This is a genomic window from Mesorhizobium sp. B283B1A (assembly GCF_020165735.1).
In the GTDB taxonomy this organism is placed as follows: Bacteria; Pseudomonadota; Alphaproteobacteria; order Rhizobiales; family Rhizobiaceae; genus Mesorhizobium; species Mesorhizobium opportunistum.
The window spans coordinates 115,344-163,581 of sequence record NZ_JAIUIQ010000015.1 but is presented as its reverse complement, the minus strand read 5'-3'; the positions used below and the strand labels follow the sequence as shown (position 1 = coordinate 163,581).

General features: G+C 58.6%; 39 protein-coding genes and 6 pseudogenes (1 of these 45 running past the window's edge). 22 read left to right on the top strand and 23 right to left on the bottom strand.

What is annotated here, in order from left to right; translation table 11 throughout:
- The 4 genes and pseudogenes from LB577_RS15540 to LB577_RS15525 all read right to left on the bottom strand — a co-directional run.
- Positions 1-396: pseudogene (locus LB577_RS15540) on the bottom strand (hypothetical protein); the annotation flags it as partial.
- The gene (locus tag LB577_RS15535; protein WP_013533342.1) at positions 396-722 is read right to left on the bottom strand and encodes a type IV secretion system protein VirB3; all 327 of its coding nucleotides are present in this window, start codon (positions 720-722) and stop codon (positions 396-398) included. The gene LB577_RS15535 and the pseudogene LB577_RS15540, both read right to left, overlap by 1 nt.
- Positions 722-1,027 (bottom strand): pilin major subunit VirB2, encoded by a 306-nt coding sequence (gene virB2 / locus LB577_RS15530; protein ID WP_411908931.1) that lies wholly within the window; start codon positions 1,025-1,027, stop codon positions 722-724. Before virB2 ends, LB577_RS15535 begins: the two co-directional genes overlap by 1 nt.
- A 74-nt stretch (positions 1,028-1,101) precedes the next feature.
- Positions 1,102-1,875 carry a type IV secretion system lytic transglycosylase VirB1 gene (locus LB577_RS15525; protein ID WP_224687356.1) on the bottom strand — a complete coding sequence of 258 codons (774 nt, stop codon included), beginning with the start codon at positions 1,873-1,875 and terminating at the stop codon, positions 1,102-1,104.
- Positions 1,876-3,106: 1,231 nt separating this feature from the next.
- On the opposite strand from LB577_RS15525, the gene LB577_RS15520 reads away from it, so the two are divergent.
- On the top strand, positions 3,107-3,832 hold the full coding sequence (locus LB577_RS15520) for a response regulator (protein WP_013533346.1): 726 nt from the start codon (positions 3,107-3,109) through the stop codon (positions 3,830-3,832).
- A gap of 150 nt (positions 3,833-3,982) precedes the next feature.
- Here LB577_RS15520 and LB577_RS33290 read toward each other — a convergent pair.
- The 13 genes and pseudogenes from LB577_RS33290 to LB577_RS15460 form a co-directional block, all read right to left on the bottom strand.
- Positions 3,983-4,117, bottom strand: a pseudogene (locus tag LB577_RS33290) (hypothetical protein); the annotation flags it as partial.
- Positions 4,118-4,461: 344 nt separating this feature from the next.
- Positions 4,462-4,836 (bottom strand): annotated as a pseudogene (locus LB577_RS15510) (IS66 family transposase); the annotation flags it as partial.
- 1 nt (position 4,837) lies between these two features.
- Positions 4,838-5,029, bottom strand: coding sequence for an IS66 family transposase (locus LB577_RS33500; protein ID WP_411969278.1), 192 nt, complete (start codon positions 5,027-5,029; stop codon positions 4,838-4,840).
- Positions 5,028-5,627: pseudogene (locus LB577_RS15505) on the bottom strand (IS66 family transposase zinc-finger binding domain-containing protein); the annotation flags it as partial. The pseudogene LB577_RS15505 and the gene LB577_RS33500, both read right to left, overlap by 2 nt.
- A 127-nt stretch (positions 5,628-5,754) precedes the next feature.
- The gene (tnpB, locus tag LB577_RS15500; protein WP_411969277.1) at positions 5,755-6,045 is read right to left on the bottom strand and encodes an IS66 family insertion sequence element accessory protein TnpB; all 291 of its coding nucleotides are present in this window, start codon (positions 6,043-6,045) and stop codon (positions 5,755-5,757) included.
- Positions 6,042-6,461 carry a hypothetical protein gene (locus LB577_RS15495; protein WP_224687355.1) on the bottom strand — a complete coding sequence of 140 codons (420 nt, stop codon included), beginning with the start codon at positions 6,459-6,461 and terminating at the stop codon, positions 6,042-6,044. Before LB577_RS15495 ends, tnpB begins: the two co-directional genes overlap by 4 nt.
- A gap of 5 nt (positions 6,462-6,466) precedes the next feature.
- Entirely contained in the window at positions 6,467-9,631 is a 3,165-nt protein-coding gene (locus LB577_RS15490; RefSeq protein ID WP_224687354.1) for a Ulp1 family isopeptidase, read from the bottom strand.
- 117 nt (positions 9,632-9,748) lie between these two features.
- A complete protein-coding gene (gene virD4, locus LB577_RS15485) occupies positions 9,749-11,494 on the bottom strand; it encodes a type IV secretion system ATPase VirD4 (RefSeq protein ID WP_224687353.1) in 1,746 nt (581 codons plus the stop codon).
- Between the two features lie 234 nt (positions 11,495-11,728).
- On the bottom strand, positions 11,729-12,595 hold the full coding sequence (locus tag LB577_RS15480; RefSeq protein ID WP_224687352.1) for a hypothetical protein: 867 nt from the start codon (positions 12,593-12,595) through the stop codon (positions 11,729-11,731).
- 73 nt (positions 12,596-12,668) lie between these two features.
- The gene (locus LB577_RS15475) at positions 12,669-13,118 is read right to left on the bottom strand and encodes a hypothetical protein (RefSeq protein ID WP_224687351.1); all 450 of its coding nucleotides are present in this window, start codon (positions 13,116-13,118) and stop codon (positions 12,669-12,671) included.
- Positions 13,119-15,066: 1,948 nt separating this feature from the next.
- Positions 15,067-15,633, bottom strand: a complete 567-nt coding sequence (locus LB577_RS15470) for a type II toxin-antitoxin system VapC family toxin (RefSeq protein ID WP_224687350.1) — start codon at positions 15,631-15,633, stop codon at positions 15,067-15,069.
- A gap of 1 nt (position 15,634) precedes the next feature.
- The gene (locus LB577_RS15465) at positions 15,635-15,979 is read right to left on the bottom strand and encodes a hypothetical protein (protein WP_013533352.1); all 345 of its coding nucleotides are present in this window, start codon (positions 15,977-15,979) and stop codon (positions 15,635-15,637) included.
- A 191-nt stretch (positions 15,980-16,170) separates the two neighbouring features.
- Positions 16,171-17,136 (bottom strand): LysR family transcriptional regulator, encoded by a 966-nt coding sequence (locus LB577_RS15460; protein ID WP_224687349.1) that lies wholly within the window; start codon positions 17,134-17,136, stop codon positions 16,171-16,173.
- 489 nt (positions 17,137-17,625) lie between these two features.
- Here LB577_RS15460 and LB577_RS15455 point away from each other — a divergent pair, with 489 nt between their 5' ends.
- The 20 genes and pseudogenes from LB577_RS15455 to LB577_RS15360 all read left to right on the top strand — a co-directional run bounded on the left by LB577_RS15455 (position 17,626) and on the right by LB577_RS15360 (position 41,461).
- Complete coding sequence (locus tag LB577_RS15455) at positions 17,626-18,897, top strand: CapA family protein (protein WP_224687348.1); 1,272 nt, start codon at positions 17,626-17,628, stop codon at positions 18,895-18,897.
- 132 nt (positions 18,898-19,029) lie between these two features.
- Positions 19,030-20,475: a M20 family metallopeptidase gene (locus LB577_RS15450; RefSeq protein ID WP_013533356.1), complete on the top strand. Its 1,446-nt coding sequence runs from the start codon at positions 19,030-19,032 to the stop codon at positions 20,473-20,475.
- Between the two features lie 802 nt (positions 20,476-21,277).
- Positions 21,278-22,468 (top strand): alanine racemase, encoded by a 1,191-nt coding sequence (alr, locus tag LB577_RS15445; protein WP_224687347.1) that lies wholly within the window; start codon positions 21,278-21,280, stop codon positions 22,466-22,468.
- Positions 22,469-22,568: 100 nt separating this feature from the next.
- Positions 22,569-23,381, top strand: a complete 813-nt coding sequence (locus LB577_RS15440; RefSeq protein WP_283257902.1) for an ABC transporter ATP-binding protein — start codon at positions 22,569-22,571, stop codon at positions 23,379-23,381.
- Between the two features lie 44 nt (positions 23,382-23,425).
- Positions 23,426-24,208, top strand: a complete 783-nt coding sequence (locus tag LB577_RS15435) for a transporter substrate-binding domain-containing protein (protein ID WP_224687346.1) — start codon at positions 23,426-23,428, stop codon at positions 24,206-24,208.
- Between the two features lie 173 nt (positions 24,209-24,381).
- Complete coding sequence (locus LB577_RS15430; protein ID WP_172832174.1) at positions 24,382-25,095, top strand: ABC transporter permease; 714 nt, start codon at positions 24,382-24,384, stop codon at positions 25,093-25,095.
- On the top strand, positions 25,095-25,901 hold the full coding sequence (locus tag LB577_RS15425; protein ID WP_224687345.1) for an ABC transporter permease: 807 nt from the start codon (positions 25,095-25,097) through the stop codon (positions 25,899-25,901). Before LB577_RS15430 ends, LB577_RS15425 begins: the two co-directional genes overlap by 1 nt.
- A 44-nt stretch (positions 25,902-25,945) precedes the next feature.
- On the top strand, positions 25,946-26,866 hold the full coding sequence (gene rocF, locus LB577_RS15420) for an arginase (RefSeq protein ID WP_224687365.1): 921 nt from the start codon (positions 25,946-25,948) through the stop codon (positions 26,864-26,866).
- A gap of 3 nt (positions 26,867-26,869) precedes the next feature.
- Positions 26,870-27,943, top strand: a complete 1,074-nt coding sequence (locus tag LB577_RS15415) for an ornithine cyclodeaminase (RefSeq protein ID WP_224687344.1) — start codon at positions 26,870-26,872, stop codon at positions 27,941-27,943.
- A complete protein-coding gene (ctlX, locus tag LB577_RS15410; RefSeq protein WP_224687343.1) occupies positions 27,940-28,926 on the top strand; it encodes a citrulline utilization hydrolase CtlX in 987 nt (328 codons plus the stop codon). The genes LB577_RS15415 and ctlX overlap by 4 nt, the downstream gene beginning before the upstream one ends.
- Before the next feature lie 15 nt (positions 28,927-28,941).
- On the top strand, positions 28,942-29,745 hold the full coding sequence (locus LB577_RS15405; RefSeq protein WP_224687364.1) for a dimethylarginine dimethylaminohydrolase family protein: 804 nt from the start codon (positions 28,942-28,944) through the stop codon (positions 29,743-29,745).
- Between the two features lie 529 nt (positions 29,746-30,274).
- Complete coding sequence (locus LB577_RS15400) at positions 30,275-30,727, top strand: 50S ribosomal protein L11 methyltransferase (RefSeq protein ID WP_224687342.1); 453 nt, start codon at positions 30,275-30,277, stop codon at positions 30,725-30,727.
- A 624-nt stretch (positions 30,728-31,351) separates the two neighbouring features.
- The gene (locus LB577_RS15395) at positions 31,352-32,116 is read left to right on the top strand and encodes an AraC family transcriptional regulator (RefSeq protein ID WP_224687341.1); all 765 of its coding nucleotides are present in this window, start codon (positions 31,352-31,354) and stop codon (positions 32,114-32,116) included.
- Between the two features lie 868 nt (positions 32,117-32,984).
- Complete coding sequence (locus LB577_RS15390; RefSeq protein WP_224687340.1) at positions 32,985-34,205, top strand: acetyl-CoA carboxylase biotin carboxylase subunit family protein; 1,221 nt, start codon at positions 32,985-32,987, stop codon at positions 34,203-34,205.
- A gap of 47 nt (positions 34,206-34,252) precedes the next feature.
- Positions 34,253-35,056: an SDR family NAD(P)-dependent oxidoreductase gene (locus LB577_RS15385; RefSeq protein WP_224687339.1), complete on the top strand. Its 804-nt coding sequence runs from the start codon at positions 34,253-34,255 to the stop codon at positions 35,054-35,056.
- Between the two features lie 45 nt (positions 35,057-35,101).
- Positions 35,102-36,121 (top strand): hypothetical protein, encoded by a 1,020-nt coding sequence (locus LB577_RS15380; protein WP_224687338.1) that lies wholly within the window; start codon positions 35,102-35,104, stop codon positions 36,119-36,121.
- Between the two features lie 298 nt (positions 36,122-36,419).
- Positions 36,420-37,436 (top strand): phosphoserine aminotransferase, encoded by a 1,017-nt coding sequence (locus tag LB577_RS15375; protein ID WP_224687337.1) that lies wholly within the window; start codon positions 36,420-36,422, stop codon positions 37,434-37,436.
- Positions 37,433-38,377, top strand: coding sequence for an HAD-IIA family hydrolase (locus LB577_RS15370; RefSeq protein WP_224687336.1), 945 nt, complete (start codon positions 37,433-37,435; stop codon positions 38,375-38,377). The genes LB577_RS15375 and LB577_RS15370 overlap by 4 nt, the downstream gene beginning before the upstream one ends.
- A gap of 653 nt (positions 38,378-39,030) precedes the next feature.
- Positions 39,031-39,807, top strand: coding sequence for a pyrroline-5-carboxylate reductase (locus tag LB577_RS15365; protein ID WP_224687335.1), 777 nt, complete (start codon positions 39,031-39,033; stop codon positions 39,805-39,807).
- A 453-nt stretch (positions 39,808-40,260) separates the two neighbouring features.
- Positions 40,261-41,461, top strand: a pseudogene (locus tag LB577_RS15360) (ATP-grasp domain-containing protein).
- Positions 41,462-41,972: 511 nt separating this feature from the next.
- Here LB577_RS15360 and LB577_RS15355 read toward each other — a convergent pair.
- Positions 41,973-42,164 (bottom strand): annotated as a pseudogene (locus tag LB577_RS15355) (3-keto-5-aminohexanoate cleavage protein); the annotation flags it as partial.
- Positions 42,164-43,273: an aminotransferase class III-fold pyridoxal phosphate-dependent enzyme gene (locus tag LB577_RS15350; protein ID WP_224687363.1), complete on the bottom strand. Its 1,110-nt coding sequence runs from the start codon at positions 43,271-43,273 to the stop codon at positions 42,164-42,166. The gene LB577_RS15350 and the pseudogene LB577_RS15355, both read right to left, overlap by 1 nt.
- A gap of 70 nt (positions 43,274-43,343) precedes the next feature.
- Here LB577_RS15350 and LB577_RS15345 point away from each other — a divergent pair.
- Positions 43,344-44,284 (top strand): IS630 family transposase gene (locus LB577_RS15345; RefSeq protein ID WP_224687334.1). Its coding sequence is split into 2 segments (ribosomal slippage): positions 43,344-44,136 and positions 44,136-44,284, totalling 942 coding nucleotides; the frame shifts between segments, so codons are not numbered across the junction.
- Here the strand turns inward: LB577_RS15345 and LB577_RS15340 are convergent.
- From LB577_RS15340 to LB577_RS15325, 4 genes are all read right to left on the bottom strand, one after another.
- A complete protein-coding gene (locus LB577_RS15340) occupies positions 44,256-44,504 on the bottom strand; it encodes an aminotransferase class III-fold pyridoxal phosphate-dependent enzyme (RefSeq protein WP_224687362.1) in 249 nt (82 codons plus the stop codon). The two genes, LB577_RS15345 and LB577_RS15340, sit on opposite strands and share 29 nt — an antisense overlap.
- Before the next feature lie 311 nt (positions 44,505-44,815).
- Positions 44,816-45,589 carry an HpcH/HpaI aldolase family protein gene (locus LB577_RS15335; RefSeq protein WP_224687333.1) on the bottom strand — a complete coding sequence of 258 codons (774 nt, stop codon included), beginning with the start codon at positions 45,587-45,589 and terminating at the stop codon, positions 44,816-44,818.
- 296 nt (positions 45,590-45,885) lie between these two features.
- Positions 45,886-47,523: an ABC transporter ATP-binding protein gene (locus tag LB577_RS15330; protein ID WP_224687332.1), complete on the bottom strand. Its 1,638-nt coding sequence runs from the start codon at positions 47,521-47,523 to the stop codon at positions 45,886-45,888.
- Positions 47,516-48,238: the 3' portion of an ABC transporter permease gene (locus tag LB577_RS15325; protein ID WP_224687331.1), read on the bottom strand. It continues 102 nt past the right edge of the window; 723 of the gene's 825 nt are visible here — the last part of the coding sequence; its start codon lies beyond the right edge, outside the window — the gene reads right to left on this strand; it ends in the stop codon at positions 47,516-47,518. The genes LB577_RS15330 and LB577_RS15325 overlap by 8 nt, the downstream gene beginning before the upstream one ends.

The following is a 48,238-nucleotide window of genomic DNA, read 5'->3' as shown; positions in this document are numbered from 1 at the left end:
AGACTGAAGGAGCATATTCATGAGATTTGCCAAACTTGTAGTGACGACGCTTGCTGTTTCCTTTCTGCTTAGCACACGGCTCTCATACGCCTCGCTCAGACTGCCAGCGAATGCACTTTGAAACTGGCGCGATGCCAGCTCCGGCACATCGTTGTTTCGCACAAGATGGGCGTACAGCGTGACATTGTCGTCGGCGATGTTGCGCAAGAGAGTGTTGAACGCGCGGCAGCGCGAGTTGCGCATCTCAGCGTCTTCCAAATCAAATGGCAGCCCGTTCAGATGTGCCATGGCCATAATCGATCCGTCTTCCAGAAGGACAACCTGGTCGCTCAGATGACCGACATACGGAAGGTAGATCTCGCCAGATCTCTCGGTCCTGCCACTGGCGCCAAACATCACACCATTCCTCTTCCGCGCTTCGGCACTCTGATCGGATTGGCGCTGACGCTCGCCCCGCCCCAGACCGACCCATCGACGCTTCTGCCGGCGGTCTGCAAATAGAGAAACGCCACGCTTGCGGCGTTATAGTCACGCTCAACAATCAGCCGTGCTCCGAACCAGAGTGGCACGAGCACGACTTCATAGAGCGGGTTCTTAAGGATGATGATGACGAGTCCCGCCAACATCATGAGCGCTCCGGCCAGCGTCAGCGGCACCCCCAAAAACAGTGCGGGGCGTGTCGCCGCCACATAGAGGGTGCTCACTTCCAGCCGGTCGCTCATCAGCCAGCGCCTATGAGCGCCTTGCCCAGGAAGCTGGCGCCAAACATGATGACGATTCCTCCAACGACACCCGCAACCAGGCCAAGTGAAGCACGACCGAACATCCAGGAGATCCCGATGGCCACGAGTCCGAGCACGGCCAGTGATTGTCCGAAGGGACCAAGTATGAAGGTGCAGATATTCTGGACCATCTTGGCGGGATCCGTCCCTCCGGTCACCTGTGCCGCGGCCGGCCCGCTGGAGAAGACCGTCCACGCCACGCCCGCAGCAGCGGCCGGTGCGTATTCAGCCGCCATTCGCAGCATGGAAAAAGGCGAAGGAACACGCGTTTTAAGCGCACGAAGTATTTTGAGTGGCTTGATCATTGTATCTCCATGTTTCAATCGAATACGAGTTTGTTCGGGTTCGAGGGTTCCCGCTCATCGGCAGCCTGGCTGTCTGTCGGACCGGAGGGATCGGCCCCGGAGCGGTTTGTCTGATAGGAGCCCCAGATGGCCCAGGAATTTTGGCGGGGCTGCTTTTGGTTGGCCTTTTGGTTCAGTTGGAGCAGAGGCGGCACTGCTTTCCGACCCGGTGCCTCAAGGTGTGGCGCATCTTGGGCGGTCGGCTCCTGCGTTGTCTCTGACATGTCCTTTGCGGCCAACTCGACCTTGCGTACATAACCGTTGGCAAAGCCACGCGTGACGTCACCCGTGTTATAGGCCGAGATGGCACGGCGAAGCGCCATTTGCTGCGCCGGGGCAGTCGCGCCGCCGGCATACCGGCTTTCAAGCAAGTGGGCGGCGGCCGAAAGCGAGGCGCAGGGCTCGAAAGCCTTTTCCGGCGTGAGATTGAGCGTGGGAAAGTTGTTGCTGTTTATCTGCATCAATCCAACATCGACGGAATGTTGTGCTTCGAGTCGGTCCTTGATGCCCCGCGTGGCTTGCAGGTGGTCTATCCAGCGAAGCTGCTCACCTGTGGTGTTGTCATGAGCCACCAGCGTTTCAAAGCCACTTTCAATCTTGGCAATCGCGGCAAGGGTGGACGGCGCGACCCAGGGAGCGCATTTGCGTGACAGGCGGTGGAACTCACGGGGCGAAAGTGGCGCAGGCTCGGCTGGGAGTGACATGGATGTCAACAGAACGATGGCCAGCGGCCAAACTGCAATAAACATTCCCTATCACCTACCTTTCCAAGCTGCCCGACGGGTTCTGGCCCTGTCCGGAACACGCTTATCGGGGCGGTTTGTTACTGTGTGATGTTCAAGTTCAGCTTTTCGGCTTCAACTGAAACAAAGACCTTGATCGTGGCAGTGTGGGTGAGCATCTTGCGCAAGCACGGGTTGGCGGATCCGATTAGCCAGCAGCGACATGCAAAGGATCTTGGTACGACGAGTCCTGTGCGGGATTGCCCGTCCCGGTCGCCTGTTGCTTTTGGACTGTAAGCCGCGGCTTCGGCGGCAGGATGGTGATGGAATCTTCTGCCAAGGTCGAATCAAGGAGAGCATCTAGGCTAGTCCAGGCTGCGGATGCCGTGGGTCGGTCCAGCGAGAGGGCCGAAGAAGGCGACAGTCCCGACGTTGCGGTATGCTGCCAGTTCTTTAAGAGACAGCCATGCGCGGCCCTGCACGGGCAGGTCCATCGGTTGACATCGCGAGCTCGTCTGCGCTGGCTGGAGGGGGCTGTCCGCGGGGCGCCGAAACGCAGCAGCGCAGCCCATCTTGGTGCGAGCCTGATTCAGCTGTTCGGCGAGCCGCACCCCATTTGGCGGCGTCCGAGGCCGCTGCCGACAAGAATAGTGACCAGCTCAAAGGGAGGTGTCGCGTTCAACTGATAATGCTAGCTCGGAACCGTAACCGCAACCGACCTGCCGGTCGCGCGGACCAGAGTTTGGAACGCCGGCCCTCCCCCCGGAAGAACTCGCTTGGAAGGAGACATACCATGGCCCAAGGCTACAGCAGCGACTCGGCCGCTCCTGCGCCCACCGCCTCTGCGATCAATCAAACGCCGCGCTTAGCCACCGCTTCGGAGCCGGACGCACGAGCGGCAGGATTTCGAGTTGATGCAGCTCCGCCATCGCCAGAACCGCGGCGACTCAAGGACACGGCAGGAAACTGGGCGTCCGTGCCGTCGAAGTCGAGTGCTGTTGCCGGGCCTGCAGGTGAGCTCGAACTAGTGCTGAAGGATCGCACGGCAGGGTCATGCCGGCGACTGGACCTGGTCTCCTGGTCACGGACTGACTTGATGCGGTCATTTGGCTGTGGATGAAAGACCAGGACGAGCAACGGCCTCACATTGGCCGCACGCAACGGCGCGTGGCAGCAGGGGCAGCTGTGGTGGGTTGGTCCAGAAGGTTGCCGGGCAACAGCTTTGGAATCAAGGGGATTCAAGATTGAAGGTGAGCCGTTGAAACATGTTCTTGTCATTGACGATGATGCCGCAATGCGACGCCTCATCGCCGAGTATCTCATGATGCATGCGTTGAAGGTAACTGCAGTCAACGATAGCAAGCAGTTCAACCACGTTCTATCTCATGAGCCGGTCGACCTCGTGGTCGTTGACCTCAACCTGGGCCGTGAGGATGGGCTTGCGATCGTCCGCAAGCTGGCGACAAAATCGGATTTGCCTATCATAGTGATCAGCGGCGACCGGCTCGATGAGGCCGAAAAAGTCGTTGCACTGGAGCTCGGCGCAACCGATTTCATTCCCAAGCCTTTCGGCCTGCGCGAGTTCCTGGCCCGCATTCGCGTAGCGCTACGCCAGCGCATTTCCAGTCCGCGAACGAAAGATCATCGCTCATTCCGCTTTGGAGCTTGGAAGCTCAGCGTCAAACAGCGGCGGCTGATCTGTGCAGAGCGTGGCGAGGTCAAGCTTACCGCATGTGAGTTCAATCTCCTGATCGCGTTCCTGGAGAACCCCCGCAGCGTACTATCCCGAGAACGGCTTTTGCTCGCGAGCCGTGTGCGTGGTGAAGAGGTCTACGATCGAAGTATCGATGTCCTGATCTTGCGCTTGCGCCGGAAGCTCGAGGCTGATGCGGCCAATCCTCGCCTGGTCAAGACGAGTCGTGGTGCGGGGTACTTCTTCAACGCTGACGTGGACGTTAGCTACGGAGGCACCTTGGCCGCGTGACAGGGGCGATTCTGGCGATTGCTGACGAGGAGGCTGATCAAGCCAAAGCGGTGTTCTCAGGCCACGGCCTTTAGCTCGGCGCCGGGGTACAGGCCAAAGGCGTAGGTCGTCGATCTGGCTGTTGGGATGGCTGTTGACGATGCTGGTGAGGACGGCGGCGAGATAGCCGAGTGGCTGGACACCATTGAGCTTGCGGGTCTCAGCGATGCAATCACCGCCCCTTGTTTCGGCACCGCAGTTCGAGCCAGCGAAGAGCGCGTTCTTGTCGTTTGAGCCCGATCGCACGATTGAGCGCTCGACGGTGTTGCTGTCGACCGCGATGCGACCCTCCCAACGAAGCGCGAGAGACCCAATTTGAGAAGTGTGAATCGCCTTGTCGAGCGTAAGCGCCTCGCCGATCGCCTATGGATTTGGGCTTGACGTTTTCCGGAATCGCCAGGGCATGAGTTCCTCGATCTGGCTCTGCGGATGGCCGTTGATGATGGCGTCGAGAGTTTCGGCGAGTAGGCAACGGGATTGACGTCGTTGAGTCTGCAGGTGGCCACGACGGATGAGAGCAGTGCCCAGTTTTCGGCCGCAAATTCATGGCCAGCAAAGAGAGCATTTTTTCTGGTCGCGCATACTGGACGGATGGCGTTTTCGACTGGGTTGATCTCGAGCTCGAGCCGCCCGTCGTCGAGGAAGCGGGTGAGCCCCTCCCAGTGAGCGAGCCCATAGCGGATGTCTTCGGCCAACCTGGAGCCGGAGGAGATCATCGACAGTTGCTTTTCGGACCATGGTTTCAGGGCGGCGATGATCGGCGCGGAATAATCCTGTCGAGCGGCAAGCCGGACTTGAGGCGATGCGCCGCGCACTGTTGCCTCGATAGCGTGGAACGCCGCGATCCGGCGTATCGCCGCTTCGGCGATCGGGGACTTGGTGTTACGCGCCAGCTCGCAAAGCGTCGACGCAGGCGGCTCCAGCAATGGACGAGCAGCCACGGTCCTTGCGGCCGTTCCAGGCATGTCAGCCGGTCATAGCCCTCATAGCGTCAATGAACAGGCGATCCGCGTCAGCCAGACGCCGGCGCATGTGCTCGGCTATCGGCTTGAGATCGAAGCAGGCCCGGCCTGCCCAATTGCCCAGTGTGGCGCGATCCAGTTGGATGCCCCTGGCGGGCGTAGATTTCGGCCTGCCGGTAGAACGGCAAATGATCACCGAACTTGGCGACGATGACCTGGGCGATTAGCGCCTCGGTCGGCAGGCAGCCGGGCACGATATGCTCGGGCGCATGCGCCTGCACGACCGCGCTCGACCAGCGCCGGCAAGCGTATTTCGGGCGGCGCGTGACCAGCACGCGCAACTGCGCCGGGATCGCGTCGAGCCGCTCGCTGACATCCTCGCCGATCCTTAGCCATCTCGCCGCAGCCGCAGGGGCACAGCGTGCTCTGGGCTCGATGATCCGTTCCACTCGCGGCAGATGAGCCGGCAAGTGACCACGGTTGCGCGGGCGTGAACCGGACGCGCCGTCCGAACGACCCTGGATGACCCGCTGCGCCCTTTCCTGCGCGGCGTCGAGCACGCCCTGCGCGATCTCCACGTCTTCGAGCGGCAGGTGGTATTGATCGGGATGCAGCTTCTCGGACCTGGCGCCGAACTTCTCGTGATTGAGTTGACCGACGATGGTCTCCAGGCGACGCCGCGCCTCTTCGGATTCAGCCAAGGCAGCCTGGTGCTCGGCCAGGGTCGCTTGCGTCTGGGCCAGGAGCGCCTTCAAACGCTCGTTCTCTTCCTGGAGAACCGTTGATTCATGCACTAAATCAACCGCGTGATCTCCGAGAACGCCATCGGAGACAACGCAGCTGAGTCACCGTGCCACACTCATCCGGCCAATTGCCGACGCCGTGCCCGCTCGGGCCGAACCAGTCTCCAGTCCAGCCCTTCTAACAATGCCGCGCGAACATCGCCGGCGACATGCGCATCACCCCGTCGCGAACCTGCGGCCAGACGAACTTCGAGCCCTCGAGCCGCTTGAACGAGCACAAGGCCGTTGCGATCCCAGACAAAATCTTGATCCTGTCAGCCCTTTTGGCCCGGAAGACGAAGGCCGCCCCACAGTAGGGGTCGAGGCCTAGCATCTCCTGCACAGCCAATGCCAATCCGTCCATGCCGCGCCGGAAGTCAACCGGCCCGGTCGCCACGTAGATTTTCAGATCGGCGCCCGGTGCAATCATCGCGAGGCCCGAACCGCTCGGATCACCTGCGACAGCTGCTCGAGGTCAACCGTCGTTCGGATCACCATGTCGTCGATCACGATTTCCACCCTCGCGCTTGCGCCGATTTCGGTGGCCTCAGCTGAGGCGCCGACCATTCGTCCACCATCAGCGGCGCGAACATCGGCGCCATGCTTTCTGGCAGTGCCAGTTGTCCCCGACGAAGGCGACGCCGCCAATCGGCGGGTCGCGCCATGCTTGCGGGCGACCGCCGCCACCTGCACCTCCGGCATCAGGCTCTCGGCGGCAATCCGGGCTCTGTCGGCCTCCGAGCGAACCCGCCGTCCCGTCGGACCGTCCAGAACCTCGAGCCGGCCTGCGCAGCCAGCTGTTGGGACGTGGTCGCCAAAAGAGCTGTTCTGCTTCATCGCGGCCATCGAGCTCAACGCCCCGCGTCGGAGCGCTCTCTGCTTCTATAGGAAGTCATGAGGTCCGCTCGGGCTTGATCGGGGTCTTGCCTGATGGACGACGTGTTTGCTGCACTCGCTTGCGGCCCCGTGCTGAGGATTTGCGGATCTTCAGTCCTCTGCCTCTTCGCCGGTGTCAACAGCGCTGTGTAGTGTTCATTGTTTATGATGACGCCCCCGCTGTTCACGCGGTTGCTCCTGTCAAGTGCACTCGTCAGCTCGGCCTGGGCGTGGCGAGTCCTGCTCACGTGCCGTTCAAACGAGGCTGGCGCGACTTGTCGGGCTTGCTGCGCTTGCCACACCGCGTGTCGCACCTGCGACCCGGCTGCTCCAAACGCTTCCGCGGGGCTTGCAAGCTCGTGGGGCAAGCGCCCCTGCCACAGTCGGTTTTGCAGCGCGTGCCGATCGGGGACGAGGGCCTCGAGGTGCAGCGGCCGCTGCGGGTCTGGCAAGTCTTGGTTCGCCAATCTCTCAACCAGCGAGCGCGTGCCGTCCACCACGAACACGCCGCAATCAACACCGTTGTTCTGCAGGGCCATGGCGGGTGTCACCACGGTGGTCACTTCCAGTCTGGCTGCGAGCTCTCGTGCAGGCGCGTCATTGTATGGCAGTCCATCGCCGCGACGGATGGAGTCGTAGTGATAGGCAACCGCTTTATCCGGGTCGCTGCGATCTACGAGCAGCAGCGACCAATGCTCATTGCGTCCATCATTCTCCGCCATAGCCGTGGGATCGCCACTGTTCACAGGCAGGAACACGAAGTCGGCTGCGACGTCGTTTTGATGATAGATGGACAGCACTATAGGGTTCGGGTCCCGGTCGTGACGGCGCAGTTGCTGGGAGACCAAGGAATCCACAAGCCGCGTTCGGGCGGCGAGTGCTGGGTGGTGCATCTGCAGGCTCTGCGCCAGCAACTGGTAATCCCTGCTGATATGGGCGTCACCCAGCAGGTCGGGGCCGAGCACCGCCCCTTCGGGGAGGTTGAACGAGCCTGACGGAAGGGCTGCGATGTGTGCCTCGGAGGAGGTGGTCAGATCGACCAACGGAACACCGCGATAGGTATCTGACTGCGTCGCTGGCAAGGCGGGTTCTGGAGCCCTTGCCGGTACTGCTGCCGCTGCAGCTTCCCTCATCGCACCGCGATGGACGAGCCAAACGGCGTTGCCGCCCTCCGGCATCAGGGCGGTGTAGCCGTGACCTTTGATTTCGAAGTTCCATTCCGGCTTGTCGGCATCCGGCAAGAGGCCATGGTGATTGAGAAAAGGGAGCATCGCCTCTGGGACGCGTTGAGTCCCATGGGAGAAGCCGTTGGGGACGGCGGACGAAAGGTCTATAAGGTCCTCGATCGCCGCGGGGGGCGCCTCAGACCTTGCGGAGGGCGCGGCCCGCTGCATCCTTCTGATGGGCTCGGCCCCTGTGCCTGGAAGGGGTACCCCAGCCAAGGGCAATTCACCGAACTGCTGCATGGGGGGCTGCATTGGCACGCGGCCGCCTGAATTGCCGATTTGGCTCGGCTGCTGCTGAAAGGCGACGACTTGCGGCGTATTCAGGGCCGTCAGCCTCTCCGCTGGCCACAGCGCTGTGGAATGTTCATTGTTGGTGACGACCCCCCGGGGTGGCCGGTGGGCGCCCTGATCAAGCGCATCCGGCAAGGGCTGTATCTGCTGTTGGCTGGCAGCTAGGACTGGCGGAGCGGCGGCCTGAACTCTGGCCCATCCAGAGCTTGCGAAAGCGTCCGACATGCTTGTGTTGAGGTTATCCCGTCCAGCGGGCATGCTTGGATTGTTGAAAAAAGACGAGGCGGCTTGATCATTCTGCCCTTCCTGAAGCGCGTCGTGCAACCCCTGCTCGATTCGCACAAGCGCCTCTGTATTGGTTGGCACCACGTCGGCTCGATCAACGAACAGCGATAGGTTCGCCTTGGCAAGCGCGTATGAGTCCGCTTTGCGAATCCGCTCTAGCGCGTAGCTGAGATAGCGATCGTCTGGGTACAAGCTCTCGGCGCTTTTCGCCCGCTCATCGTGATCCAGCCCAGTGATCGTCTGACCCTGTTTGTCAAGCGCCGCAGAAAATTTGCGAAGACTACGACTATAGATAACACGGGTGCCTGGAGCCAACCCGCTGTCACCGGCCGCTTTTTCCAGGAGGTGCGCGTCTGCCTTTGCGGGCACCGGCCGGTCAGCAACTGAATAGTCCGGCTCATGATACGCACGCAGGACGTTCAACGCCGGCTTCATATCAGGGTAGTCCTGAAAGAAAGTATCGAGGTGGTCGACCAGGGATTGGTGATTTGTTAGATCATTCGCTTGGCCGCGCTCGCCGAAATGATTCGCCAATCGGCGAAGCGAATAAGTGTAAGCTTGAAGCCTACTCTTGCTATAGCCTTGCTGAGAGTCCGCAGCCTGGGCGATCGCCTTATCAATAACGTTCCAGTGTTCGTCGGACACATGGCGATAGCTGGGGTCACGACGTACTCGAGGCGCGACAGGAGCCGGATTGGAGCGGCGCGGCGCGGCCACGTGCTGCTCAATGCCCACTTGCCGGGCCGGACCCGCATCAGGCAAGCGGCCATCGCGGTCCGAGGAAGAGAGCATCGCCTGTGGGACGCGTTGAGTTCCATGGGAGACGCCTTTGGGGAGGGCGAACGAGACGGTTATGGAGCTCCCGATAGCAGCGGAGGGCGCTTCAAATTTTGCGGAGGGCGCGGCCTGCACATGCATCCTTCTGATGTGTTCGGCCCTTGCGCCTTGAACGGGTAGCCCTGCCAATGGCAATTCAGCCAACCGCTGCATGAGGGGCTGCATCGGCGCGCGGCCGCCCGAATGGCCGATTTGGCTCGGCTGCTGGTGAAGGGCGACGGCTTGCCGCGCATTCAGGGCCGCCAGCCTCTCCACTGGCCACAGCGCCGTGAAATGTTCACCATTGACGATGACCAACTGTGGCCGGTGGTTGCCCTGGTCAAGCGCATCCGACAAGGGTCGGATCTGCTGTTGGCTGGCAGCTACGATTGGCTGAGCGGCTTGATCATTCTGCTCTTGGTGAAGCACGTCGCGGAGTCCCTGTTCCACTCGCAGAACGGCCCCTTCATTGTGCGCCTCGTCGGCTCGATCATCGAACATCGGCCGGAACGCCTCGGCCACTTGCTGCTCCACGCTCACTCGCCGGGCCTCGCCCGCTTGCCGCCCTTCCAAGCCGGCGTCCTGCGGCAAAGCTGTTGCACGGGATGGATTTTTTCGCGGGTCCACACTAGCCTCACATCAAACGGTATCGTTAAATTCCTGCGCCAATCCACGCGGCGGCTCATCGAGTCGAAAGTCTGTGGAGAGTTCCTCCTCTGCTTCCGTCAACGGTGCCGGCTCCGGGAGGGCGCCTGTCTGGCCTTCAAAGATGCGTTTCAGAATGCGGTCCGAAAAATATCGCACCTTCCTCAATTGCAATGGTGGCAGACCTTTGATGAGAACGATCTCGTAGTCGTCGTCGAGCAGCCGAACCTGTTCGGGACGCAACAGCGGTGCACCTTGATGCGAATTCTGAATGTTCCAATCGAATCTTCGCGCCTGGCTGTAGGAAATCGATTTGGCTTCAAACGTGTATTCACCGATGGCTTTGGAAATGTAATTTGGGGTCTCGTCATCGGCCGTTGCCATGAACACTTGCAGGCCGGTATTGCTGAGAAAATTCTGCTTGCCAGCCTCTCCATAAGCCCCTGTCAGTGCCGAAAGGCTTTGGATGATGAGCATGAAACGCCCCTTGTAGCCCGCGATAGTCGTAATTGCGGTCTCGATCGCCTCCAGCTTACCCAAGTGCTTGAACTCATCGAGCAGGAAGAGAACCTCGTGCTTTTCCTCCGGGCGGGGCAGCGACCGCTGTAGAATTGAAACGATCTGCTGAAAAAACAAGCGTATCAAAGGCGCGATCACCTCAAGGTCGTTCGGACCAACGCAAAGATAGATGCACGTTCTGCGACGGCGAAGATCATACACCGAAAAGTCCGAGCGACTTGTGGCCGCCTTAACAGCGGGATCCGCCCAGAGATTGAGCCCGCCATCGCCGAGCACTGACGTGTAGGAGGTCAGTATTTTTGTGTCGTTCCCCGCCATGTCGTCGAAGATGCGTTGAGCCTCTTTGTTCCGGGTCTCCATCGCGAGTTGCGCGAAGAGCTTAAACTTCTCCCCCGGCTGGGCGAAGAGATCATAGACGGCGCCGATTGTCGGCGTACCCCGCTCGATGCAGGCAAGGATCCCCGCGACAAAGATATCTCGCGCGCCGCTGATGAAACCTTCCGCGCCTTCCCCCTTGGCCGTAATCAGGTTTGCGGCCAAGCGGCGGGCTTCCGTGAATTGGAGCTGTGGAGGCAGCGCTATAAGGTCCAACAGTGGATTGTAGCAGTTCGTGCGCCGCTCCGAATCCAGCGGCGCGAATTTGAACACGTCATCGCCTGCGGCTTTGCGCGCCCTCGAGGTGAGCTCAAAGAGCTCCCCCTTGACGTCCAGAGCTATCACTGAGCCTTTGAATGTAAGTAGCGTTGGAATGACTACGCCGACGCCCTTGCCGGCGCGGGTCGGTGCAACGATGAGGCTGTGAGGCTGCTCGCCATTGGTCAGGTAGTAGCCAGGCCAGAAAGGGCCACTCGTCTTCCCAAATACCGGTCCTTTCACGCCACGGTATCGTCGCAGATATCCGGTGCGTCGCATTTCATCCACTCGAGCCCAACGAGCCGTCCCGTGGTGTTCGAGCTTGCGGCGCAACACGACCTGCTGAATCAGCAAGACGACCACGGATGTCGAGAGCACGATAGCCGCGCCCCGATAGAAGACGGGGGTTGCGAAACCCAGATAGAAGGGCGTCTCAAACCAAAAGGCACGGACATCAAACGCCATCAAGGCCTCGCCGCCACCGCCGTGGCGGAAGGTTGCGTACAGACTTGCCGCACAGAACCCCACGGCGAGCGAGCAGGCAATGCTAACGGCTATGTTGGGGGTCGTCGTTTTGGTTGAAGGCATTGTTCCATTGCCTGCCGCAGCTCATGGTGCGGCTTCAGACACCGAACCGACGTCGCGATGTCGCCGCTCGACAGATCGATGCCGAGGCAGGTGGCGCAATGATTGCATCGCACCACCCGGCAGACGTGGTTTTTTGAAAGTTACACAAGTTAGTGCGTCAACGGCCAGCGACTTGGAAACAGCCAGGCCGTGAACGGAATTCGGGAGAGAAACGTCTATACCGTTGCCGAGACCTCAACGGCCCCCGCGATCCCTGTTCCTGGTGGACTCCTGCAGGTCCGCTCGGGCCTGACTGTAGCTGCGGTTTATGGCCTGCCCTATTAGACCACCCCGCTGCAGCTGTTCATAGGAGATTTGCGTGCCTGTCGCATGAACCGCAGCCTCAAGCCCTGCTATGTGGGCGTCCAGATCCGCATGCCGTTCCTGTGCATGCTGCGGCGGAGGCATTTGCCGCAAGATGGGTTCCAGGCCGGGAACTGCGTGAGCTTGGGCCTGTTGATTTGGATCCATCTGGTGATACGCCTGAAAAATAGCATTCTGTGCCACCATCCTGATGTTGCCGTTCGGATCAGACATCAATTCAACGGCTTGATCAAGAATGCGAGATTGGTTTTCGTTATTGAACTTGCCGAAATTGGGCGCAACGTTAAGAGCTCCGAGAGCTTGCGAGGCCGGATCCATGTTGCCAATGCGATTGACAACAGCATCTTGCATGTGTGGCGTTAGGTAATTGGCTATATTGCTGACCGCTCTGACTTGCTCCAATGCAACGTTGTCCGGCTGGTACCCCAATTCGGATGTCAGCTTCCAGGTCAGCTCGACGGCTGATCGTCCGAGCTGATTGCCGCGCCTTTCAAATTTTGCGAGTTCAGTTTCTTGCCCGGGTTGAGTGCCCCGAATGGCTGTTCGCGCTTCCTTCCCGAGGCCTTTGAAGCCTGCAAGATTTCGCGCTGTATCGCGCGGGTTAGCGGTTACCAGCCGTTCTGCCACCTGCGTTAATGGCCCCTCTGTAAGGGACAGGATGGTAGAGGGTTCCCTGGCTTGTTCCCTGGCTTGGGATGAACTTGCAGCTGCGCGTGCCCGTTTGTTATCGCGATCCATTGCTCGGTCTCCAAAGTCGTTATTCTACGTTTGAGGTTATCACCCAAGCCTGACCTGCTGAACCGATATGGTGTTACAGTTGTAGTCTGGCAGAAGGTTCCGGTCCCGTCCCAGCCAAGATGACGAGGCTGGCATCAAATGCTGTGAGTGACTTCTGCCAAAGCGCATGAATGGTACGCCCCGGCTCTGTCGCCTCCTCCTTCCGGTCGTTGTAAGAGCCCGGGATGATATCCTCGCGGCAGCTTCTCCTTTGAGCGCAGGGGGGATGATCGAGGGTTGCTACGACGACCTTCGCCCGCTCCGGCTGATCAGCCGCGGCCGAGCTCTCATGCCTGCCTGGCAGGGAAATCAGTCCGACCTGACCGGCAATTTGCGCGGCCGCCAATAGCACCACCGTGCCTTGCCACCATCCAGGGGCTTCCTGCTGCAGACTCATGGTGATCTCGCCACGGGGCCGGTGACAGGCGAGGTGCAAAGGACGGGCGGGAAAGATCGCGCTGGCGGGCAGCACGGCATCGCGCAATGCCGCCCCGTCCTCGGCCCGGCCGCCTGTCGCCTATGAGTGCCCGGTCGTTAGCCCCAGCCGCTGGCGAGCCAACCGTCAGCTGGGCGACAGCGACATGTTCAACGCCTTAGTGCCCGGGGGTTTCTCAACGGGAGGTCGCCTGGCGCAGTCACCCCGGAACGGACGGCCTATTCAGCGCCAGCTCCGCAGCAACATGACCGGCTGCAATGGCCACGCAGCCTTGCGCTCCAACGGCATGATGCAGGCGCACCATCGACATTACTTGCTTTGGCTGCAACATCCCCTCTCCTTCCCCGCCCCACGACGGTGCAGGGCTCAGGAAAACTTCAACTACGCAAAGACGGTCAGTTTCTTCAGCTGCACCTCGATCGGATGCAAGTGGATAAAGGAGGGTTCAAGTGGCGCCGAAGCGCAGACGCGATGGCATGACTCGCGCACGCAGCCATCCTGGCCGACGCCAGGCCTGTTCTTGGGCACAAGCTCGAATTGAGCGCCTTATCAAGGCTCAAGGAGTTTTCAGGTTACCGTCGCGATCGGGGCGCTATTACGCTCTGAGCACGCACACTTAGGGAGAGCAATCGCAGGGACGAACATGAGAGGGATACATTGCGTGGCCCGCGCCTTCGATCCTGCAAAGCTGCATTTCACATCCTGGGCGGGCGACCCGACGCAGAGAGCAACATAGACGGTCAGCGTGTTTTCACGTGGGGAAGTCGCGAACGCGGTTCCAACGTTATTTCGGCCGCAGCCTATGGGAACAGTGAGCGGATCTGCAGCCACAGCCAAGTCGCAGTGACCGAGATCTAATAGATCACTGCAACATCGACGAGATCGTAGGATCATCAGGCACGGTTGAGGGCACCAAATATTATGGCAGCATCGACAGCGGCGACCGGCATGCAAGCTTGCTTGGTGACTAGCGTCAGTTTTGCTACTTTGAATGAGTCGCTCACACTAAGGCATCGTAGAGCTGGCCTAAGTCGCCTCAAGCCGACGCGCGCCGCAAACCATTATTGCTGTGCAGGTGTTTGCAGCCCTGTGCGATTGGGAGACCGCCTCGCCATGAAGTGGACCAGCTTACTTCTGCTGAGCACATTCAGGCTCGGACCTGTGTCCCTCAAGAAGAGGGTGGTTCGATCCGGCACTGACCCTAGGGCGGGGGGGCTTGTTGAGCCGGTGCCGGACCGAACCGTCTAGGGCAACGCCGGCTATGTCGTGGGAAATTGTGGCTTCGGCGCGGCTAAACCGTGGCGGAAATGTGTCGCCGATTCACCGTTTCCAACACGCGCGTTGAAAACGTGACTGGACGTTTCGGAAAGCGCCTAGCGCTGCTGGGCCTGGCGGGAGCTCTGCAGATGGGAGGCTATCCTGGCTGTGAAAATAGTCGCCTGATTAGGCGCCGGGTGCAGGAGGGGAAAACGTTCAATGTCGATTCCGCGTGGCGAGGGGGAGACACCACAGCAAGCCAGCCGGCGCGGCTCGACCGAATCGAATTCGATCATCTCCTTCGGAAGGGCTCACAACACACGTCTATCAGGAAATGCGGATCCGAAGCAGAAGTCATGCGCTCCAATCTTGCAGCCTTATACAACACGCCCGGCGATTTTCATCACCGGACCAAGGCCGCGTTGTGTGACCCGTTCGATGGCACTAGCTCCTGTCAGCGAGAGGATTGGAGTTTCTGACCGAATTGTCTCTCGTCACATTGATTGGGAAGAACAGTTAAGATCGGCTATGGACAATCTGGACGCTTTGACCCATCCAAATCATGGCGCGGCCTGCCTGTCGATAACGAAAGTCTGGCATTGAGCTTTTGGAACGGACCAGGGCTGCCGCAGGTCTTCGAGCCGTCCTGCATGGGCGAATAGGAGTCCCGGGTCAGGCGACTGCGGAAGATGGCCAAGTCATTGCCGCCTTCGCCCAGAAGCGCGGAAGGCGGCTATACTCAGATTGGCCGATACATCAAAACCCGACCCGTCGGAATTAACTGCAGCAAATAGTCGAAATCACTGACGTTGCCCGTTAGAACGGAAAATCCCATTTTCTGCGCATGCAGGAACAGCACGCAGTCCTGAAGCGCCCGAAGCTTGGAATCGTGCTTGTAGCCCTGGAGGCGACACAGCATTCCTGAGAGAAGGGCGGCTCGGCCCAAGACATCGGGATCTGGTGCAAAAACCCGATGGGACGGCATGTCCTTGATCATGCTCCCGATCTGCTTGACAGCTTTACTCGTGCCCGAGTGTTTCGGATCAAGCACGCCTACAGTGTGCATCAGCTCCTGGATCGCTACGGTGCTATGGTTGACCTGCCTGACATCGAGGAGGTCGGCAACTGCGTCAGGCGCCCGGCCTTGCAAACCGTCGATATAGACGCAGGTGTCCAGCAGCAGTTCTTGCCCCGCCCCGACGAGGTTGCCGATGATCGGCAGCTCCGTGTCGGGGCGGCGGCTCAAGGTTTTTTGAGGATCAAATCGCGACCACCTTAAGGCCGCACCAAAGTCGAAATCGGCCAATTCAGAATCCGAGCTTCAGCGTCGGATCCACAGTCCCCCGTGTTTTCCTGAAGGTCTCGGCGAAGTTGTCTTCCAGAGCCACATTGGCCAATGCAAATTCGACGAGCTCGGTATCAGACGTCAATCCGGTTCGAGCCTTGGCCCTCTTGATTAGATCAGCACTCACCCGCCCCGCAATCCTGCCGTCCTTCTCAGCGCGCAGGCCGGATTCTTCCGCCCTCTGCAGGACGGCGTTAATCCTGGCCAATCTACGCATCTGCAATTTCTCAGCCAGTTTGGGATGGGTTCTCGTCCGCTTGCCCACTGGCCCTTGGCCGCGACGCATCCGTACAGCTGTCTTCGTCATCGGGGTTCCCCGCAGATCCGTTTAACAAAAATGGATTCTAGACAACATAGCAGGCAAGGTGAATTTTTCAAATACCCCAAGACAAAGGGCGGTTGTTGACACCCGGACGTTGCGTGCTGAAGCTCTCCAAAAGGAGGGATGTCACGGCTGCAATCGACCGAAACAGCAACTCAGGTACAATTTTTCCGGCATTAGATGCCATGGGGGTGGAAAGCCGCCTTGGGCCCTTCGCGCCCGAACGATTGTTCACGGTGGATCACCTCCACGAAAGTATCCACAATTGGCGACGTTTGCGAAATATTATCGCTGCCGCGGCGCCAAAATACCACATAATTGTATCTCGCTGACGGCTCAAAAGGAACGATTTTCACATCAAACATTTGATATTGCTGTGCAACAAATTCATTATCTATTGCAATGCCTAAACCATATGCGACAAAAGAAGCATCCAATCCTATTGTGTCCGAATGAACCTTCGGCAATAAAGGAAGTTCTCTCCGCCCGTATGTCAATAGACCCAATTTGTTAGAAGTGTATTCTCTCTCTAGAACGATAAGGGGCTCCCCTGAGAGGTCGTCAACAGTTATGATGTCCTTTTCAGCAAGGCGATGGTCGGGTTGCAACACGCAGACACTCTTGCTTTCGGCGACTATCTTCCACTCAAAGAAGCGTTCATCTAACGGCAGTCGGGAAATCCCGATATCGGCCGCTCCCGTCACAACGCTTTGTGCTATCTCGTCGTATCGCTGCGCCCTATAATGAAATTCCAGAGTCGAATCTAGACTATTTAGCGCAAGAATTATTTTGGGGATGAGTCTCAACGAGAATATATGCGGTGCGGCAATCGTCAGGAGGTTTCTCTTGGCGCTGAAAGAGTCGGTGATTTCCCTCTCGATGTGCCCTAGCGTCTCAAAGTATCTGTCTATGCGGCTGTAAATTTCGATGGCTCGCGTGGTTGGAACAAGGCCGCGGGGATCTCGCGCAAAAAGCTTCTCACCAACAGCTTCTTCAAACAGCTTGAGATGCTGGCTTACGGCCGACTGGGTAATCCCGAGTTCTCGGGCGGCCCGCCTCGTAGAACCGGTCCTCATGATCTCCCGAAAAATCTGAGCGGACCTGAACCCAGCCTTGCTGTTTCGGCCGGAAATCTCTTCCATTGCCTTTGTCCGAATTGGTGGCCGCGGAGCCAGAGGCTCCGTTTGGCCGCTATATCAGTAAAATTAATAGGGTGTCACAAAAACTTAATAAATTGACCATTTTCCCGATTCTCCCCATCGTCTGGCGTAACAAAACCGGTGGATCAGACGCATCAGAGAGAACGCTGACATGACGCATGCAGCAACACCCGTCCCTGGCAGAGCGGATAGTTCACAATCGAACACAGGGGACACAGCTCTAAACATTGCGCACTATAACGTTAGAAAAGCACATATGCGGCATTCGTATTTCCGTGCCTCTGGCAGGAACTGTACCGACCCCAGCTCGGACGTTGCGCACCCGCAACCAACTACCCGCGCTTGTCGTAAATCCGCACGGCCGATCCTTACCGGATCAAGGGACTAGCCAACACTTTCTCCGCAGTCGATCGGTTGCCACAAAAAGTGGCCGCTAATGACATTTGCCTATACAGGGGTTGATACTCAATCATGCCTTCGCCGTTCACCCTCGCCCTCACCGGACAGTCCCTCATCTACCACGATATTCGGCATGTATCGGACGACGGCTTCGCCACGATCAAAGAACTGATCCGACAAGCCGATGCCTCATTCACGAATTTAGAAACCACGATACTCGGCCGGCATGGTGGGTGGCCGATGAAAGGCACCTATTTCCAGTGCTCTCCACCTGTCGTGTTAGATAATTTGAAGGATATTGGCTTTAGCGCACTGGCTCTTTCCAATAATCATGCGTTCGATCTTGGGCCCGCAGGAGTGCTTTCGACACTTGAGGAAGTAGACGAGCGTGAGTTTCTGCGTGCAGGAATTGGCGTTGACGCCAGTGACGCGAGCAAAGCCGGCATCAAGCAACTCGGCAAGAGGAAGGTCGCCCTCATCGCGATGGATGCCGGACCAGGGCCAGCCACAATGTACGCTGAAAATGCGGCAGGTACCCGTCCCGCTCGACCGGGGGTGAACAAACTCGATGTCTCGCGGGTATTCGAGGTTGACGATGAGAAATTCGCGAACCTGCGTTCCATTCAGGAAACGTTTTTAAGCAACTCTATGGAGCGCGGAACCTACACGCAGCCGGACGATCCCCGCGAACTGACATCGTCCGATGAAATCGACTTTTACGGAACCATTTTTCGCCGATCCCCCGAGAACTGCCGAAGGATCATCTTCAACGAGCAAAGTTTACGAGGTCAGCTCGCCGCAATCCGGAAGGCCTCGTTGGCCGGTGCCTTTGTCATCGCCTATCTTCATCATCATCATTGGGAACCAGATTGGCGCGAGGTTCCCGAATGGGTTCAATTCTTCGCGCGATCCTGCATTGATGCGGGAGCGAATGCGTTCGCCAGCCACGGCGCACCGGTGCTGCAGCCGATCGAAATCTACCGCGGAGCTCCGATCTTCTACGGATTGGGAAATTTCCTGTTTCATCTACCCGAAGGTGAGGACGAATGGAGCTCACCGGATATCTGGAAAAGTATCGTCGCGACGTGCAGCTTCGATGGCAACAACCACTTGGAGTCGATCTACCTCGCTCCAATCGTGATTGGAGGGGAGCAGCGGCTGAGCAGCAACAGGTATCATGAGCGTCTTGTGCCCGTGCCCGCATCAAAAGAGCTGGCCGGTTCAATGCTCGAAGACCTATCTCGACGCTCGCAAAAGTATGGAACCGAAATAGTGCTGGAAGATGCTCGCGTTCTTCTGCCAAAAGCTAATTCCCGCAGCGTCGAGGTCGCCGCCAGCAGGTAACGTCGTCCATGCACGTCAACCTGGCCCGCATCCTGATGATCGTGTCGTATAGTGCCAATGCACTGATGACGGGGCGCCCCCTTACAGCCGAACGGATCCAAATGCGCACTTGGACAATGAGGAGAACCGAACATGCATAACGATGGGCTGGGCGTCTATGAAATCGCCCGGCGCGTGGACACCAAGAGCGCCGACTACTGTGCGCTCAGCGACCGCATCTGGGCCATGCCGGAACTCGCCTTCGAGGAGCATCGCGCGGTCGCTGAGCAGATCGCCTTGCTGGAGCACGAAGGCTTTCGCATCACCAAAAAGCTCTGCGGCATGGCAACTGCCTTCGTGGCGGAACATGGAAGCGGTAGCCCAACAGTCGGTTTTCTGGGGGAGTTCGATGCGCTGCCGGCTCTCGGGCAAGTTTCGGGCATAACCGAGCGCATGCCTACCGCGGAGGGCGCATCTGGGCATGGTTGCGGGCACAATCTTCTCGGTTCCGGATCTGCGCTCGCAGCCGTGGCCTTGAAGGATGCGCTTGCATCGGGCGCCATCGCGGGCACGGTGCGCTATTACGGCTGCCCGGCGGAGGAGAGCGGATCGGGCAAGACTTTCATGGCACGGGCCGGTCTCTTCGATGATCTCGATGCCGCCTTCTGCTGGCATCCAAACGTCGTCAACGAGGTGCAGTCCACCTCGTTTCTCGCGTGCATTCAGGCTAGCTTCCGCTTCACGGGTCAGGCGTCGCATGCGGCGGTTTCTCCCCATCTTGGCCGCAGCGCGCTCGACGCGGTGGAGCTGATGAATGTGGGCGTAAATTACATGCGCGAGCACATGGCGTCGGATGCGCGCGTCCACTATGCCATTACGAATACGGGTGGCGATGCGCCAAACGTGGTACAGGCTTTTGCGGAATCACTCTACCTGGTGCGTTCGCCGCATTTGCCGGATGCGGAGCACCTCTTCCAGCGCGTCAAGAAGATCGCCGATGGCGCCGCGCTGATGACGGAAACCACCGTTGAGGTGCAGATCATGGATGCAAACTCGAACGTTCTGCCTAACAAAGTGCTGCAGGAGGTTATGTACGAAAACATGAGTCGCCTGGGCGGCCCGGGCTTCGACGATACGGATTATGCCTTCGCCGAACAACTGCGGAAGAACGCGTTTACGAACGAGGAGATTGTGGCGAGCGTTGCGCTCTACGACCGTTCGCTGGCGAGCCAGGTGCTGCATGACGGGCTACTTCCCATGCCTGCGCGCGAAGGGATGATGATGGGCAGCACTGACGTCGGCGACGTGAGCTGGATCGTGCCCACGGTTCAGTGCAGCACTGCCTGCTTCGCTATAGGTACGCCGTTCCACACTTGGCAGCTCGTCACGCAAGGGAATCTGCCTGCAGCCCATAAGGGAATGGTGCTCGCGGCGAAAGCAATGGCGACCACCGCGGCAGATTGCCTGCGCAATCCCGATCTTATCGCCCGGGCGAAAGCGGAATTGAAGGAGCGTACTGGAGGGCGACGCTACACTTGCCCAATTCCGCCCGAGATCACGGTCGACAACCTGCGCGCTAAGGCAGCGGCTTTTGCATAGGTGCAAGAAGACCTTACGCTCGGCGGCCTCGCTTGCAGAGTTTCACTATATTTATGGCGGACAACGCTCGATCACAGTTGCGTTCATCAAGTTCCGCGAATAGCGTCGCAATGACATCGACTGTCTGCCGCGCCCCGGGGGTTAGCAGAGCAGGGAAAACGCAGCGCGTTCAGCGATGAATGTCCCCAGACCCTCCTTCTCTGCGCTCGCGCAAATGGTCTGCATTGAGCCAGCGGTTCGCCTCGGCCACCTCTCATGAATTTCTCACCCCAGCTCTGCGCCAAGCTTCGAGTTTTTGGTCCTCCGCTTGGCGATCACAGCGCTAGGCTAAGTCGTGCACATGCTACCACACCAACCTTGGGGCGCACGTCCTAAACCTGCCCTGACGGCCGGATGGCCGTCGGAGACCGCGAACTCGACATTGGCAAGTCCGCGCTGCTTGAGCCCTGTCGCGAACGCTCGCCAGTAATGGTGCTGCCACTCCCATAGCCAGCTCGACCACCAGCACCTAGCGCAGGCCCCAGTCCATTCTGATCGCCCACAGCACCGCCTGGCTGGATGACCCGGCCAGGCGGGTCCGAAGCGCCGCGTCCATAATGAGGAACCAAGCAAGATGTCGGCAAGCCGTCGCTCAAAGATGCTTGCAGGCTGCTGATCAGGCCTGCCAGGCAGCAGCCCTGCATCGCGGTTCGTCATCCAGCCATTTGCCTGCCTCGTGTGTGTGGCCATATCAGTAAAATTAATAGGGTGTCACAAAAACTTAATAAATTGACGGTTTTGGCGATTCCTCCCATCGTTTCGCATGCAAACAAGCAATAAAAAGCGGTTGGGAAAAACGTCAGAACCTATGTGCGCGTTAACGTCTATTGCGACGGTGCAGAGCAAAAAGGCGGCGTCCCGGGAGGCCTGGTACGAGATCGACCTCGGCGCGATCAGGCACAATTACCGTCAGCTGCGTAGGCATCTTCCCCGGACAGTGAAGATTTTCGCCTGCTTAAAGCGCAATGCATATGGCTGTGGAGCGGGACCTGTCGCCCGCACACTGGCAACAGAGGGGGCTGACGGCTTTGCTGTCGCAACCTTGCCCGATGCTATGGCCATCCGGGAAATGGGCATCGATCTCCCGGTTTTGCTTTATCCCGGTCCCCTACCGACATCGGCGAAAACAATTGAAGCGCTCGGACTCACCGTTACCGTTTCCAGCCTCGATGAGCTGGAGTCCTGGCGCGCCGCCATGAGCGTCACCCGTATTTTCGTCAAGGCGGATCTCGGGTTCTTCAGGGCTGGGGCCACGCCGCAGGAGATAGGCCGGCTTCTCGCAGCCGCGCACGTCTGCAGCGACGTTGAAGTACAGGGGCTCTACGCCCATCTCAGCGAGCTGCCCACATCAGTAACTTCGGATGCTAGCGAGCAATTTTCCCGCCTGCAGCGGATTCTACAGGATGCCGAGGCGTCCGGCACCCGTCCCCCGATCATTATGATGTCGAGTACTGCAGGTGTGCTTCGGCATCCCGCGATGGATCTCGATGCCGTCGATCCCGGGGCCCTGTTTATCGGTCTTCCCGAGACGGATCGACCCATGCGGGCCGTCACTCTGCGGCCGGCGCTCAAGGCCATTTCGACATGCCTCGTTTCCGTCAAGCGGATCGATGCTTCTCTCGGCCCTATACCAGACATACCCGGTTTTCGGTCGGGAATGACCATCGGCGTCCTAGGTATGGGATGGGGGGATGGCCTTCCGCGTCACGTGCCAGCCCAGGCCGAGGCGCTGGTGAGGGGGCAGCGCGCGCGCCTGCTCCCTCCCGCGCATCTCGAGCACCTGCGCATTGATCTGACGGACGTGCCTGATGCGAGATTTGGCGACCAAGTGCTCCTGCTCGGACAGCAAGCGCACCAGACCATCAGTCACGAGGAAGTCGCCGCTCAATGGGGCACAGACCTCATCGGTCTCTATGCCCAGCTCCGCGACCACATCCCGCGCGTCTATGTCTGAGACATTGGCGCAGAAATAGAGGAAACGAAATGAAGGCGCTCAGAACAGTGCTGTTGCTCTCGCCCTTTCATGTTGTGCTCGGCAATACGGGCGCACAGCAATGACGGCCACGATCATGGCAATTCCTCGCCACGCGGTGACGGACACGGCCGCGGAGGCGATCCATGTCCAGGACTTGCACAAGAAATTTGGCGCCCTTCATGTGTTGAAGGGGGTCTCGCTATCTGCACGCGACGGCGATGTGGTGGCGATTATCGGGGGCAGCGGCTCCGGCAAATCCACTTTACTTCGCTGCATCAACTGCCTGGAAAACCCCACCAGCGGCGTTATCAGGGTGAACGGCGAGGAAATACGTCTCAAGCCTGACGGAAATGGCAGCACCCTCCCGGCGGACCGAAAGCAGATTGAACGTGTACGTTCCCGGCTCGGCATGGTCTTTCAGAGCTTCAATCTCTGGACCCACATGACCTTGATCGAAAATGTGATCGAGGTTCCGGTCCATGTGCTTGGCGTCAAGCGTGAAATGGCGATCATCGAAGCCGAGAAACTGCTTGCAAGAGTGGGGCTTCTGGAAAAACGGCACGTATACCCGGCATTTCTATCCGGCGGACAGCAGCAGCGCGGCGCGATCGCACGCGCTCTCGCGGTCCAGCCACGCGTCATGCTCTTTGACGAACCGACTTCATCACTCGATCCCGAACTCATCGGTGAGGTTCTGGGCGTAATCGGCGATTTGGCCCGCGAAGGTCGCACCATGATCCTGGTCACGCATGAAATGAAATTTGCCCGCGAGGTCGCGACCCGCGTGGTTTTTCTCCACGAGGGCCGCGTCGAGGAAGAAGGGCCACCAGACGCAATCTTCGGATCTCCGAAATCGGAGCGGCTTCAACAATTCATCCGCAGAGTGGGCTAGCGCCTGGAAAACAGAGTAAATCATCTGACTTATAGGGGAAAACAATGAGAATACTTTCGAAACTGACGGCCGCAGCGGCAATCTTCTGCGCATCTACTTTGATGGCGCAAGCTGAACAGGTGAAGGTCGGAATCGCGGCCGAGCCCTACCCTCCATTCTCGTCCCTGGACGCCTCTGGAAAATGGGTCGGCTGGGAGATTGAGATCATCGGTGCAATCTGCGCCGAGGCAAAACTCGATTGTGTCATCACTCCGGTCGCCTGGGACGGGATCATTCCTTCCCTGACGTCCAAGAAAATCGATGTCATCATGAGTTCGATGTCAATCACAGAGAAGCGCAAGAAGACGATCGATTTCTCCGACAAGTACTATAGCGATAACGGGTACACGATTGCCGGTCCCAAAGGCGTTACAATTGATCCTACCCCTGAGGGCCTCAAGGGCAGGATTCTCGGTATTCAGGTCTCCACCAATGCCGAGGTCTACGCCAGCAAGCATTTCAAAGACAGCTTGGCCGAGATGAAGACGTACCAGACACAGGATGAGGCCAACCAGGACTTGGTCGCCGGCAGGATCGACGCCATTCTGGCTAGCCCGCTTACCATTGATCAATTCATGAAGACTGACCAGGGTAAGGCCTGCTGCGAGATAAAGGGCAAGGTTGCCAATGACCCCGAGATTTTCGCGCCGGGCGCGGGCGCGGGTCTGCGCAAGGGAGACACCATGCTCAAGGAAAAGATAAACGCCGCAATCAAGGGGATTCGCGCGAACGGGAAGTACAATGAAATTACGAAAAAGTACTTCTCATTCGACATCTACGGCGAATGACAGACGAAATTCTCCTGTTACGTAGACCCTCGAAATACTTCTGCCTGTTGAGTCGGAGGCAGGCGGCCTCCTTCGTCACGCACCAGTGAACGGCAGGCTCTTGGCGAGGGTCAATCCTCAAGGTGGAGGCGTTCTTGACCGATTCTGTCTTTTTGTCGCTGGCGCAGACCAGCATGTTCGAGTTGCTTGCACCTACGCCGCCTGGCTGGGGTGGAAATCTGGTTCGCGGATTCATTAATTCAATTGGGATCGGTGTCGGCGCATTCGCCTTGGGATTGCTTATTGGCATTGGCGGTGCCTTTGGCAAGCTTTACGGCGGACCTGTGCGCCGCGACTTGCTTCAAGTCTACACCACCCTCATCCGCGCGGTACCGGAACTTGTGCTAATTCTGCTTATCTATTTCGCAGTTCCGGACCTGATCAACCGCCTCCTCGATACTCTCGGTTACGGACGGATCGACGTCAGCGGGCCGATGGCAGGCATCGTTGCGCTCGGCTTCGTACAGGGCGCGTACGCAACGGAGGTGCTGCGCGGCGCGATCCTCGCGGTGCCGCAAGGCCAAATCGAGGCCGGACGAGCCTTTGGTATGAACCCAACGATGCTGATGCGACGCATTACTATGCCGGCGATGCTGCCCTTCGCGATCCCGGGTCTCGCAAATCTCTGGCTGGTTGCATTCAAAGGCACAGCACTTCTGGCCGTTGTGGGCTTCAATGAACTGACTCTGGAAACACGACAGGCTGCGGGCACTACAAAAGCCTATTTCACCTTCTTCATGGCCGCTGGCGTGCTTTATCTACTGCTCACTTTGATCTCCAACGTCCTCATCGGACGGGTCGAGCATTGGGCAAGGCGCGGCCGGCAGCCAATAGCGGAGAGCCGCTGATGGCCTATTTCACGACTGTTGCGGCAAACTGCCGCCCATTCGCACGGTTGGACCCACACCGCGTCGTATTGATCGTAATCGGCCTTGTCTTGATCACCGCAGCAGCCGTCTTCATGCGTTGGGACTGGTTGGCCGACTACTACATGCTTGCGATTGCTGGTTTATGGCGTTCGATCTGGATCCTCATCGTGACCTGCGTCTTCGGCTTCGTTCTGGCATTGCCACTTGGGCTCGCTCAAGTAGTGGGCTCTAGGTGGCTCAGTCTACCAGCGAAATCTTTCTGCACCGTCATTCGAGGCACACCGTTGCTTCTGCAAATTTGGCTGCTCTATTACGGGCTTGGCTCGCTCTTCCCGCAATATCCATGGATTCGCGAATCCGATATCTGGCCTCTCGTTCGCCAGGCGTGGCCATACGCTGTACTGGCTCTAACGCTGTCCTTTGCAGGCTATGTAGGCGAGGTTATGCGCGGTGCTTTTGCCGGCGTGCCGAGCGGCCAGCTCGAGGCGGCACGCGCGTTCGGTATGAACCGCTGGAAGCTTTTTCGCCGGGTCTGGTTGCCGCAGGCAATCCACAAGGCATTGCCCACGTTGGCTGGTGAAACAGTAATGCAACTCAAATCGACACCGCTCGTCGCTACTATCACGGTTGTCGACCTTTATGCAGTTTCAGCTCGCGTTCGCCAGGATACATTGGTGATATACGAGCCATTGCTTCTGCTTGCATTGACATACATGGTTCTCACGGGATTGCTCATATGGATTTTCAGCCGTATCGAGGCTCGCATCCCGGTTCGAGTGGGGTGACGCGCCGAACCAGCGCGCTGCCAGCAGCAATAGGGAGCGGCGACATGCTGTGTAGGATCGTTGGCGCGCCGGTCCAGGACGGGGCCGGACGCATGGGCTGTGATATGGGACCGAGCGCGTTGCGCGCCGCGGGACTCGCGCAGGCGCTGACGGAACTCGGCCATGAAGTGGAGGACGCAGGGGCGGTCGCGCCCGGACCGCTTCCGCCCGTGGCGCATGAGAACCTCGGCCTGAAGGCGCTGCCGCAGGTCTCGGCGTGGACCGGAGCGATCGCCGAAGCTGCCTATGCGGCGAGCCGGGAAGCAATGCCGATCTTTCTCGGCGGCGATCACAGTATCTCTGCCGGCACGCTGTCCGGAGTTGCCCTTCGTGCCAAGGAGTTGGGCCGGCCGCTCTTCGTGCTTTGGCTGGATGCCCACCCGGACTTTCACACGCTCGACACTACGGTCAGCGGCAACTTGCACGGCGTCCCGCTCGCCTACGCCAGCGGGCAAAAAGGCTTTCACGGCTATTTCCCAGATCTGCCAGCTGCGGTCGATCCGGCGCGCATCTGCACGCTTGGTGTCCGCAGCGTCGATCCGGCCGAGCGTGAGGCGCTGAAACTCGCCGGGGTGACAGTCCACGACATGCGCATGATCGATGAGCACGGGATCGCTCCTCTGCTACGCGCTTTTCTCCAGCGCATCCTGGCTGTGGACGGCATGCTTCATGTCAGCCTGGACGTCGATTTCCTAGACCCGTCAATCGCCCCGGCCGTGGGCACGACCGTGCCGGGCGGGGCGACCTTCCGCGAGGCGCATCTGGTGATGGAGATGCTGCACGATTCGGGCCTCGTCACCAGCCTCGATCTCGTCGAGCTCAACCCCTTCCTCGACGAGCGCGGCCGCACCGCGATCCTGATGGTCGACCTCACCGCCAGTCTAATGGGCCGCCGCATCATGGACCGCCCGACAAGGAACCACTGAACCATGCCCGAGAAGCTAAACATCGTTCCCTTCGTGAGCGTGGACAATATGATGAAGCTGGTTCTGACGATCGGCGTGGAGCGCTTCCTGACCGACCTCGCCGGCTATATCGAGGAAGACTTCGGCCGCTGGGAGCTGTTCGACAAGACGCCGCGAGTGGCGTCCCACAGCGTGGACGGCGTCATCGAGCTGATGCCGACGAGCGACGGCGAAACCTACGGCTTCAAATATGTCAACGGCCATCCCAAGAACACCCGCTCCGGCCGCCAGACCGTCACCGCCTTCGGCGTTCTGGCCGATGTCGGCAGCGGCTATCCAATGCTGCTCACGGAGATGACCATCCTCACCGCGCTCCGCACCGCGGCCATGTCGGCCGTCGCGGCGAAGCACCTCGCGCCGAAGGGCGTGCGCACCATGGCGATCATCGGCAACGGCGCACAGTCCGAGTTCCAGGCCATCGCCTTCAAGGCCATCGTCGGCATCGATCGACTGCGCCTCTACGACGTCGATCCTGCCGCCACGCGCCGCTGCGCGAAGAACCTCGCCGGCATCGGCCTGGACATCACCGCCTGCGCCTCCTCGCAGGAAGCCGTGGAAGGCGCCGATATCATTACCACCGTCACCGCCGACAAGCAGTGTGCCACCATCCTTACCGACAACATGGTTGGCCCCGGCATCCACATCAACGCGGTCGGCGGCGACTGTCCAGGCAAGACCGAGCTGCACCGCGACATCCTTCTGCGCTCCGACATCTTCGTGGAATACGCCCCACAGACCCGCATCGAAGGCGAAATCCAACAGCTCGCGCCCGAGCACTTGGTGGTCGAGCTCTGGCAGGTGATCGCCGGCAACGCGCCCGGCCGCCGCGACGAGCGCCAAATCACTTTGTTCGATTCCGTGGGCTTCGCGATCGAGGATTTTTCGGCCCTGCGCTATGTGCGCGACCGCCTCAAGGACACCGGACTCTACGAAGAACTCGATCTCCTCGCCGACCCGGATGAACCCCGCGACTTGTACGGCATGATCCTGCGCGCCGCCCAACCGGCTCCAGTGCGGCTGAGCGGTGCATTGGGATGAGCAAAGTATCCATGCAGGCGCCGAGGGCCGTCGTGATGATCCGCCCTCATCACTTCACGCCGAATCCGGTCACTGCGGCAGACAATACGTTCCAGGTGCGCGATGAAAAGCGGAAGCCGGATGATCTGGTCGCTCTGGCATATCAAGAAGCCACGCGTATGGCGGACGGCCTCGCTGAGGCCGGGATCACTGTCCACCTCTATGAGGATGAATCGGCCGCAACACCCGACTCCGTCTTTCCGAACAACTGGTTTTCGACCCATTCTGGCGGGCATGTCGCGATCTATCCGATGTACTCGGAGAATCGAAGGCAAGAGCGCCGGACCGACATCATCGAGATGCTCAAGGCTGAGTACCGGGTTCAGGATGTCATCGATTATTCCGGCCTCGAGAAAGACGGGGTCTTCCTCGAAGGGACCGGTGCGATGGTGCTCGACCACATTGCCCGTGTCGCCTACGTGGTGCGTTCCAACAGGGCCAACGAGGTTGCGCTCGAACGGTTCTGCACGCACTTCAATTTCGAGCCAATGATCTTTGACGCAGTCGATCGCAGCGGCAAGGCAATCTATCACACCAATGTCCTGATGTGCGTCGGCACCGATTTCGCGTTGTTAGGAGCGCAGTCGATCCCTGATTCCTGGCGGCGGCGGGAGATCGTCGCGAGGTTGGAGGAAACCGGTCGTCAGATCGTGGAGCTTTCGATCGAGCAGATCGAAGACTTCGCCGCCAATGCCATTGAACTGGAGGGCACGGATGGTCGCATTGTTGCCATTTCCGGCCGAGCACATGCGGCGCTGCAGGCGGAGCAGATATCGGCAATCGAGCAGTCCGCGCGACTATTGCCGTTCGATGTCTCGACGATCGAACTCGCGGGTGGATCGGTCCGGTGCATGCTTGCAGGGATTCACCTGTCGAGGCGCAGGGCGCAGCCCGCACAGACGTCATTCACCGCCCAAGCAAGCCGCACAGCGAAACACTACTGACAAATAGGATTGGCAATGTCGCAAAGCATATCGGTCTATCAGTTCAACTCCGCAATCGTTCGCGAACCCTCGATCTCGGTCGTCAACGGCCTACGCGCCGATGATCGGGGAGGTCCTACCTATGAAGGCGTCAAGGGCGAGCACGACGCATACGTTGCGGCCTTGCGGCATGCAGGTGTCGAAGTGACCGTCCTGCCGTCTCTTGAGGCCTTTCCAGACTCCCTGTTTGTCGAAGACCCGGCGCTCGTTTTCACCGGGGGCGCCATCCTGCTCCGTCCCGGCACGCCAAGCCGGGTCGCCGAGACCGCGGAGATCGCGCCGATCCTGCGCGATATGTTCGACACCGTGCTCGAACTCCCTACCCCGGGACAAGCCGACGGCGGGGATATCATGTACACCCCAAATAACGTCCTGATAGGCCTGTCCGATCGCACCGACAAGGCCGGGGCAGAGGCCCTTGTCTCCTGTATCGAGCAACTTGGCGGGAAGGCCAAGGTTGCCGAGACCCCGAAAGGCGTTCTGCATTTCAAGACGGCCTCCTCGCTGCTCGACGATGAAACCGTGATTTCGACCGCTGCCCTCGCGAAGGCTTCCGTATTCAAGGAATTCCGCCAGTTCATCGTCCCGGAAGGCGAAGAGCCTGCGGCGAACGTGCTGCGCGTCAACGACATCGTCATGGTCAGCGCGGGCTACCCGCGCACAATTGAGATGCTCGAAAAGGCGAGTTACAAGGTCGTGCCTCTGAAGACCTCCGAGATCGAGAGGATCGATGCCGGGCTTTCCTGTATGTCGCTGCGCTGGTACCGGGACTGCAGGTAGGTCATTCAACCCGCTCGTTGCCGCCGCAAACTCCAGACGACAAACAGAACTCGTGCTTTCCCCTCGATCGTTATCGTCGAGCCGCCACACTTTCTCTCCGGGTAAAGCGACGACGGACTTATGTTAGAAACCGTTTTTACCCCAGAGAATTGTCGGTCTCATGTCGGCTCGTCGCATCGCCGACCTCGTATTCGGCGACACGCTTGGAGCTTGAGGCGACCACCAGCTGGAAGACAACGAAAGATGACCGTGTCGTGGATTCGACAAATCGGCACTGAGTTCAGGTACCCGGCGGATTGCGAAAAACGAGATCAGAGCACTCTCTTGCAGGCGACGGAAATGGCAGGTGGAGGTCTCTACCGCTTGCGTGCCTTGGCACCATTCTTGCTGCCTCCCCTTCGCGAACCGCAACACTCATTCGTTCGTCTCAGAGGCTGACAGGGAGCCCTACAAACCGCGCGACTTCGTCGATCGCCGTCCGCGATGAGTGGCTTATTCACCCGCCACAAGGGTTCAGAAGGGTATTAAAATGCACAAAATCCCATCCCGCGCTCACGCAGATTCGCAGGTTCCCAACTGGCATTTCAGAATGATGCGCGACTCCGCACGAAACGCAGCAATAGAGGCGGCCATTGCATCCTGTAATCTCACAGGAAAGACCGTCGTGGAAATCGGGACCGGGGCTGGCCTTCCGGCGATGCTCTTCGCCAGGCATGGCGCCCGAAAGGTATTCACATGCGAGATGGATGAGCGAATTGCTGCGGCAGCGCGGGAGATTATCCGGAACAACGATTTGCAGGATCGCATCGTGGTGATTGCAAAGTCCTCAAGGCAAGCAATTCTGGACGGCGACCTTCCTTCGGCGCCTGACATAATTTTTACGGAAACCTTGGATTCTGGGGTAGTTGGTGAGGGATATGAATCGATAGCGGAAGACATCCGCCAAGTCGCCAGTTTTGCCGATGATCCAGACGCTACATGATCCGGCATGTCTCTCGCCAACCGTACTTTTCAGGATGATTATCTAGATCCAAGCGCTTTGGGCCGGTAGAACATCAAGTTGTAGTTCACAGTTCTGGCTTTTCCATGGAATGACCTCATATTTTGATGCCCAGCCCGGATTTGACCAAGGCGACGACACCGCTTCCAAACGCTCCTATCATGATCCTGCGCTGCCTGCATTCCCGCACCCATGCGCTCAGCGCTTTGCTTTCGCGGCTGTCGTTGGACTCGGACACAGACAACAACGATCAGCGGGCGGTCGGGGTGAGACTGATGCCGGCGCTCCCGCGCCAAATCGTTATCGGTAGCTACCGAGATGCCACAACTTGCATTCACGGCTTCACCTGTATGGGAAACAGTGCGCCAGCGAAAAACATCGCGCCTAGTCGCGCGGTTCGCCAACTTCAAGATTTCCAAAGCCGACCACAGAGCGAGCAAATCAAAGCCGGGCGTCAGATAAAGGTTACCATCCCGACATCTATCGGGGGACCAGTGATGGGCCATTTCAGAGGTCTCCGGCAGTGTTCTCGGCGCGACGCTTGGTAGTCAGGTCGCGCCCATGTGAACGAACAGTGGCATCCAAGAAAAGGACATCTGCGTCGGCATGGCAGTAGTTTTGCGACAAGGCACGATCCATCCCTACTCCGGGATGGCGCCAGGGAAGATCCGTGGGCCTTTGTCCGTCGGGCTCCTCCTGCTTAGCCGCTTTACGCTTGGGGCGTTCGCCAAATTCGTCGACGTGCTCCGCCTCGCCGCAGACGACGGCGACCGGAGCCGTCCCATTCGTTGCCAATGGCGTATCATCTCGCCCGACATGTCGCCGATCCTGTCGAGCTGTGGCGTCGCAATCACTTCCCATGAGAGAATTGGCGATCTCCGTCGCTTTGACTACCTTATTGTTGTGGGCGGTATGCTTCAGGAAGACAGTCTCCTGGTCGACACGCGTTTTGACGAGCATCTTCGGAATGCGGCCGCTTTAGGCATTCCCTTGGTGGCCCTGTGTACCGGTTCGTTTATCCTGCACCGGGCCGGCCTCATGGGCGGCTGCCGTTGTGGTGTCAGTTGGTTCCACAATTCGGATTTCCTTCGGCTTTTCGATGGCTTGCAGGCCGTGTCCGATAAGATCTTTGTAGTCGATCGCGATCGGCTGACCTGTTCAGGCGGCGCCAGTACCGCGCACTTGGCCGCGTATCTTATCGACCGACACCTTGGCGAGGGTCTCGCGGCTAAAAGCTTGCGGATCATGATGTTCGACGAGGCGGCGAAGGGTGAGACTGCCCAGCCGACGGGGAGTTTGGAAATCGTGGTTCGGGACGAGATCCTAAAACGAGTTGTATTGCTGATGCAGATCACCTGGACGTCCCGCTGACCATCGGCCAGATCGCCGGCAAGCTCGGCTTGAGCAAGCGGCTAGTCGAGCGTCGCTTCCGGTCTGAACTCAGGGCGTCTCCGCCAATAATATACATCCAAATTCGTCTCGACCATGCACGTCACCTGTTAGCACGGAGCCAAAAACAATTTCCACGATAGCACTTGAGTGCGGCTTTTGCGACGGCTCACATCTGGCCGTGTATTCCGCCATTGTTACCAGCAGACGCCCCAACTGTTCCGGCTCCAGAGCTTCACGAAGCAACTCTCGACCGGTTCTCTTCCAACTCCTGCAAGCGATTCGACAAAAATAGCGACACCCGCCAAACCTATGAAGAATTCCTACCCGATTAAACTTTAGGCCATGGCTGATCTGGCATGGCTTTTGCTGTGGGTCTGGTGACGTTCACTCAAACAGAGTTGATTCGCGCTCTATGCCAAAGGCTCCGCACAGCACCCGTCGCTTCACCCGCCCAGCAGGGCACAACCGGCGCCGGAAACGAACTCAAAACTGGATAGAAACTAGGAGGCAAGGTCAGCCGCGTCGGTCGCCGAATGGCCTTGGCGAGGCGCGCCGACCCATACACCAGGTGCGGATCACCAACTTATCACTAGCCACCCCCCGCGTCGGTAAAAAACCGGACTGGCGCGGCCGAAGCACGCCCTGTCCGACTTGGCAAAGACGCAACAAGTTTGAACGGCAGCCGCTGCAACAAACCTGCAACAAACCTGCAACAAAACTCGAAATAGAATTCGCAGAGTCTTAACGCCGCAAACTCGTTGATGATGGTAGCCTCCGGGCAAAGCTACGAAGATGCGACGATCCCTTCAGATCGCCGCACGGCACGCACCGAAGGAGTCCCCCGCCAATGGCAAGAGCGCTGATCCTGATTGGGGGCACGATAATGGGTTCGGGTCTGCTATACCTCCAGACTGCTCAGCATCTTGGCCTTCAGCCAATTGCCCTTTCGGACGATCCAACCCGGTATGACCACTTCGCGGCGAAAGGGGTTGAATCAATCCGTGTTGATACAGACGATCTGGATGCGCTGATCCACGAATGTTCCCGGCTGCGAGCGACTTATGAGATCGCTGGCATAACGGGCGCTGCCGATTCGTTTTATGCGACGGCAAGCAAGCTCTGTCGGCACTTCGATCTGCCTGGACCGAACCCGGAAGCTATCGAACAATGCCTCGATAAGTACACTCAACGTCAACTTCTGGCGGCCTCAGGCGTTCCGATGCCTGCTTACCGCTTGGCGGCCAATGCAGCGGAGGTAAGGGATTCTGCCGCGGAGCTTGGACTGCCGGTGATAGTTAAGCCTGCGGTGGGCCACAGCAGCGTCGGTGTCCGATTGTGCCGCACTCCCGATGAGGTCGCCGAACATGCGACCCATCTGTTGGGCGGGGAGCACATATGGCGGTCTTCACCAAGGATATTGGTCGAAGAATTCGCACAAGGCCCCTATTATTCCGCTGAGATAATGGGGGAAGAGGTCGTTGCAATTGGCACCGGTGACTTCGGCCCCCCGCCGCATTTCGTCTATCGTGAGTTCACCTTTCCAGCCCTGCTGAGCGATGACGAGCATGAGCGTATCGCCAATGTCTCGCTGAGCTGTTTGCGAGCTCTCGGCCTTGGCTGGGGACCAACGGGCATTGAATTCCGGTGGACGAAGCGTGGCCCGGTCGTCATTGAAGTCAACCCACGGCTACATGGCTCGCCCACTCCGAAGATGGTTCATCTAGCTTACGGTGTCGATCTCATCATCGAGCACATCAAGCTTGCCATTGGTGAGGAATGTGATTTGCGCAGAAGGCATTCGCACTTTGCGGCCACACGGATTCTGGTTGCTGATCGCGATGGCGCCCTTGATTGGATCGATGGGCACAGTCAGGCGGCCGCAGTATCAGGTGTTGCCGAGGTCAAGTTCTATGTTGAACCTAATGAGCAGATCGTCAGAAAAGGCGATTATCGAGATTGTATCGGACATGTAATCGCCGCCTCATCCAGTCTTCCTCACACCCAAGCGATCCTTCAGCATGCCGTCGACTTGATCGGTTGGTCAATCACTCCGATCAGTGCGAAGTGACCTTGGCCTAAACTAAATCAAGATAATAGCTAGAGCGAGTCTCTGCAATGTCCGATACAAATCGTAGTCCTGTTGACGCAGAAGAATACAAGGAGCTCTTCGGAGTTGGTGGCAAGGTTGTCTGCATTTCAGGCTCGAGCCGCGGTCTAGGGAAGTCGCTCGCCACCTGCTTTGGACGGTTGGGCGCGAAGATAGTTCTTTCCTCGCACAATATTGAAGAGCTGGCCGAAGCCGAGACCGAGCTTTCCGGCCAAGGAATCAACGTGACGGCCATCCGCGCTGATGTGCGGTCGCACGACGATTGCAAGGGACTGATCAGTGGCACTGTTGACCGGTTTGGGCGAATCGATGTGATGGTCTGCAACGCAGGTACGGACATAATTAAACCAGCGCATTTATATGAAGAGCCGGAATGGGATGAAATTCTCGATACCAATCTGCGTGGCTACTACTATTGTGCCAAGTTTGCCGCCCAGGCGATGCTGGATCAAGGCGGCGGCAGCATCATCATGACCTCGTCGGTCGCCAGTTCGCTCGGCGTACCGGGCCTGACTGTCTATGCTGCGAGCAAAGGTGGCGTCAATCAGCTGACGCGCACCATGGCGGTAGAATGGGCCAACAAGGGTATTCGTGTGAACGCCGTCGCACCTGGATTCATCAACAACTTCATGGACGGGGTGCATCCTAATCTCGATAGCCCTTATCAGCGCCGCGCAATGGATCTCACTCCGATGCGACGCCGCGGTGATTTGTCCGAGTATTCCGGGCCTTACATTTTCCTCGCGAGCCCAGCTGCATCATTCGTAACAGGCGAGATTCTCTATGTCGATGGGGGCTACGCCGCGAGCTGATCCAGGATGCTTCGAAGTTGTGGCGGTATTTGGAGGAGACTGGCAATGTTAAACACAATACCAGACGAAGTGAACTTTCTGGACTGCACCTTGCGCGACGGTGGCTACTACACAAATTGGGATTTCGCGCCGGAACTTGTGTCGGACTATGTCACTACTGTCAACACTCTCCCAGTGCGCATGGTCGAGCTGGGGCTCGCCGGAAAGCCCGAGAGCCGAGGATATTTCGCTAGTGTGACGAGCTCTAAGGTCGAACAGGTGGCTGACGGTCTTCTGGTCGATACATGCGTGATGATCGATGCCAAGGATGTGCTGGCGACCGAGCTGCCTATACCCTCTGGCGTGACCCGCCTGACAGAAGGACTAATGCCACATATCACGACCGTCCGCGTGGCGGCGCATTACAGCAACTTGACTGCCAGCCGGAACATTTGTGCTGAGTTGTCTCACATTGGCTTCCGTGTGTTTTTGAACCTCATGCAGATCGATGCAGCAAATGCTGGAGAAGTTGAAATGTGCGTGAAGGAGGTAAAGCAGATCGACACCATCGACGTGCTTTATATCGCCGATTCTTTTGGCTCTATGAAGCCGACTCGCGTTCAGGAAATTATCGGCCGGTTTGCGGGTCGAATTGAGCCTGACATTGGATTCCACGGCCACGACAACCGCGGATATGCGCTGGTCAATTCAGTGGCCGCCGCGACGGCGGGAGCGACCTGGATAGACTGCACCATGGGGGGCATGGGCCGCGGGGCAGGAAATACGGCTACTGAGCAGCTCCTACCGCTTTTCACTCGTCTCGAAACATCCAAGGAACGGGCACTCCTCGAGCACGTCCTGCGTCACTTCGATCCGCTTCGCAAACGGTATGGCTGGGGCAGCAGCGCGGCATATCAATTCGCGGGCTCAAACTGCATCCATCCGTCTTACGTTCAAAAGCTACGTGAAGGCGGGGCTTTGTCTGACGCGGCAATCATCAGGCGCCTTTCGGACCTTCCCGCCGATGAACGGATGAGTTTTGCCAATGAAAAGCTGTCGGCGCTGATAGCGCAAGGCATCGCCTGACCAGATATCTCTGTTGATGCCCTTTCCCCCCAACTTGGAGGAAGCCATGACCCTGCCAAATGCGGTAGTGAAACCATCGGTCCTCCCGTCCGATCCACGGTTTTCATCAGGCCCTTGCCGTAAACATCCTGGTTGGAGCGTGCATCCAACCATGCTGCGCTATGTTGGACGGAGTCACCGGAGCTCCGAGGGAGCAGAACGGCTCGGAGAAGTAATCCGGCGCATGGCCTCTTTGCTAGAGCTGCCTGATGGCTGGCTGTCCGGGATCGTTCCCGGTTCAGGCACTGGGGCCTGCAGCATGGCCTTACAAAATCTACTCGGCCCTTTTCCAGTCGAGACATTCTTGTCAGACAGCTTCTCGCGGTATTGGGCAAATGAGATCGATACGTTAGCGCTTGCCCCCCAAAGCCGGCACATTTGTGCTTTTGGAGATTTTCCGAGCACGAGCGGGATCGATTCCAATCACGACATCGTTCTAGTGCTAAACGGCACCAACAGCGGTGTCTGTCCACCGGATCTTGACTGGATCCTTCCTGACCGTGCCGGACTTGTGATCGCGGATGCCGTCTCGGCAGCTTTTACGAGGCCCATCGACTACGATCGGACCGATGTTCTGTGCTGGTCCTGGCAGAAGGCGCTTGGCGGTGAAGGCGGCCACGGGATGATCGCGCTCTCGCCTAGAGCCCAGGCACGGCTGAAAGCCGGCGAGCGTAAGCCGGTAGCCAGGCTCATGAGCCTGCACAACGCCGACGGATCTGTAAACAAAGCGTTCTTTGGCGGCCGGACGATCTCGACTCCCAGCATGTTCGCCGTCGCGGATATCCACTCTGCGCTCGACTGGGCGGAAGCGTGCGGCGGGTTACCAGCGCTTCTGAACAGGGTTGCCAACAACTACGCTGTGATGGCCGATTGGGTGAATTCTACTCCTTGGATTGATTGGACTTGCACCAATCCGGCAGCACGTTCCACCTGTTCAATTACCCTTCGGCTTGTACGAGAGCAACTCGCTGCCGGCGAGGCAGAGGACGACGGTAAAGTCGCTGGGGGGATGATCCGTCTGCTCGAAGCCGAAGGCGCGGCTTTTGACATCTGGAGCTACGGTGACGCGCCCCCGGGATTTCGAATATGGGCAGGCCCCACGATCGAGGCAGAAGACTTGGCGATATTATGCGAGTGGCTGGCCTGGGCCTATAGCGAGACTTGCGACGCCAGCGTACCGCCAGAAACGATTTCGGGGATCGGAGCGAGCAGCCATAGCTGTGAACCGAATATCGGCCTCTCCGATGCGTTCACGCTTGTGGAGATGCAACAATGATCGGATCTCCGGCGGACGGCTTTTCCAGCGGTAAGTGTCGCGCCCCACACTGCCGCAGAGCAGAGCTCAAGCGTCCCCCTCAGACATTGGCAGATTGCTATGACGCGATACTTTTCGACGCGATGGGTGTCCTAATCGTCGACGACGAAAGCCTCCCAGGCGCTGTTGATATCTTGGAGCGACTTAATATATCCGGCCAGCCATACTATATCGTGACGAATATCAGCAGTGGATCGGAGGAAACGATATTCGCACGTTTACGAGGCGCGGGACTTCCGATTCCGGGGGTCGATCGTATCGTGTCCGCGGGAGGTATTGCGCGACATCGCGTACTCGAAGAGCTGGCAGCCGGGCGGCTAGTTTCATATCTGGGCAGCGCGCGCGCTGCGGATGACCTTTTCGGCAAGCATCCAAATCTTAACTCTGCTGACACGGCCGACACATTCGACACGCTCGTAGTGATCGATGACGAAGGTTTTGATTTTAAACGGTCTGTCGATCACATCCTCTCAACATTTCAACGCAGACTGATGGATACAGGTGAAATGCCCCGTATCATAGCGGCAAACGCGGACATCATTTATCCTGGCAGGAACGGCTCACTGGCCTTTGGACCAGCGATAATAGAACCAATGCTTCAGGCAGGACTAGCGCCCTTCGGAGCTCCTCCAATCTGTGTCGAGGTTACGGGCAAGCCAGGAAGAGCGATTTTCGAAGAGTGCATCGCTCGGGCGGGTACGGACTGTGTTTTGATGGTTGGCGATCAGATTGATACCGATATCAAGGGCGCAAAGGCTGCCGGGGTTGACACGCTTCTCGTAACCGCTGGCCTCAACAACTCCGGCGAGTTACATCAAGATGAAAACGGCGCACCTGATTATGTGGCAAAAAACCTCGGTCAGATCTTCGACGGCAGTTTGCTTGCCACCTTCGATCGGTGATGCATTCCAGCACAACAAAATTAGGTTTGGGCAGTTCGGGGCGCTCGGTGCTGCACGCGTGTGCTGAGGGACAACGCGATAACCGCCCGCACTATCGCATTCGGCTTTCGACTGGCCATGACCTCCATTCTGGCGCGCCGGCGGCTGGACGTGGGCTCCAGCCTCACCAACGCCGGCAAAGCGTTGCTGCCGGGGTTGCTCGGCGGGCATACGGACTCAAACTGCCTATTGCTTCGGATCTGCCCAAGTCGGCCTACCAGCTTACATTCGCCGATGGCGAAAGCGCGCCAGTCCGCCGCCTCAGGGACGGCCTTCTCCTAGCAACGCCGAGTCTGCGCCCATGCAAGGCAGAAGGCTGGCGTTCTCCGAAAAGCTGTTGGATGGCGACGCCGTGCTCCTGGGCCGGCCGCAAGAGACGCCAGCGTTCGCTATGCCGCCGAGCGCGGTCCGGCAATCGAGGATGTCTGGCAGGGATTCAAGGAGCTTAGCATCTGATCCAAATCCGGCAGCGCGCCGTGCCTTGCATCGAACTCTTGGCATGGAATTGGAAGCCCGCTTAGTGCGCCTGCCGTGACGCGCGTTCTCAGATACCGCTGGAGTGGGAGCCATTGTAATCAGCGGGTCCATCCAGACGACTAGCGTGAGGAACATCAATGGAACTCGGCTTCATCGGCACAGGTGCGCTCACAGCGGCTATTATCACCGGGCTCAAATCCATCACCGACAATTCGATTTCGGCGCTCCTGTCACCTCGCAACGAAGACATCGCAGCTGGTCTCGCTTCCCGCCATCCCGACGTGCGCGTTGCGAGCGACAATCAAACAGTTCTAGATAATTGCGACACCATCATGCTGGCGATCCGACCGCAGACTGCCCATCAGGTGCTTCCGGAATTGCGGTTTCATCGCAGGCATCATGTCGTCAGCCTGATCGCCACACTGTCGCGCGAGGAGATAGCCGGCCTGACCGCTCCCGCGGAATCCGTGACGAAAGCGCTTCCCATGCCCATGCTTGCTCACCGGCTGGGCGCAACGATCGTTTACCCGCCCGATCCGGGCGTGGCGAAATTGTTCGGCAGGCTGGGGAAGGTGCTCGAGGTCGAGAATTCGAGCGAGTTCGACGCATTGAGCGTCGCCACCGCGACCTATGGCAGCTATTTCAAATACCTCGAAACCATCCACAGGTGGCTGAAGGAGCATGGGGTTAGGGACGGCAAGGCGCGCGACTACATCGCAAGCCTTTTCAACGCATTGGGGAACGCTCCGGAGATGGCGCCTGAAAAGGACTTTATGCATCTGGCGGAAGACTACGCGACCCGCGGTGGGATCAATGAGCAGGTTCTTCGCGAGCTTACGGCCCTGAAAGTATTTGATGCAGTCACGGAAAGTTTGGACGGAGTCCATCGCCGCATTACCTGCGACACCCGCTGAAGATCGAACCGAGGACGATCCAAGGAGCGAGATGGAATGAAACTGTAATTCAGCCACTATCCCAAACGTCGTCTCGCGGCGGCGCTGGCGCGCGCTAGTTGAGGCTAAAGTCAGGTTTGAATTTGCTGAGCCATGGACGCCTGGTTGCAACGGCGGCGCAGAGAGACCCGAGAAAGGCCAAATCACGCCGCGAGGACTTTGAATGTCTCTCGGCCAAGGCTGGATATGGATTGAAGGCGATCTTCAACTGTCGCGCACGCAATATGTGGACCATTCGATACCGGCAGGGTGATCGCGGCCGTTAACGGCAGCCGATGCAACAAAAACTCGGAATAAAATTTGCAGAGTCTTAACGCCGCAAATTCGTTGACGATGGTAGCCTTCGGGCCAGGTGCTGAGGTCAAGCTCGGCTGAATTCATGCCGAACCGCACGGATAGAAGGAGACCACATCAATGGCAAGAGCGCTGATCCTAGTTGGAGGGACGAGAATGGGCTCGGGCCTGCTCTACGATCCAGGCTGCTCAGCGTCTTGACCTCCAGCCAATTACCCTTTCGGACGATCTCACTCGGCATGACCATTTTGGAGTGAAAGGGGCTGAGACGATCCGTGTTGATACAGACGATCTGGATGCGCTAATTCGCGAATGTTCTCGGATCAGAGGGACCTATGGAATCGCTGGCATTCGGGCGCGTTGGACCCAGTGTATGCGACAGTTGGCAAGCTCTGCCGTCATTTGATCTGCCGGGACCGAATCCGGACGCTGTTGAAGAATGCTGCGATAAATACACTCAGCGTCAACTTCTCGCGGCCAGTGCCCCGTTTCCGTTTAGCGACCAATGCAGCTGAAGTGAAAGATTCTGCCGCGGAGCTCGGACTGCCGGTGATAGTTAAGCCTGCGATCGGCAGCAACAGCGAGGGCGTCCGATTGTGCCGGACCGCCGACGAGTTAGCTCAACACACGAACTACCTGTTGGGCGGACAGCACCTAGGCGGTCCAGGCCGAGGATGGGGTTGAAGAATTCGCGGAAGGCCCGGCTTATGCAGCTGACATGATGGGCAAAGAAGTCGTTGCGATTGGCACCGGTGAATATGGCCTCCCACCGAACTTTGTTTACCGGGAGTGGGCCTTCCCGGCCTTACTGAACGATGCCGACTGTCGGGAGATTATCGATATCTCGCTGATCTCTTTGCGAGCTCTTGGTTTAGGCTGGGGGCCAACGGGCATTGAGTTCCGGTGGACCAAAGCGCGGTCCAGTCGTCATTGAAGTCAATCCGCGCCTAAGTGGTGCACCGGATCCGCAGCTGGTCCAACTCGCTTACGGTGCGATCTCGTCACCGAGCACATCAAGCTTGTAATCGGCGATGAATGCGATCTGCGCAAAAGGCATTCCCACTCTGCCGCCGCGCGATTCCTGGTCGCTGATCGCGATGGGACACTGGACTGGATTGCCGGAGACAGTGAGGCCGCTGCTGTATCTGTATCAGGTGAGGTCAAGTTTTACGTGCGACCCAAGACGCCCATTGTCAGAAAGGGCGATTATCGAGACTGTTTGGGACATGTCGTTGCGGCTTCATCCAATTCTCTTGGCACCGAGGCGATTCACCAGCGTGCCGTCGACCTGATCTGGTCCATCACACCATTTCCGGCCTAACAGCTGGGGGTGTCCTTCAGGACAAATGCGGCAGAGGCTAACCCGAACCTTGGCCGGGTGGAGCGTACTCGGTTCCCGACCGAAGATGGCCAACTCGAAAACGTGGCCAGACCGCGTCAAGCGACATGAGGAATTGGCCCCTCTTTGGCAATATTACGAACTGATCCCTCTGGGTTGGTTCGCGGCTTCTTTGGCTTCGAAGCCGGTGTCCGGCCTTAGAATTCTATTAGACTTCAAAGCTGCTCAACCCGACATGGAATTGTGGAGTTCTTACAATGTTGTTGACCAAGACAACTTCACCGACGCTATTTGGAAAGACTGGAATTTCCATACGCGAAATTTGATCAGAACGAAGGACAAGCTTGCTCAATGGGTCGATCTAAACGACCAGGAAGTCACAGCGATTGATGCCGTCAAAGGCACCTACCGCTGGATGGTGACCCCCTACTATGCGTCATTGATGTCGAAGACGGATGAAAAATGTCCAATTCGCCTGCAAGCCATACCCCCGTTCCGCATCGGAGCTCGGTCGACCCGTCTCGGGGTCATGGACGTGAAGGTGAGTGACCGTCGCGCAGGCATTAGCCGCCGCGATCGCCTGCGAAACGATGTCGTCCTCGCTGATTGGCAGAAAGGGCGACATCGACGGCGTGTGGATCGATCCTGTGATCGCGCAGGTAACGATGGCTTTGCGTGGAGACATCAGTCGGCTCCAATCTCAGAAAGGGCCTCTCGCAACGACTTACCGAACTTGTCGGCGATCTCGCTCAACTCCGCGTCCGTCGCGTTATACCTGGGGGAAATGATGACTGTGTCGCCTGCCACGCCATCGACGTTGCCTCCCGACGGATAGCAGATGAGGCCATTTTGCAGCGCTCGTCGCCGCACCCTCAGGAAAGCCTGGCTGTGGGGGTCGAACGGAGCCTTGGTGGCGGGATCGGCAACAAGCTCGATGCCGACGAAGTAGCCCCGGCCCCGAATATCGCCGACGGATGCGATCCCGCAAAGCGCGTCGTGTAGCAGGGAAACCAACTTTGGTCCGTTGATCAAGACGTGTTCCACTAGCCGCTCACGCTCGATTATCCTCTGAACCGCCACGCCGGCGGCGCAAACCGTGGTTTGACCCGTGAACGTATGGCCAGTTTGCGGTCCTCCCCACACCGATCTGAGGACATCGCCGACTTCGCGGCTGTAGACGGCGGCTCCCAGCGGAATGTATCCGGCTGCCAACCCCTTCGCTATCGGCATCATGTCTGGAACCACACCGTCATGTTCCAGGGCGCGGAAGGTCCCGCACCGCCCGCTTCCGCACATGACCTCGTCCGCGATCATGAGGACGCGGTGACGATCGCATATGTCTCGAATGCGAGCCGCATATCCTGGTGGCGCGGGCACGACGCCACCGGCGGCGCCTACGACGGGCTCAAAGACAAATGCGGCGACATTCTCGGGACCGATCTCCTGAATGGCGTCCTCCAGTTCGGTCGCGCAATATGCGGCAACATCCTCCGCAGACACGCCAGAGGGCGGCCGGTAAGTGTTCGCCGGAGATAGGAAGCACGAGGGCAGCAAAGCACCTTCATAGGCCTCACGGCGCTCTTTGAAACCAGAAATAGAAAGCGCGCCAAGCGTGTTGCCATGCCACGACCGTTGCCGAGAGATGAAACGACGCCGGCTCTTTTCTCCGCGGCCGGTATGATACTGAAGTGCCAGCTTCATCGAGGACTCCACGGCCTCAGATCCGCCAGACACGAACACCATGGCGTCGAGCTCGCCGCCACACCTGGCGGCGACTAGAGCACGTCCTGTGATCGATGAATCGATTGTGATGTGACGGCTGCGTTTTGTGCTGATTCAACATCCACCTCGATGGAGGTGGACGATGGGAAGAGCATTGAGCGGTGATCTTCGGTCGCGGGTCTTGAAGGCTTCGGACGAGGGCATGTCGGCGCGGCAAGCGGCGGCGCGGTTCGGCGTGGGAGTGTCCAGCGCGATCCGCTGGATTGCGCGGGCAAAGATCGGCGAACTGGCGCCACGCCCGCAGGGCCGCCGCCGCGCCTCCAGCCTCAATGCGCATGAAGCCTTCATCGTCGGGCTGATCGAGGAGCGCAAGGACATCACGCTGAACGAGATGGTGGAGCGGCTCGTCGCCGCAGTCAGTGCGGATCAGCCGCAGCGCCTTGAGCGCCTAGCTTCGCGGTCACGGCTGGACATTCAAAAAAAGTCCGCGCACGCACTGGAGCAGGGTCGCCTCGACATCCTGAAGCGACGCCGGGACTGGTTCGACGGCCAGCTCGATCTTGATCCGGCGAAGCTCGTGTTCATCGATGAGACCGGCCTCTCCCCAAAGATGGCCCGCCTGCGTGGAAGAGCGCCGCGTGGCGAGCGCGGCCGGGCCGGCGTGCCGCATGGCCACTGGAAGACCACGACCTTCACCGGAGCGCTGCGGCTGACGGGCATGACTGCGCCCTTCGTCTACGACGGCGCCATGAACGGCAACGTGTTCCTGGCCTATGTCGAGCAGGTGCTGGTCCTAACATTGTCGGAGGGCGACGTAGTCGTCATGGACAACCTGCCCGCCCACAAGGCCGCCGGCGTGCGCGACGCGATTGAGGCCGCAGGCGCGAGCCTGCTCTACCTGCCGACTTGCAGTCCCGACTTCAATCCAATTGAGAACGCTTCGCCAAACTCAAGGCGCTGCTGCGAGCAAAAGCCGAGAGAACCATCAAGGCTTTGTGGGACGCGGTCGGCGCGGTCGTCGACCTCTTCACCCCAGCCGAATGTGCCAACTACTTCAAAGCCGCAGGATATGAACCGGATTAAACAGGACGTGCTCTAGCGCGGTCAGCTCTTCGAGCGGATCGCTGTTGAATGTATATCGGTATCCATGCATCACCCGCTTGGGCTGGTGATGAATAGCTGCGATTACTTCCTCATTTCCGTAGCCGAGGCTGTAAACGGCGGCGCCCCCAGAACCATCGATGTATTGCTTGCCATCGGTATCGAACACGTAGCCGCCTTGACCATGTGAAACCTTAGGCAGTGCGGATGTTGTCGTTGAGGTATCAAATCCGCTAGGTCAGCAGGCATCACAATTTCCTCTCAGCTGCGTATGTAAGGCAGTGTGTTGAGCCACGAACTGCTCACAACAGGCCTTCAGCCGTTTAGTCTTTTGGCGCTAATCCTGATGTCTAAAATATGGTGGCTTACGCAGTTCACCCGAACAAGCAACTCGGGATAGACGAGCATTCGTCAAATTTCCTTCTTCTAAAACGAGAAGTTTTCGCTGATATCACTCGCGCCGACACACCAAGAGCCCGCACGGTCCGCTATTTCAATAGACCGATAGGCGGTTTACTTAACGAGAAACGCATTATGGAACTCTTTCGCCACCGCGCGGCCGCCGTCTAAAACAAAACCAGAGTCCCCTCCATAGGTGAACAAGCTGAGGCCAAGCAATTGGAGTCGCATCATGTATTCTATGGATGCCACATCAATACCTGATACGATACCGTATTTCTTAGAGGCATTCGCGACTGCTTGACATGCATCCAGCAGTTCAGGCGTGAGCTTTCCCGGTTCTATGCCAAAGGAAAGAGCAAGGTCTGCCGGGCCGATGAAGAGCGCGTCGACACCAGGCGTCGAGGCTATGTCGTCTAGATTATTGAGGGCCTCTCGTGTTTCGATCTGTAGTACGACGGCCAAGTCAGAGTTCGCATCTTTGCGATACTCCGCATCCTTTTGGTAATAGTTTGATGCTCTCCAAGCTCCAGATCCGCGTTTTCCCGTGGGCGGATATTTTGCGGACGACACTGCTTCGATGGCTTCGGCACCGGAGTTTACCATCGGCACCATGATGCCGTTCGCACCATGATCGAGCGCGGCTTTAATGAGTTCAATTCTGTTCCAAGCGACCCTGTAGAGTACAGGCATGCCGTATCGTTCGGTCGCAGGAAGGATCTGCAAGAGCGCGTTGGGCGGAATGGGCGAATGCTCGCCATCGACCAGAAGAAAATCGAGGTTTGTCTGCGCCAGCGTCTCTGCGACGATTACATGCGGAATTTGCATCCAGGCGCCGATTTGCGGTTTTCCCGACCTGATCGTTTCCGCGAATGGGTGTCCTGCCATTTTAACAATCCTTTGTGTAGCCTGAGCCGTAACTGCGTTGGTCAGCACCAACCCGCCCCACCCGGAACGCTTTCATTACGAGCAGGGAGGGAAGCTTACCTTAGAGTCGGAGGAGCCGTAAGATTGCGCTACCGCGCACCTAAGTGACTTTGTTCGTATGGGAAGATGGCAGGTTTCCCATCTTACCTAAATATACAGTTTGTCCAGAAGTTGGCTATCACACCAATCGATGTTCCCTCTGACACAGAGTCCGCTCCGGCCTCGTTGAACTGATAGTTTCGCGAAGACTCACATCGCTAATACCCCGCGCTCGCCATCTTTCGCCCAGCAACGGCCTTCTCCAGCCAGCCAAGTTCCATCTCCGGCACCGACGACAGCAAGAGATCGGTATAGGCGTCGAACGGCGGCGTCAGCACCTGGCTCTTTGCTCCATAGCGCACGACCTTGCCGCGATACATGACGGCGATGGAATCGGCGATCGACTTCACCGTCGCGAGATCGTGGGTGATGAAGAGGTAAGCCACCTGCTCGATCTGCTGGAGATTAAGCAACAGCTTCAGGATGCCATTGGCCACTAACGGGTCCAGGGCCGACGTTACCTCATCGCAGATGATAAGCTTGGGCTTAGCCGCCAGCGCCCGCGCGATGCAGACGCGCTGCTTCTGACCGCCGGAGAGCTCGGCCGGATAGCGATCGATGAAGCCATTGCTCATTTCGATCTCTTCGAGCAACTCTTTCACCCGCCGCTCCCGTTTCTCGCCTCGGAGGCCAAAATAGAATGTCAGCGGCCGGCCGATGATGGTGCCGACGGTATGGCGCGGGTTCATCGCCACATCGGCCATCTGGTAGATCATCTGAAGCTGGCGGAGGTCTTCCTTGGTGCGGCCGCCGAGTCGGTTGGAAAGCTTATGGCCCTCGAAGGTGATCTCACCCTGCTGCGGCGGCAGCAAGCCGGTGATCGCCCGAGCCAGCGTCGATTTTCCGGAGCCGGATTCGCCGACCACAGCCAGCGTCTGGCCGGGATGGATGTCGACCGAGACGTCCTTCAACACCTTTAACATGCCGTTGCCGTATGCGGCCGTGACGTTCTTCACCGATAGGATCGGTTTCGGCGTCGGCAGCTTCTCTTCGTGCTCGATTTGGTGCACGGAGACCAACGCCCGGGTATAGGCCTGCTTCGGCTCCTTGATGATCTGATGGGCGGTGCCCGTCTCGACCATCTTGCCATGCCGCAGCACCATGATGTCGTCGGCCACCTGCGCGACAACGGCAAGGTCATGGGTGATATAGAGCGCGGCAACACCTGTGGCCTGGATCGCTTGCTTGATCGCGGCGAGCACGTCGATCTGCGTCGTAACGTCGAGCGCCGTGGTCGGTTCGTCGAAGATGATCAGATCCGGCGCGGGGCAGAGCGCCATGGCCGTCATCACGCGTTGCAATTGTCCGCCGGAGACTTGGTGCGGATAGCGCGTGCCGATATTTTCGGGATCGGGAAGGCTGAGTTTGCGGAACAGCGCCACCGCGCGGCGTTCGGCCTCGGCGCGGTTGGCTAAGCGGTGCTTGAGCGAGCTTTCCACCACCTGGTCCATCAGCCGCTGGGCGGGATTGAAGGCCGCCGCCGCGGACTGGGCGACGTAGCATACTTCACGGCCGCGTAGTTTGCGGATGCCGTTCTTACCCTGTTTGAGGATGTCGCGGCCGTTGAGGATGACTTCGCCGCCGGTGATGCGGACACCGCCGCGGCCATAACCCATCGGCGAAAGCCCGATGGTGGATTTGCCTGCCCCGGATTCGCCGATCAGTCCGAGCACCTTCCCCTTTTCCAATACCAGCGATATGTCGTCGACAATAGTAATCGTCTTCGGGTCCTCGCCGGGCGGATAAGCAGTGGCCTCGATCCGGAGATTGCGGATGTCGAGCAGCGTCTCAGCCATTGCCGCGCCCTCCCTTAAGATCGGTCGTGCGGTTCACAATCCAGTCGGCCACGAGGTTCACGGAGATTGCGAGCGCCGCGATCGCTGCCGCCGGAACCAGCGCCGCCGGAATGCCGAAGACGATGCCGTCCTTGTTCTCCTTCGCCATGCCGCCCCAGTCGGCTGCAGGCGGCTGAACGCCGAGCCCCAGAAAGGACAGCGCCGAGAGGAATAGCACTGCATAGATGAAGCGCAGGCCCAGTTCGGAGACCAGCGGGGACAGAGCGTTGGGCAGGATTTCGGCGAAAATCACCCACCATTTGCCTTCGCCCCGCAGCTTGGCGGCCTCGACGAAATCCATGACATTAAGATCGGCCGCAACAGCCCGCGACAGGCGATAGACGCGCGTGGAATCCAGCACGCCCATGACCAGGATCAGCGTCACCAGCGTAGAAGGCAGCACAGAGAGCACGACCAGGCCGAAGATCAGGGTGGGGATCGCCATCAGGAGATCGACGAAACGGGACATCAACATATCGAACCAGCCGCCGACCACCGCAGCGGTGAAGCCGAGGATTGCGCCCATCGAGAAAGAAAAAAATGTCGCCAGGACGGCGATCAGGATCGTTGTCTGGGCGCCATAGATCATGCGTGAGAGCAGGTCGCGGCCAAGATTGTCGGTGCCGAAGAGAAATTTCGCCGACATCGGCTCCCAGACGCCGCCGACAATATCGCC

Excerpts from the sequence above, each read along its gene's own strand:
- LB577_RS15535 (WP_013533342.1), bottom strand. The coding sequence starts at position 722 with ATGAGCGACCGGCTGGAAGTGAGCACCCTCTATGTGGCGGCGACACGC.
- LB577_RS15335 (WP_224687333.1), bottom strand. The coding sequence starts at position 45,589 with ATGGCAGGACACCCATTCGCGGAAACGATCAGGTCGGGAAAACCGCAA.
- LB577_RS15440 (WP_283257902.1), top strand. The coding sequence starts at position 22,569 with ATGACGGCCACGATCATGGCAATTCCTCGCCACGCGGTGACGGACACG.
- LB577_RS15400 (WP_224687342.1), top strand. The coding sequence starts at position 30,275 with ATGCACAAAATCCCATCCCGCGCTCACGCAGATTCGCAGGTTCCCAAC.
- LB577_RS15460 (WP_224687349.1), bottom strand. The coding sequence starts at position 17,136 with ATGGAAGAGATTTCCGGCCGAAACAGCAAGGCTGGGTTCAGGTCCGCT.
- LB577_RS15405 (WP_224687364.1), top strand. The coding sequence starts at position 28,942 with ATGTCGCAAAGCATATCGGTCTATCAGTTCAACTCCGCAATCGTTCGC.
- LB577_RS15465 (WP_013533352.1), bottom strand. The coding sequence starts at position 15,979 with ATGACGAAGACAGCTGTACGGATGCGTCGCGGCCAAGGGCCAGTGGGC.
- LB577_RS15375 (WP_224687337.1), top strand. The coding sequence starts at position 36,420 with ATGGCCTTACAAAATCTACTCGGCCCTTTTCCAGTCGAGACATTCTTG.
- LB577_RS15395 (WP_224687341.1), top strand. The coding sequence starts at position 31,352 with ATGGCAGTAGTTTTGCGACAAGGCACGATCCATCCCTACTCCGGGATG.
- LB577_RS15455 (WP_224687348.1), top strand. The coding sequence starts at position 17,626 with ATGCCTTCGCCGTTCACCCTCGCCCTCACCGGACAGTCCCTCATCTAC.
- LB577_RS15430 (WP_172832174.1), top strand. The coding sequence starts at position 24,382 with ATGTTCGAGTTGCTTGCACCTACGCCGCCTGGCTGGGGTGGAAATCTG.
- LB577_RS15425 (WP_224687345.1), top strand. The coding sequence starts at position 25,095 with ATGGCCTATTTCACGACTGTTGCGGCAAACTGCCGCCCATTCGCACGG.
- LB577_RS15365 (WP_224687335.1), top strand. The coding sequence starts at position 39,031 with ATGGAACTCGGCTTCATCGGCACAGGTGCGCTCACAGCGGCTATTATC.
- tnpB (WP_411969277.1), bottom strand. The coding sequence starts at position 6,045 with ATGATTGCACCGGGCGCCGATCTGAAAATCTACGTGGCGACCGGGCCG.
- virB2 (WP_411908931.1), bottom strand. The coding sequence starts at position 1,027 with ATGCTGCGAATGGCGGCTGAATACGCACCGGCCGCTGCTGCGGGCGTG.
- alr (WP_224687347.1), top strand. The coding sequence starts at position 21,278 with ATGCAAACAAGCAATAAAAAGCGGTTGGGAAAAACGTCAGAACCTATG.
- LB577_RS15385 (WP_224687339.1), top strand. The coding sequence starts at position 34,253 with ATGTCCGATACAAATCGTAGTCCTGTTGACGCAGAAGAATACAAGGAG.
- LB577_RS15450 (WP_013533356.1), top strand. The coding sequence starts at position 19,030 with ATGCATAACGATGGGCTGGGCGTCTATGAAATCGCCCGGCGCGTGGAC.
- LB577_RS15525 (WP_224687356.1), bottom strand. The coding sequence starts at position 1,875 with ATGTTTATTGCAGTTTGGCCGCTGGCCATCGTTCTGTTGACATCCATG.
- ctlX (WP_224687343.1), top strand. The coding sequence starts at position 27,940 with ATGAGCAAAGTATCCATGCAGGCGCCGAGGGCCGTCGTGATGATCCGC.
- LB577_RS15435 (WP_224687346.1), top strand. The coding sequence starts at position 23,426 with ATGAGAATACTTTCGAAACTGACGGCCGCAGCGGCAATCTTCTGCGCA.
- LB577_RS15370 (WP_224687336.1), top strand. The coding sequence starts at position 37,433 with ATGATCGGATCTCCGGCGGACGGCTTTTCCAGCGGTAAGTGTCGCGCC.
- LB577_RS15495 (WP_224687355.1), bottom strand. The coding sequence starts at position 6,461 with ATGGCCGCGATGAAGCAGAACAGCTCTTTTGGCGACCACGTCCCAACA.
- rocF (WP_224687365.1), top strand. The coding sequence starts at position 25,946 with ATGCTGTGTAGGATCGTTGGCGCGCCGGTCCAGGACGGGGCCGGACGC.
- LB577_RS15380 (WP_224687338.1), top strand. The coding sequence starts at position 35,102 with ATGTTAAACACAATACCAGACGAAGTGAACTTTCTGGACTGCACCTTG.
- LB577_RS15330 (WP_224687332.1), bottom strand. The coding sequence starts at position 47,523 with ATGGCTGAGACGCTGCTCGACATCCGCAATCTCCGGATCGAGGCCACT.
- virD4 (WP_224687353.1), bottom strand. The coding sequence starts at position 11,494 with ATGCCTTCAACCAAAACGACGACCCCCAACATAGCCGTTAGCATTGCC.
- LB577_RS15480 (WP_224687352.1), bottom strand. The coding sequence starts at position 12,595 with ATGGATCGCGATAACAAACGGGCACGCGCAGCTGCAAGTTCATCCCAA.
- LB577_RS15390 (WP_224687340.1), top strand. The coding sequence starts at position 32,985 with ATGGCAAGAGCGCTGATCCTGATTGGGGGCACGATAATGGGTTCGGGT.
- LB577_RS15415 (WP_224687344.1), top strand. The coding sequence starts at position 26,870 with ATGCCCGAGAAGCTAAACATCGTTCCCTTCGTGAGCGTGGACAATATG.